Below are 56,210 nucleotides of genomic sequence, written 5' to 3'. Positions count from 1 at the left end.
GACGACGAGTTCCGGCGCCAGGGCGTGGCGACGGCCCTCGTGCACGCGCTCGCCGACCTGGCGCGCGACCGGGGCTGCTATGGCATGTGGGTCGGCACCGAGCCCGACAACGAGGCCGCGCTGGCCACCTATCGCGCAGCCGTGCCCAGCCGGGTGGAGCCCTTCGTGTCGTTCACCTGGACGTTCGACGACCCCGCCTGAATCCCTGGCGGGTAGCGTTGAGGCATGGGCAAGGCACGCATCGGCGACAGCGAGGGCAACGCGGCGGTGAGCGCCGCGACGGGTGATTTCGAGGGCGCGAGCCGCGACATCCGGGCCACCGCCGTTCGTTACCTGCTGCAGCTGCTGGCGGAGCGCGCCGAGGGCAACTCGGTGGAGGTGCGGGTGCCGCCGTTCGGCGCCGTGCAGTGCATCGAGGGGCCGGGGCACACCCGCGGAACGCCGCCGAACGTGGTGGAGATGGATGCCCGCACCTGGCTCGAGCTCGCCACCGGCAGCCTCAGCTGGGCGGAGGGCCGGGCGGCGGCGCGCATCCACGCGTCGGGCCAGCGCGCCGATCTCACCGGCTACGTTCCGGTCGTGCACCGACGTTCTGAACCCTGATCTCGCGCACGCCGCTTTCAGGCGGGTGCGGGAGAATGGAGGGGTGAGTGATCGTCGTGAAGAGACTGCCTCGGTTCGCCGGGCGCCCCGCTACTACCGTTTCATGGCGGTGGGGCTGGCCGTCGGTGTGATCGTGACGCTCATGCTGACCTTCGGGTTCCCCGAGCAGGAGGACTTCAACCGGCTGCAGGTGTTCGGCTTCGTCGGGCTCTTCGTGGTGGCGATCTGCGTCGGGCTCGGTGCCGTGGTGGCGATCGTGATCGACCGCGCGAGCCGCCGGCGCGCACGCACCGTGAAGGTCGAGCGCGTCGAAGAGCACGAGAAGCCCGCGTCTGCTCCTGCTTCCGCTTCCGTGCCCGCCGAGGGCGAGCCGGTCATCGAGATGATCGCCGAGCCGGTCAAGCCCGAGAACGACGAAAGGGCCTGACCCTCAGCGGATCAGACCCTCTGGTGCCGAGAAGCGCTGTGGAGCGCTCGCGTCGCCGCGGAGTGACGGGTCGGAGCGTCAGGCGCGCTTCTGCTCGTCTTTCGGCTCGAACGAATCGTCGGAATCGTCGTCTTCTTCGATCCACTTCGAGTAGTCGGGCTCACCGGCTTTGCCCGTGAGTTCACGCTCGAGCGCCGAATAGTTCGTGTCGGGGCTGAAGTACTTCAGCTCGCGAGCGACCTTCGTGTGCTTTGCCTTCTGACGGCCACGCCCCATGCGAGACCCCCTCACGAATCGGGCCGGGGGCATACGCCACCCGGATGAGACGAATAACTACGAAAACTTGCGTCAGTTTAGCACGCAGGGTCCCCACGAATTTCAGTCCGTGCACCTATTGCCAGCGTGGCGTCAGGCTCGTCGCCGGCGTGGCGTCAGGCTCAGCCCCGGGTGCGCTTTCGGGCCGCCATCGCCTCGGCGTGCGGGCGGCGCACGACGGGGCGCACGGGCTCGCCGCGGCGCTCCTGGCCGGGCAGCGGCCGAGACCGCCGGCCGTAGAGCAACTCCGACGAGTCGAGCAGCCAGGGCACCAGCGCGATCGTGACGCCGTGCACGAGCATCAGCTTCTTGCGGATGCGCCGGGCCTTGTGGTTGTGCAGGATCGTCTCCCACCAATGACCCACGATGTAGATGGGCGTGTAGACCGTCACCACCTCGCCGCCGTGCTCGGCCTGGTGCTTCATGATGTACTTCGCCAGCGGCACGGCCACGTCGCGGTAGGGCGACTCGATGATGTTGAGCGGCACCTCGATGTTCATCGCCTGCCAGTCCTTCTCGAGCTGGGCGGTCTGCTCGTCGTCGATCGAGAGGTGCACCGCCTCGATCGAGTCGTGCCGGGCGGCGATGGCGTAGTCGAGGGCCTTGAGCACGGGCTTCTGCATGCGGCCCACGAGCACCACGGCGTGGTCGCCGGTGGCGCCGAACGTCGTGGTGGGGTCGACCTCGACCTCTTTGTTGACGTCGCGGTAGTAGCGGTTGACGCCCATCATCAGCAGGAACAGCACGGGCATGATGGCGAACACGAGCCAGGCGCCGTGGGTGAACTTGGTGATGGTCACCACGATCAGCACGATCGCCGTGAACACCGCTCCCACCGCGTTGATCGCGAGCGAGCGGATGACGGCGCCGCGGTCGCTCGCGCCCTCGCGGAGCATCCGCACCCAGTGCTTCACCATGCCGGTCTGCCCGAGGGTGAACGACACGAACACGCCGATGATGTAGAGCTGGATCAGCTGGGTGAGGTTCGCCTGGTAGACGATCAGGATGGCGGTGGCGGCGAGGGCCAGCACGATCATGCCGTTCGAGAACACCAGGCGGTCGCCGCGGGTGAGCATGGCCTTGGGCGCGTAGCTGTCTTTCGCCAGCACGGAGCCGAGCAGCGGGAAGCCGTTGAACGCCGTGTTGGCCGCCAGCAGCAGCACCGCGGCTGTGGCGGCCTGGATGACGAAGAACATGATCGAGTTGTTGCCGAACGTCGCGGCCGCCACCTGCGCCATCAGGCTGCGCTGCGGTGTCGTCTCGCAGTTCTCGAAGCCCACCAGGTGGCAGGCGTTCTCGGCGTAGTGCACTCCCGAGATGAGCGCGATGGCGGTGAGCCCGGCGAACAGGCAGATGGCGATGCCGCCCATGAGCACGAGGGTGCGCTGGGCGTTCTTGATCTTCGGGGTGCGGAACGCGGGCACGCCGTTCGAGATGGCCTCGACGCCGGTGAGGGCGGAGCATCCGCTCGAGAACGCGCGCAGCAGCAACAGCACCATCGCGGCCTGCGTGAGTTGATCGGCCTTCACCTCGAAGCCGGCCGACTCCGACACCGGGGCGTCGCCGAAGGCGGTGCGCGCGAGCCCGATCAGGATCATCACGGCCACGCTCGCCACGAACACGTAGGTCGGAATGGCGAAGGCCTTGCTCGACTCGCGCACCCCGCGCAGGTTGACAGCCATCAGCAGCACGACGAAGCCGACCGCGATCTCGACCCGCCACGGGTTCAGCTCGGGGATGGCCGAGATGATGTTGTCGACGCCCGATGCGACCGACACGGCCACGGTGAGCACGTAGTCGACGAGAAGAGCGGATGCGACGACGAGACCGGCCTTCTCACCCAGGTTCTTGTGGGCCACCTCGTAGTCGCCGCCGCCCGACGGGTAGGCCTTGACGAGCTGGCGGTAAGACGCGACCACCACGATCAGCAGCAGCACGACGGCGGCCGCGACCCAGGGCGCGAAGGTCAGAAAAGAAAGTCCTCCGATGAGGAGGATCATGAGCAGTTCTTGCGGCGCGTAGGCGACGGATGAGAGTGGGTCGCTGGCGAAAATGGGGAGCGCGAGTCGCTTGGGGAGCAGCTGACCCTCGATCTTGTCGCTCGGCAGAGGATCGCCGATCAACCAGCGTTTCGCCGAGCGGGTTTCGTTAACCACGAGTGAGAACACTACTCTCGCGAAAGGGCCTGTCAAGTTGAACGGGGCCCGGTTTATTCCCGATCAAATCGACGATCATGAAAAACGCCGCGCGGCGCGTTCTCGCGCGCCGCACGGCGTCTCGTGACGTGATGATCGGCTACTCGTCGCCGGGGATCTCGCTGTCGGTGTATTCGCCCGCTTCGGGCTCCGGCTCGATCACGTTGTCTTCTTCGGTGTCGGTGTATTCGCCGTCGCGTTCCCCGCGACCTTCGTGTTCTTTCCTGTCGGTCATGAGATCCTCCTCGATTGTCTGGCCGTTGGCTTGCTCGTGAAGCTACCACTCGCGCCCGACCCGGGCCAGAGCCCCGCCCGCCATCCGCACGGATGTGCAACCGGGCCCGGCCTGCAACTCACCGTAGATAGCCCCGCAAGCTCTCATAGACCGCGTCGCTGATGGTGTTGGGGCCGCCGAGCACGATGAGGCGGGTGGGGTGGAGTTGGGTGAGGGCGGTGGTGGTGGCGGTGGGGAGGGTGTCTTTGGTGGTGAGGAGTACGGGTGCGTTGTTGTCGGCGGCGGCGGGGGAGCCGGAGAGGGCGTCGGGGAAGACGGCGCCGGAGGCGATGTAGACGGTGTCGGTGCCGGTGGGGTAGGTGGCGGTGGCGGTGGTGGCGGCGACGTCGAAGCGGTCGGCGCCGGCGAGGCGGACGGTGGGGGCGTAGTCGCGGAGGTGGTTCTCGAGGTCGGTGGTGATGGTGTTGGGGCCGCCGAGGATGATGATGGCGAGGGGGTGGAGGCGGGTGAGTTCGTCGGTGGTGGCTTTTGGCAGGGTGTTCTTGGTGGTGAGGAGCACGGGGGCGTGTTTGGCGCCGGCGACGGCGGAGCCGGCGAGTGCGTCGGGGAAGACTTCTCCGGATGCGACGTAGGCGAGGTCGAGGCCGGGGGTGAAGGTGTCGTGGGAGACCTCGGCGGCGACGGCGTAGCGGTCGGGGCCGGCGAGGCGGGTGACGGTAGGGCTGTAGGCGGCGAGGGTGGTGAGCACGGTGTCGTTGATGCTGGCGGTGCCGCCGAGGACGATGATCTTCTTGGGTTTCAGCCGGGTGAGTTCGGTGCGGATGCTGGTGGGGAGGGTGTCGGTGGCGGTGAGGAGCACGGGTGCTCCGCGGGAGCCGGCGGCGGCGGAGCCGGAGAGGGCGTCGGCGAATGCGGTGCCCGAGGCGATGTAGGCGACGTCGACCCCGGGCGAGAACTCCGCGGCCGAGATCGCGGCGGACACCTCGAACCGGTCAGCCCCACCCCGACGCGACAGAGTCCCCGTGCTGTCGACGACGGCCACGGTGTTCGATGTCTCCCCGGTGACGAAGGCTTGATGGTGCACCGGATCCGCGGCGATGCCCCTGATGCCGGTGCCGTAGTCGCCATCGGTTCCGGAGCGCATGATGCCGGTGACGTTCAAGGTGACCGTGTCGAACGCCGTGATCTGAGTGTTCGACGCGACTAACAGCTGGTGGCTGGCACTGTCCACGCTCACAGCCTCAGGCGTGTCTCCGATCCCGTTCGCCGGGTCATGCGGAAGCACAGCTATGACCGTGTCAGTCGTCGTGTCGATCACCGAGACGGTGCCGCTGGCATAGTTCGACACGAAGGCGCGGTGGGCGTCTTGGTCGATGGCGATCTGTGACGGCTCTGAGCCGATCCCGCGCGTCTCGTCGTGCGGCAGCACCGTGATCACAGAGTCACTCGTGGTGTCGACGACGGAAACGGTGTCGTCGCCGTTGTTGGCCACATATGCGCGGTGCGTGGTGGCGTCGACGGCGACGTCCGTCGGCTGGGAACCGATCCCGTTCGTGGCGTCGTGGGGAATGACCTTGAGGACGGTGTTCGTGGCCGTGTCGATGACGGAGACGACCGATTTCAGAAGGCTGGAGACATAGGCGCGACCGGATGTCGTGTCGACGTCGATGGCGTACGGTACGTCGCTGAATCCCGTCGACGGAATCACGGTCGTCACCCGATTCGTGATGGTGTCGATCACCGAAACCGTGGCGCTGCCGGAGTTGACCACATACGCCTGATGGTGGGCGGCGTCGATGGCCACGGCGCGAGCGCCGGTGAATGTTCCCGGGACGGTCGTGGTCAGCGTTCGCGTGCGGGTGTCGATCACGCTCACGGTGTCATTCGCGCTGTTCGCGACATACGCCTGCTGGGTGTCCGGGTCGACAGCCACGCCGAAGGGACCCGCCTCGCGCCCACCGGCCGACGGAACGGGAATCAGCGCCGTCACGAACACCGCCGCCGAAGCCGGGCTCACTGAGACCGGCAGCACGACGACGCCGACGAGGAGCGCCGCGACCACCGAAACCGTCGCGGCAACCCTGACGACCAAAGATGAGTACATCTCATCATCGTATCAGCCCGAGCGAAAGTGTCACCCCTCGCGGCGCACCTCGCCGGGCGACTTGTCGGGGCGCCATCCGCGCCACGACGGCTGGCGCAGCCGGTCGGTGTCGGTCCACTCGGCGAACTCCACCTCGCCCACCAGCTTCGGGGTCACCCAGTTCGCGTCGCGCGCGTCGATCGAGGGCACGTCGTCGAACGGCGACGTCTTGCGGGCGAGCTTCGCGAGCGTGCCGGTCACGGCGTCGAGGTCGCGCTCGCTGAACCCCGTGCCCACGCGACCCACGTAGTGCAGCCGGCCCTCGGCATCCGGAACCCCCATCAACAGCGAACCGATCTGCGTCGCCCGACGGCCCTTGCCGGGGCGCCAGCCGCCGATCACCACCTCCTGGGCGAGGTGGTGCTTGAGTTTGATCCACGAGCGCGAGCGCCCGCCGGTGGAGTAGGTGCCGTCGCGGCGCTTGGCCATGACGCCCTCGAGCCCGAGCTCGCGGCTCGACGACATGGCGTGCCCGAGGTCGCCGTCGAACGCGGGCGGCACGTGCAGCGGCCCGTCGCTCTCGGGCGCGGTCTCGGTGAGGATGCGGCGGCGCTCGTCGTAGTCCTTCTTCACGAGCGATCGGCCGTCGAGGTCGAGGATGTCGAACAGCATCAGATCGACCTTCGTCGTGGCCCGCGCGGCCTCGACGTCTTTGGGTTTCGAGAGGCCCATGCGCTGCTGCAGGCGGCCGAAACTGGGCCGGCCCCGATGGTCGAGGGCCACGATCTCGCCGTCGAGCAGCAGCGTGCGGCCGGCGAACACCCGCGCGAGAGCCTCGGTCAGCTCGGGGTAACCGGCCGTCACGTCGTTGCCGTTGCGGGTGCGCAGCGTGACCACCCCGTCGTCGATCGCGACGAGGGCCCGGATGCCGTCCCACTTCATCTCGAAGGCGTAGTCGGCCTCGTCGTCGATGTCGGCCGCCGTGCCGAGGGTGGCGAGCATCGGCTTCACCGACGCCAGCCGCCTCGCCGTCTCGCGCGAGGTGGCGGCCCGGGCAGCGGTCGCGTCGGCCGGGGATCCGCTCGCGCCGGCCGGGGCGTCGGCCGCCTTGCCGCGGGGCTCGCCGCTCTTCGCGCCGCGTTTCTCACGGGCTCCGGATGCCGCGGCGGCGGTGTCGGCCTCGGGCACCATTCTGTGGATCAACCAGTTCTTCTCCGAGCTCTTGTCGGCCCCGCCGCGGCCGGTGTGGATGAGCGCCACCTTCACCGGGTCGCCGAGCCCGCCCGACGGCTGGCCGTGCAGGGTGACGATCACCTCTTTGCCGTCGCGCCACTTCTCGAGGTCGTAGGTGCCGAAGTCCCAGATCACGACGGATCCGGCGCCGTATTCGCCCGAGGGGATGGTGCCCTCGAAGGAGCCGTACTCCATGGGGTGATCTTCGGTCTGCACGGCGAGATGGTTCTGTTTCGGGTCGTCCGGAACCCCCTTCGGCAGCGCCCAGGAGACGAGCACGCCGTCGTGCTCGAGCCGGAAGTCCCAGTGCAGGCGGCGGGCGTGGTGCTCCTGGATGACGAACGAGCGGCCGTCGGTCGACGCCGGCCGCGCCGCGGGCACGGGCTCTGGGGTCTTGGCCTGGTCGCGCTTGGAGCGGTAGACCTCGAGGCGGTCGCGGTCGCTGCTGCCGGCGTGGTCGTCGGTTCGGGAGGAGGTGCGCGCGGCTGAGGCTCTCGCGGCGCCAGTGCTGCGCTGCTCCTCCCGAACCGACGGCCGCGCCGACGCCGGGGACGGATGCGCGTCGGGCTGGTCGTCGGCGCCCTGGTTCGAATGCCACTCGCCGGCCGGCGCCTCGACCGCGCCGGGAGCCTCGGCGCTCTCGGCGAGCGGGTCGGAGCGCCGCTTCATGCGCGCGAGCACCTCGTCGAGCTCGAGCTGGCGCAGATCTTTCGACGCGAGTTCGCGCCAGGTGCGCGGCACGGCGACGGTCGGGCGCGACCGGCCGCGCAGCGAATAGGGGCAGATCGTGGTCTTGTTGCCGTTGTTCTGGCTCCAGTCGACGAGCACCTTGCCGACGCGCAGGGTCTTCTTCATGTCGCTCACCACGAGATCGGGGTGGTCGGCCTCGAGCGCCCGGGCGAGTTCGTGCGCCACCGCCGAGACCTGGTCGGAGGTCTGCGACCCGTCGAGGGCGGCATAGAGGTGGATGCCCTTGCTGCCGCTGGTCACCGGCACCGGCGACAGCCCCATGTCGCGCAGGATGCCGCGGGCGAGCTTCGCCACCTCGACGCACTCGGGCAGGCCCGTGCCCTCGCCCGGGTCGAGGTCGATCACGAACCGGTCGGGGTTCTTCTGCCGGCCCTGCGCGTCGACCCGCCACTGCGGCACGTGGATCTCGAGCGCTGCGATCTGCGCGAGCCACGCCAGCGTGGCGGCGTTGTTGACGAGCGGGTAGACGTTCTCGTGGTCGGAGTGCTGGATGGCGACGCGCTTCACCCAGTCGGGCGTGCCCTCGTCGAGGTTCTTCTGAAAGAACACCTGCTCCGGATGCTCGAGCGTGCCCACCCCGTGCACCCAGCGCTTGCGCGTGGCCGGCCGGTTGCGGGAGTGCGGAATGAGCACGCTCGCGATCTCGGCGTAGTAGCGCAGCACGTCGGCTTTGGTGGTGCCGGTCTCGGGGTAGAGCACCTTCTCGAGGTTGGTGATGCGCAGCCGGTGGCCGCCGACCGTGACCGTCTGCTCGTTCGATTTCGCCGCCATGTCATCATCCTGGCCCCCAAAAGCGGCCCGGACTATGTGAAAAGACCCGGTGCGGGGTCTAATTGAGGTATGCGATCGATCTGGAAGGGCGCGATCACCTTCGGGCTCGTCAACGTGCCCGTGAAGGTCTACAGCGCCACCGAAGACCACGACATCTCGCTGCACCAGGTGCACGACAAAGACGGCGGGCGCATCCGCTACCAGCGCCGGTGCGAGATCGACGGAAAGATCATCGAATACGATCACATCGCCCGTGCCTACGACGACGGCGATCGCACCGTCATCCTCACCAAAGAAGACCTGTCGTCGCTGCCCGAGGAGCGCAGCCGCGAGATCGAGGTGGTGGAGTTCGTGCCGAGCGAGCAGATCGACCCCATCATGCTCGACAAGAGCTACTACCTCGAGCCCGACTCGAAGTCGCCGAAGGCCTACGCGCTGCTGCGCAAGACCCTCGAATCCACCGACCGCACCGCCATCGTGCACTTCGCCTTGCGCCAGAAGACCAGGCTCGGGGCGCTGCGGGTGCGCGGCGACGTGCTCGTGCTGCAGTCGCTGCTCTGGGACGACGAGGTGCGCGAGGCCGCCTTCCCGGCACTGGATGAACCAACTCGCGTCTCGTCGCAGGAACTCGACATGGCCATGTCGCTCGTCGACCAGTTCGCCACCGACTTCGCGCCCGAGAAGTTCACCGACGACTACCAGGAGCAGTTGCGCACCCTGATCGAGGCCAAGCTCGCCAAGGGCGACGCGATGGACACCGACGAGACCTTCGGCCGCGAGCCCGGCGAGGGCGACGGCGGCGGCGAGGTGCTCGACCTCATGGAGGCGCTGCGCCGCTCGGTCGACAAGAGCCGCTCTGGCTCGGGCAGCTCGGGCTCGGGCAGCTCGAGTTCAGGCGGATCGGGTTCAAGCGGATCGAAGTCGAAGTCGAAGACCGAGGCGACGGATGCCGACGACGACGATTCCGCGAACGACGACTCCGGCAGCGGCTCGACGAAGAAGGCCCCCGCCAAGCGGACTGCGGCCAAGAAGCCCGCGGCGAAATCTGCGGCCGCCAAGACGCCGGCTGCGCGCAAGTCGACCAAGGCCTCCTGAGCCCGACCGCAGCGGAGCCCGCCACCCTCAGAGTTCCGGCGGCAGCACCGTGAGCGTGAGCTCGGCCGTCGCCACGGCGCGCCCGCCCGTCGACGCGGTGATCACGAGCCCGTAGACGCCCGGGGGCGAGCTGACCGGCCCGCTGAGCACGCCGGTCGCCGGGTCGAGCGAGAGCCCGGCGGGAAGGGACTCGCCCTTGGCCGGCGCGAGCGAGAATTCCGGCGACGGGATGCCGGTGGTGGTGATCGTCACGGAGTAGGCCGCGTTCTGGTGGGCATCGGGAAGGCTGCTCGTGGTGATGCCGGGGACCGGCGCGATCGTGTCGCCGATGACGCTCACCGTGCCGTCGGCCGAGTTGGCCACCAGGCCGACACCTGTGCTCGCCTCCACCGCGACCGCGCTCGGCCGGTGACCGATGCCGTCGGCGGCGCCGAGGACGGCGATGCGGTGGTAGTCATCGGCGTCGACCACCGTCACGGTGTCGTCGCCCGAGTTCACCACGTAGACCCGTCGTCGAACCTCGTCGATCGCCACTGCGGAGGGCTGGTGCCCGATGGCCGAGGCCGAAGCCAGCAGCCGATCGGCCGCGTAGGTTCGCGTGTCGATCACGCTGACCGTGTCGTCGCCGGCGTTGGTGACGAAGACATGATGGGTGGTGGCGTCGACGGCGACCCCTCGAGGCGTTCGGCCGACAGCCGAGCTGAGGTCGTTGAGCATCCGCAGCACCTTCGGCAGCCGCGTCTCGACGACGGAGACCGTGTCGTCGCCCGAGTTGGCGACGAAGGCGCGGTGCACGGTCTCGTCGATCGCGATGCCGGCCGGCCCCCGGCCGATGCCGATCACCGTGCCGAACGGGATGACGGAGACCACGCGATCGGTGGAGGTGTCGATCACGGCCACCGCCCAGTCTCCGTGCTCCGTGACCATGACACGATGCCGACTCTCGTCGACGGCGACACCGGTCGGCTCGCGGCCGATGCCGGTGCCCACAGCGTGCGCGATGACCGACACCACCGAGGCCGTCGAGGTGTCGATCACCGAAACGGTGCCGCTGCCCGTGTTGGCGACGTAGGCCCGATGCGCACTCTGGTCGACGGCGATGCCCGATGGCCCGTCGCCGATGCCGCTCACCGGATCGTGGAGGATCACCCCGATCACGGTGTTCGAGGACGTGTCGATGACCGAGACGGTGCCGTCGGCGGAGTTGGTGACGAAGGCGCGCCCGAGGCCCTGGTCGATGGCGATTCCCGCGGGCTCACCCCCGACCCCGTGCGTGGGGTCATGCGGGATCACCGCGGAGGCGACGTGAGCATTCGCGGGCAACGACAGGGTGAGGGATGTCAACACCCCGGCCAGAGCGAGGATGCACACGAAGGGCCGGCGGGTAACGTGAGCAAAACTCATGTCAAGAACGCTAGCATCGCCTCTCTCACGCAGCAAGACCCCAGCGGGGGTAGAGCAGCTCGAACGCGCGCGCGAAGCCGTATTCGATGGTGGCCGACTCGTGCCCGGTGCCGGGGGAGACGACGAGGTGCGCCTGCATGCCGGCGTCGCGCGCGGCGGCCGAGAGGGTGCGCGACGCCGTGAGGTAGGGCTCGTCGTCAGACCCGTCGGCGAAGATCGCGAGGGTGTCGGCATAGAGCGCGGCCGTGGCCGGGTCGGCGGCCCCGCGCGCGAGGAGCACGAGGGGCTTCGCCGCGTCGAAGTCGGCCTGCGACCCGCCGAAACCCTCCTCGAGCGTCTCGGCGTCGGAGCCGAGGTCGGGCTCGAGCTCGCCCGAGATGTCGACCACGCTGCCCCACACCGCCGGGAACCGCGCCACCGATGCGATGGCGCACTCGCCGCCGTTCGAGAAGCCGGCCAGCGCCCACGACCGCCGGTCGGGCACCACGTTGAAGGTGCGCGCGATGAACGCGGGAACGTCGACGTTCACGTAGGTCTGCGCGTCGCCCTGGTAGCCGTCGACGCAGAGCGGGTTGTTGCCCGACGACCCGCCGAGGTGGTCGACCGACACCACGATGGGCGCGAGCCCCTCATGGGTTGCCGCGAACCCGTCGAGCACCGAACCGATGTCGGCGACATCCGGAGCCCCCGGCTGTCCGCTCAGGAACACGACCACCGGCAGGGCCGGCGCCGCCGGAAGCTGTGCGGCAGGCGGCAGGTAGACCACCGCGTTGCGGGGGGTGAACCCGGGGTCGGAGGCGGGGATCGCCACCGACCGGTGGATGCTCGTCGCGGGCATCGCGGCCGGCGGCACCCACGACTCCGCGAGCGGGCCGGGCGGGTTGGTCGAGTGCGGGGCGAGGGCCGCGACATCCAGCGGCTGCTCGATCTGGATGTCGAGCAGATCGCCCACGTTCTTCAGCACCCCGAAGTCGGCCGAGATGCCGAGAGTGGTGGTGACGCCGAAGAGCGCGATGCCGAACACCGCGATCAGCTTGCGCCACCAGCGCGAGCGCCAGAGGTTCACGATGGCCAAGGCGACGGAGGCCCCGGCCGCCACGATCCACAGCCGGGCCGTGAGGGTCATCGGCGAGTTGAAGACGTTCAGCAGGTCTTGCACGATGAAGGTCGCGACGAGGGCGATCAGGATGCCGCCACCGAGGGCGCTCGCGACCGTCACGATCCATCGGCGAGTGGGCGGCCGCAACAGGAGGTAGACGAACACGGCCGCGGCGAGCAGGTAGGTGCCCCAGAGCACGGGGCCGTCGACGATGCGGATCGAGAGGATCCAGGCGCCGGTCACTCCGATCCGCGCCCGGGTTCGATCATGCCGTGCTCGACTTCGCCGGGGTGCGGGGAGGTGCTGTGCCCGTGCGGGATCGGGGCACCGGGGTGGCTGATCGGCGCAGGGCCGGAGGGTGCGGCGTGCTCGGCGTCGGCCTCCACGTCGACCGGCGCTCCCGCCGTGGCGCGGTAGGCCGAGCGCACCGAGAGCGCCGTGCGCGCCTCGCGGAACAGCGGGTCGTAGAACTTCGCGCGGTAGGCGCTGTTGGTGGTGACCGAGACGAGGAAGTTGAGCGACGACACGCACGACAGGAAGATCGAGGTCTTCACGAGCGCCCAGGTGAACGGCAGCTCGATGCCGAGCACGCTGAGGGTGGTCGCCCGGGCGCCGACCCACTCCTCGAGCACCTCGGCCGAGAACGCCAGCACCCCGAGGGCGAGCAGGAAGACGCACACGAGCACCGCGAAGATGAACACCTGAAAGCCCAGGGCGAGCACGAACACGGTCTCGAAGTTGAAGCGCTCGAACCGACTGAGACGCGGACCACCCGCGGCGGCGCGCTCCTCGAGGCCGGGCAGCCGGGTCGATCGCACCGCCTCGATGCGCTCGGTGCGATCGATGCGCTGCTCGAGACCGTGCATCTCGGAGTGGGTGATGGGAATCACGAAGAGCAGACCGAGCACCACGAAGAACACGGCGACCGCGAACAGCCGGCCGGCCGACATCGTGCTCGTCACCTCCCAGAGCGGGCGGGCGAAGAACGCGAACACGACCACGAGCATGAGGATGGGCAGGGCCCTCGTGGTGAGGGTGCCGATGGCCGCCACCTGCCGCAGGGCCGACCGCACCGCCCAGGCCACGAGGGAGCCGATGCCGAGCCACGTGAACAGGTAGGCGAGGCCGACGATGAGCAGGTCGCCGACGAAGGCCGTGACGAAGTCCTCGACCGGAGAGGTGAAGAGCTCGGCGACGGGCACGACGACGACGAACAGCCCGAGCAGGCCCAGTGCGACGGGCAGGCGGGCGCGCGGGAACCGCCGCAGCACCCGGGAGGCGAGGGCAGAGAGCACGATCGGCAGCACGAGGGCGGCGAGCAGCACGATCAGCACCAGCGCGAACAGCAGCACCCCGATGGCCGGGTCGTCGGTGTCGACGTCGAAGTCGATGGTGAGCAGGATGGTCAGCGACAGATCAGCCAGCAGCACGAAGAGGATGAAGGGCGCGATGCGGATGGTCAGCCGGTCGCCCCAGGCCCGTGCGCGCACGAAATAGGGCAGCCCCTCGCGTCGCAGCCAGCTCTCGGCTGCGCGGTCGACGTCTCGGTCGCTCTTCTCGCGCATCTTCCCCCCATTAGAATTGTCGCTGATCCAACGCGAGCAGCCGGCCGCGTGGAGTTACCGGAGCCTACATGCCTGCCTCACGCCTCGATTCTGTCATCGCCCTCGCCAAGCGCAGGGGATTCGTCTTCCCGACGGGCGAGATCTACGGCGGAACCCGGTCGGCGTGGGACTACGGGCCCCTCGGCGTCGAACTCAAAGAGAACATCAAGCGCCAGTGGTGGAAGTTCATGGTGCAGGGTCGCGACAACGTCGTGGGCCTCGATTCCGCCGTCATCCTGCCCCGCCAGGTGTGGGAGGCCTCGGGCCACGTCGAGGTGTTCACCGACCCGCTGGTCGAGTCGCTGCACACGCACAAGCGCTACCGAGCCGACCACCTCTTGGAGGCCTACGAGGAGAAGCACGGGCATCCGCCGGTCAACGGCCTCGCCGACATCCGCGACCCCGACACCGGCCAGCCCGGATCGTGGACCGAGCCCAAGAACTTCTCGGGCCTCATGAAGACCTATCTCGGCGCCGTCGACGACGAGAGCGGCATGGCCTACCTGCGCCCCGAGACCGCGCAGGGCATCTTCGTCGACTTCAACGCCGTGCTGAACTCCAGCCGCCAGAAGCCGCCGTTCGGCATCGGCCAGATCGGCAAGAGCTTCCGCAACGAGATCACGCCCGGCAACTTCATCTTCCGCACCCGCGAGTTCGAGCAGATGGAGATGGAGTTCTTCGTCAAGCCCGGCGAAGACGAAGAGTGGCACCAGTACTGGATCGACCAGCGCTTCCAGTGGTACGTCGATCTCGGCATCGACCCCGAGAACCTGCGCCTGTTCGAGCACCCGAAAGAGAAGCTCTCGCACTACTCCAAGCGCACCGTCGACATCGAGTACAAGTTCGGCTTCACCGGGTCGGCGTTCGGCGAGCTCGAGGGCGTGGCCAACCGCACCGACTACGACCTCTCGACGCACTCGAAGGCCTCCGGCACCGACCTGTCGTACTTCGACCAGACCACGGGCGAGCGCTGGACCCCGTACGTGATCGAGCCCGCGGCCGGCCTCACGCGCTCGCTGATGGCGTTCCTCGTCGACGCGTTCCACGAAGACGAGGCCCCGAACACCAAGGGCGGAGTCGACAAGCGCACCGTGCTGAAGCTCGACCCGCGGCTCGCCCCGGTGAAGGCGGCCGTGCTGCCGCTCTCGCGCAACGAGGCCCTCTCGCCGCTAGCCCGCACGCTCGCTGCCGACCTGCGCAAGAACTGGAACGTCGACTTCGACGACGCCGGCGCCATCGGCCGCCGCTACCGCCGTCAAGACGAGGTGGGCACCCCGTTCTGCATCACGGTCGACTTCGACTCGCTCGACGACAACGCGGTGACCGTGCGCGAGCGCGACTCGATGGCGCAGGACCGCATCTCGCTCGACCGCCTCACCGGCTACCTCGCCGAGCGTCTCGTCGGAGCCTGAGCCGCCGGGCTGCGCCCTGCTCGATCCGGGGGCCTCGCCCTCGCCTCAGTGCCGGGCGAGCCAGTCGACCACGTTGTCGGCCAGCCGCTGCGCCAGGTCGGGCTGGAACGTCGGCAGGTCGTTGAGGGCGAACAGGTGATCGGCGGTGGGATAGAGGTGGAGCTCGCCCTCGGAAGCCTCCTCGATCAGCGCCTTGGCGACATCCGGTTCGAACCATTCGTCGCGCGCGCCACCGTGCACGGCGAGGGGAACGGATGCCGGCCACGGCACGCCGAATTCGGCCGAGGGCACGCAGGCGTCGAGCAGGATGGCGCCGCGCGCGCCGGGTCGCGTCTGCGCGAGCTTCTGGGCGGGCACCGCGCCCAGGGAGAAGCCCGCATAGACCAGGTCGGGCGGCAACGACCCTGCCGCGGAGTCGCCCCGCCGCACGATCTCGTCCATGCCGAGCTCGTCGCGATAGGCGAGTCCCTCGCTCAGCACGCTGAACGTGGTGCCGTCGTAGTAATCGGGCGTGTGCACGACGTGACCCTCACCGCGTAGGTGGTCGGCGAAGGCGACGACCCCCGGCGTGAGGCCGTAGGCGGCGTGGAACAGCAGGATCTCGCTCATGCTCGGCAGCGTACGCCGTGGGCTTTGCCGAGACCACCACAGAACTCGTACTTGCACTCCGGAGGAATCGGGGATATCTTTTTGAAACGTTTTACATAGAACGTTTTAGATTCCACAACAACGAGGTTGCCCGATGTCTGACACCACTTCCACCGCGACCGACTTCGCGCTGAGCGCAAGCCACATCACCCGCCGATACGGCGCCGTCGTCGCTCTGGCCGATGCCTCGATGCAACTGCGCCGCGGTGAGGTCATGGGTCTCGTCGGTGACAACGGGGCGGGCAAGTCGACGTTCCTCAAGATTCTCTCGGGTGCCGTCATCCCCGACGGCGGCGACATCGTCGTCGGTGGTTCGCCGGTGTCGTTCCGCCGCCCCTCCGACGCCCTCGAGGCCGGCATCGAGACCGTCTACCAAGACCTCGCCCTCGTCGACACCATGTCGGCGGTGCAGAACGTCTACCTCGGCCGCGAAGAGCTGTCGAAGAACCCGTTCCTGCGTCTGCTCAACGTGGTGAACGACGGCGGCATGCGCAAGCGCTCGCGCGAGGTGCTGACCGAGCTCGGCGTCGGCATCCAGTCGGTCAACGTGTCGGTGAAGGGCATGTCGGGCGGCCAGCGCCAGTGCCTCGCCATCGCGCGAGCCCTGCTCTGGGGCCGTCAGATCGTCATCCTCGACGAGCCGACCGCCGCCCTCGGCGTGCGCGAGTCGGCCCAGGTGCTCGAGCTCATCGGCCGCCTGCGCGACCACGGCGTGAGCGTCATCCTGGTCAGCCACAACATGCAGCAGCTCGTGCAGGTCGCCGACCGCGTCACGGTCATGCGCCTCGGCCGCACCATCGCCACCCGCGATGTGGCCGACATCACCCCCGAAGGCATCGTCGGTCTCATCACCGGCGCCATTCCTGCGGACGTCTCGACGCCCGAGGACAGCGCGACCATCGTCCACTGACGACCGCGCGCCCACACCACCACCACCAACACCCTCGCAATCCCTACCCATCTCATTGAGGAGAACACTGCAATGACGCACTTCACCCGCGGGCGCCTCGCCCGCCTCGGACTGGTCGGCGTGGCCGCCGCCAGTCTTCTGCTGGCCGGCTGCAGCACGGTCGGCAGCACGTCTGACGCCGGCTCGAGCGACGCGGCCGACGACGGCACCTTCACCGTCGGCTTCGCCGTGGGCGGCCAGCCCGACGCCGACTGGCAAGACCTGCAGGGCGACGTCGCCAAGGGTCTCGCCGACCAGCGCGGCTGGGACTTCGTGGAGCTGTCGAACGACAACAGCGAAGCGACGGCCACCAAGAACGCCGACATCTTCATTCAGAAGGGTGTCGACATGGTCATGATGTTCAACGGCCAGCCCTCGGCCAACCCGGTCATCGCCAAGAAATACGCGGATGCCGGCATCCCGGTGGTCACGTTCGACATCGCGCAGCCCGGCTGGTACTTCGTCGGCGTCGACAACGCCGCAGCAGGCACCGACGGCGGCACCGCGCTCGGCGAGCTCGCCAAGGAGAAGTGGGACTGCAAGGTCGACCTGGTGATCGAGGCCGAGGGCACCGCCGCCGGCCAGATCAACACCTGGCGCACCGGCAACGCCGCTGACGCCATCGGCACGGTCTGCCCCGACATCCCCGAAGAGAACTACGTCAAGTACGAGGCCGACGGCAACCTCACCACGTCGCTCGCCAACGCCCCCGGCGTCTTCGCCGCGCACCCGGATGCCAAGAACATCCTCGTCGTGGGCCTGAACGACCAGGCCGTGGTCGGCGCGCTTCAGGCTGCTACGCAGCTCGGCCGCGACGGCTCGATCATGGGCTGGGGCCAGGACGGCGGCCTGATCACCGGGCCGAACGTCGACCCCAACCTCGTGGGCAGCGTCATGTACTTCCTCGAGGGCTACCCCGCCTCGGCCTTCGAGATCGCCGACGAGATCGCCGCCGGCAACCCGCCGGCCGTGAAGGACACCGGTGACGACGCGGCCGCCAGCGTGAAGCCGTGCGCCGTGACGGCCGCCGAGGCCGCCGCCATCCCCGACATCAACGAGCGCGTCAAGGAGCTCGCCTCCGCGCCCAAGGGCACCTCGGAGTACGACCTCTACTGCAAGTCCTGATCGACCATCCTGATCGATCATCTCTGATCACCCGTTGAATCCCGCATCCGGATCAGCCTCGAACGGTACTGGAAACATGACCACGTCACTCATCACCCCGGCCGATCCGGCCGCACCCCGGAGCCCGGGCGGCAAGACCCGCCGCCCGGACTCCCGGGGGCTCCCCGTGAGCGCCCGCGATGCCCTCAGCATCGCGGGCGTGTGGGTCGCCCTCATCGTCGCCACGACCATCGTGCGACCCGACTTCCTCTCGACCCAATCGCTGCTCGCGATCACCTTCACGATGTCGATCACCGGCATCCTCGCGGTGTCGCAGGCGATCATCGTCATCTCGGGCGGCCTGCTCGACCTGAGCCTGCCCGTTTCGCTGATCGTCAGCGCGTGGGCCACGGTGACCGTGCTGAACAACGGCCTGCCGACCTGGGTCGCCATCCCGGTCGGCATCCTCACCGGCATGGCCTGGGGTGCGCTGAACGGCATCATCGTGGTGTTCGGCAAGCTCAACCCCATCATCGTCACCCTGGCCACCGGATTCGGCGGCCTCGCGGTGATGCTCATCTTCTTCAAGTCGGCGCAGATCCCGGCGCAGTCCGACCTGCGGCTCTACGGGCTCGGGCGATTCCTCGGCCTGCCGAACATCTTCTGGCCGATGGTGATGGTGATCGTGCTCGGCGGGCTCGCCTTCGCCTACACCCGGTGGGGACGCCGCCTGATCGCGGTGGGCGGCAACGCCTCGGCCGCCAAGGCCCGCGGCATCAACCTGCGACGGATGCGCCTCGGCAGCTTCATCGGCGCCGGCGCCGTGGCCGGACTCGCCGGCGTGATGTTCAGCGCCGTCACCCCGAGCTTCACCCCCGCGGCCGGAGCGAGCTTCCAGCTCATCGTGATCGGCGCCGTGATCCTCGCCGGCATCAGTCTCTCCGGGGGCAAGGGAAACCTGCTCGTGCTGCTGCTGAGCATCGGCTTCTTCGCCACCATCCCCACCTCCATCGCCTTCTTCGGCCTCGCTCCCGCCTGGGCCCTCGTGTTCCAGGGCGCGCTGCTGATCATCGCCGTCGGCATCGACGGCTACCGACTGAAAAGGACGGCGCGATGACCACCACCGCCACCCCGGCCACCACGCTCTTCGACGACCCGGTGCTGCCGGCCCACCGTCGCATCCTGAACTCCTTCCGCGGCCCGGTGGGCAGCATCACCGCCACTCTGGTCGTGACGCTGCTCGTCGGTCTCATCTGGGTGGGCCCGAGCTTCTTCTCGCCCTCGAACATCCAGATCGTGGGCGTCAGCGTCGCCATCCCCCTGATCGTCGGCGTGATGGCGTCGTTCGCCCTGCTCGCGGGCGTCGTCGACCTGTCGATCGGGTCGATGGTGGGCTTCGGCGCCGTCATCTTCAACCAGCTCGTGGCCGCCGGCCTCAACGCCTGGCTGGTCGCGCTCATCACCGTGGTGGTGGGTGTCGTGGTGGGGCTCACGAACGCCTTCGTCATCGTGCGCTTCGGCGCCGAGCCGCTGGCCGTGACCCTGGGCATGCTGACGCTGCTGCGCGGGCTGTCGCAGGTGATCGTGGTGAACGCGCCGCCGTCGACCCTGATCGAACCGCTCTACAACGTCACGCAGGGCGCCATCGCCGGCTTCCCCACCCTGCTCCTGATCGGCATCGGGGTGACGCTCATCGCCGCCGGCATCGTGTCGAAGACGCGCATCGGCCGCAAGGTGCAGGCCGTGGGCGGCGACGACCGCGCCGCCGCACGCGCGGGCATCTCGGTGTCGAAGGTGCGGGTCATCGCGCTTGTCGCGAGCTCGGTCGGCGCCGCCGTGGGCGGCATCCTCTATGTCGGCCAGCTCGGCTCGGCGTCGAACGTGCTGGGCACGGGCCTGGAGTTCCAGATCTACGCGGCGCTCATGATCGGCGGCTACTCGATCACCCGCGGCGGCGTCGGCAACCCGATCGGCGGCCTGCTGGGCCTGCTCGTGGTGGCCGGCATCACGAACATCCTCAACGTCACCTTCACCGACCCGAACTACCTCGACCTCATCACGGCCGCGATTCTGCTCGCCGCGGTGCTCGTCGACCGGTTCCGCGGGGGTGACTCGTTCGAATGACGACCAGCACCATCCCCACGGCCGTGCTCGGCCGCACCGGGTTGCGGGTGTCGAGCATCTGCGTGGGCACCGCGGCCTGGGGCGTCGACTCGCCCGTGCACGGCGTGACCGTGAGCGAGAGCGACGCCGTGCAGACGGCCCTTCGCGCCTTCGCCGGGCCGGTGAACATGCTCGACACGTCGAACAATTACGGCGACGGCGAGAGCGAGCGCCGCATCGGCGAAGCCGTGCGGGAAGCGGGCGGCGTGCCCGACGGCTTCGTGCTGCAGACCAAGCTCGACCGGCATCCGGTGTCGGGTTCGTTCGACGCCGACCGCATGCGGGCCTCGCTCGACGAGAGCCTCGGGCGCCTGGGCGTCGATCGCCTGCCCATCCTCTATCTGCACGACCCCGAGCACATCGGCTTCGAGGCCGCGATGGCCCCTGGCGGCCCGGTGGAGAGCCTGCAGCGGTTGCGCGACGAAGGCTACGCCGACCACATCGGCATCTCGGGCGGGCCGGCCTCGATGCTGCTCGAGTTCGTCGAGACCGGGCTCTTCGACGCCCTGATCACGCACAACCGGTTCACCCTGGTCGACCGCACGGCCGATCGGCTGATCGGCGCGGCCCACGCGGCCGGGGTGGGCGTGGTGAATGCCGCGGTCTACGGCGGCGGCATCCTGACGCAGTGGCCACGGGCATCCGACCGCTACCACTACTCGGCGGCGCCGACCGAGCTGCTCGACGCCGTCGACGCCATGGGTGCCGCGTGCGACCGGCACGGCGTGCCGCTCATCGCGGCCGCCCTGCAGTTCTCGACCCGCGATCCGCGCATCGCGTCGACCGTGTGCGGCGTGGTGTCACCCGCGCAGCTCGACGACGCGATCGAGAACGTGTCGCTGCCCGTTCCCGACGACCTCTGGCGCGAGCTCGAGCAGCTCTGCCCGAGCCCCGCCACCTGGATCGGTGACTGAGGGTCAGCCCGGCTCGCCTGCCCCGACGACCTGGCGGGTGAGCAGTGGGGGAGTGCGTCAGACCGGCTCGGCGGCCCAGACGACCAGGCCGGTGACCAGACGGCGGTGCTCCGGGGAGTCGAACGACTCCACGCCGTGGCCGAGAGCGTCGTATGCGACGCGCCCGCGCCCGCTCGCTCGCGCTGTGCCGCGCTCGGCGTCGCGCTCGTCGCGTTCGGCGCCGCGCTCGCGGCCCCAGACGAGCGGATGGGTCATCCCGTCTTCCGTGTGCTCGGCGAGCACCCGGGCGTCGGCGCGGGTCTCCAGGGCGGTGTACCGCTCGTCGTACAGCACGAAGTCGTCGAGCCCGTCGAGCAGATCGCGGCCGGCATCCGTCGCCTGCACCACCGCGTGGCCGATCTGCGGATGCATCGTGGTGCCCGGCACCCACCGTCCGCCGAGCAGCGCGGCCCAGCGCGGGTCGTCGCCGAAGGCGAGGCTCGACGAGTGCAGCGCCACGATGCCCCGTCCCGCCGCCGAGTGCGCCTCGAGCGCGTCGACGAGCGCGCGCGAATCGGCCGGCGGCGCCGCCAGGTCGCCGCTCACGTTCACCACCACGACGTCGGATGCCGCCATCTCACCGGTCAGGGCCGGGTCGTCGGTCGCCACTACCCGCACCTCGCCGAGCGGCGCGAGCACCTCGGCAACGCGGGCACTCGTCGCGGGCAGGGCGTGCCACGGGTCGCTGTGCGCACCGACTCCTGAGACGACGACGATCGACTGCATTCCGGCCTCCTCCGCACGGCAGCTCGCCGGGCGCATCCGAGCATGCAGCCTCAGCGCGCCGAGCACAAGTCGGCCCGCGGGAGCGTGCCCGTGCTGACGCCATGGGGCGACGTGGCCGCCGACGCCCTCGACTACGAGCTCATCTGGCTCGGCTACGACCCCGCGCGCACCGCGCTCGGCCGGTTCGCCGACGCCCACGCGACCTCGGCGCCCGTGTGGCGGCTGGTGAGCGGTTATCTCATGCTCGCGGCACGCACGGATGCCGCGGCCGATCCCGCGCTGGGCGTCTTCAGCCACGGCCACCAGGTGGGCCAGATCACCGCCCACGCGGCCGGGTTCGTGCTGCGCTTCGACGACGACGTGCAGTTCGACGGCGTTGTCGTGCGGAGCGACGCCGGCATCGCCGTGGTGGCCGACGACACCACGCGCCTCAGCCTCTCGCCCGATCGCCGCACGGTCACCGGCGGTCCCGCCGCTCACAGTGACGCCGCCCACGACGACGCCGCACCGCGGCCCGTCGCACCCGACCTCGCCGCAGCCGATACAGTCTGGGGCATCACCGTGGTGCACGGCCCGGCGGCCGTCAAGATCGACAACCGCCTGCGACTGCTGCGCACGCTGCAGCAGGTGGGGGGTCGACGTGCCTGAGATCGGAATCCGCGACGTGGCCGCGCGAGCGGGAGTCTCGGTCAGCACCGTGTCGAACGCGCTGAACCGACCCGAGCTGGTGTCCAAGCGCGCTGCGGCACGCGTGGCCGAAGCCATCGACCTGCTCGGCTACGTGCCCAACATCGCCGCCCGCCAGCTGCGGGCGGGGCGCAGCGAAGCCATCGGCATGGCCGTGATCAACATCACCAACCCGTTCTTCTCGGATCTCGCCCTGGGTGCCGAAGACGCCGCCGAACAGGCCGGCTACTCGGTGATCGTGGGCAACAGCTACGACCACGTCGATCGCGAGCGGCGCTATCTCGACCTGTTCGAGCGGCAGCGCCTCGACGGGGTGCTGATCGCGCCGGTCAGCGAGTCGCTCGAACTGCTCGAGCGCTTCCGGCAGCGCGACGTGCCCGTGGTGCTCGTCGACCGGGTCGACCCGGCCGGGGTCTACCCCTCCATCTCGCTCGACGACGTGCTGGGCGGCACCATGGCCGCCACCCACCTGCTCGAGAACGGATGCCGCCACATCGCCTTCATCGGCGGCCCCCTGCGGGTGGCGCAGATGCGCGAACGTCTCGAGGGCGCCCGGGCCACGGTGGAGGCATCCGGTGCCCGGTTCACCTTCTTCGGCACCGAGACGCTCAACCCTCAGCTCGGCCGTGAGATCGGCGACCGCATCTCGGCGATGCCACCCGACGACCGGCCCGACGGCATCTTCGCCGGAAACGACCACGTGGCGCTCGGTGTGCTGCAGAGCCTGATCAGCCACGGCATCTCGATTCCGGGCGACGTGCTCATCGTGGGCTACGACGACATCGACTACGCCTCGACGGCCGTGGTGCCGCTCACCTCGGTGAGGCAGCCGAGTTACGAGATGGGCGCCAACGCCGCCAAGCTGCTGCTCGAGCAGCTGAACCCGGCGGGCGCCTCGACCCTGCAGACACGCTTCGTGCCCGAGCTCGTGCCACGGCAGTCGACCGGGCACTGAACCGACCGGGCACCGAGTCGACCGGCCACTGAACCGACCCCCGCACCACCCGCGACCGAACACCACTGAAACGAGAGAACGACATGCATTACGGCGGCGACTACAACCCCGAACAATGGCCCGAGACGGTGTGGCACGAAGACGTCAGGCTCATGCGCGAGGCGAACGTCACCATGGTGAGCCTCGGCATCTTCGCCTGGGCCCGCATCCAGCCCGATGAGAACACCTTCGACTTCGCCTGGCTCGACACGGTGCTCGACCTGCTGCACGAGAACGGCATCCAGGTCGACCTCGCCACCACCACGGCGTCGCCGCCGGCCTGGGCGGTCACCGCCTATCCCGACATGCTGCCGCGCGACGAGAACGGCGCGATCTACTGGCAGGGCAGTCGTCAGCACTACGCGCCGAGCTCGCCCGACTACCGCCGCCTGGCCGCGCGCCTCGTGCGAGAGCTCGCCGGGCGTTACGCGAATCATCCGGCGGTCGCCCTGTGGCACGTCAACAACGAATACGGCTGCCACCTGCACTACGACTACTCCGACAACGCGGCCCGGCACTTCCGGCTCTGGCTCGAGCGCAAATACGGCACGATCGACGCGCTCAACACGGCCTGGGGCACGATGTTCTGGTCGCAGGTCTACGGCTCGTTCGACGAGATCGTGCCGCCGCGCAAGGCGCCCTACAGCCACAACCCGGCCGGCGCGCTCGACTTCAAGCGCTACACCTCCGACACCCTGCTCGAGCTCTACACGATGGAGCGCGACATCATCCGCGAGGCCGGCGCCACGCAGCCCATCACCACGAACTTCATGGGAGCCTTCCCGCCGCTCGACTACTGGAAGTGGGCGGCCGAGCTCGACTTCGTGAGCGACGACAACTACGCCGACCCGAACGACCCGGAGTCGTTCCGCGGCGCGGCGTTCACGCGCGACCTGATGCGCTCGCTGAAGCCCGGCACCCCCTGGGTGCTGATGGAGCAGGCCACCAACGCGGTGAACTGGCGGCCGAGCAACGCACCGAAGGCCCCCGGCCAGATGGCGGCGCTCAGCGCGCAGGCCATCGGCCGGGGCGCCGACGGCATCTTCTTCTTCCAGTGGCGGCAGTCGCGCCGCGGCAGCGAGAAGTTCCACTCCTCGATGGTGCCCCAGGCGGGCCTCGAGACCCGCACCTGGCGCGAGGTCGTGCAGCTCGGCGGCGAGCTGGCACAGCTGCCCACCCTGCCGGCCGGAGCCGCGGGTGGCAGCGGGGCATCCGTCGCCATCGTGTTCGACTGGGAGAACTGGTGGGCGCTGTCGAACCCCGACCACCCGGTCGTGCTCGACTACCTGCTGCTCGTGCAGCGCTGGTATGCCGCGCTGCACCGCCAGAACCTCGGCGTCGACTTCGTGCAGCCCACGGGCGACCTGTCGGGCTACTCGCTCGTGCTGCTGCCCCATGCCTACCTGCTGACGGATGCCGCGGCCGAGAACCTCTCGGGCTACGTGCGCGCCGGCGGCCACCTGCTGGCCACCGCGTTCAGCGACGTGGTCGACGAGTCGGACGCATTCCGCGACGGCGGTTTCCTCGTGGGCCTGCGCTCCGTTCTGGGCGTGACGGTCGACGACTTCGGCGCGCTCGTGCCGCCGCCGGCGGCCGTGGTCGCGTCGTCGGCCGGTGAGGCCGGCGCCACGGGAGGCGGCGGCGGCGCGGCACCGGGCGAGAACCACGCCACCGTCGAGGGTCCCTTCGGCGCGGTGCGCGGGCAGTACCTGGCCGAGGAGATCCGCGTGCTGGCCGCCGATGCTCCCGCTCTCGGCGGGGAGGCGCCGGCCGAGGTGCTCGGCCGCTTCTCCGACGGCCGTCTGGCCGGCTTCCCGGCCCTCACCAGCAAGGTCGCGGGCGCCGGGCGGGCGCACTACCTCGCCACCATCCCCGACGACGCCGGAATGGTGTCGGTGCTCGGCTGGGCGGCCGGGCTGGCCGGCGCCCGGCCCGTCATCGACGCCCCGAACGACTGGGTCGAGGCGGCGCGGCGCGGAGACGTGCTGACCGTCATCAACCACGGCACCGAGACGGTGCGGGTGCCCGTGCGGGGAACCGACCTGGTGACCGGGGCATCCGTCACCGACCTCGAACTCGGCCGCTTCGACTGGGCCATCGTGCGCACCGACGAGGAGGCGGCTCGATGAAGTACACCCACCTGGGCGCCTCGGGCGCCACCGTGAGCCGCATCGCGCTCGGCACGATGAACTTCGGCCCGGTCATCGGCACCGAGGAGTCGTTCGGCATCCTCGATCTCGCGATGGAGTCGGGCATCACCTTCGTCGACACCGCCGACGTCTACGGCGGCGGACCGTGGGGCGACAACGAGGGCCAGACCGAAGAGCTCGTCGGCGAATGGCTGCGGGCTCGCGGCAACCGCGACGACATCGTGCTGGCCACGAAGGTGCAGGGCCCGATGGGGCCGGGCAAGAACGACCGGGGGCTCTCGGCCGTGCACATCCGGGCCGCCGTGGATGCCTCGCTGCGCCGCCTCGGCACCGACCGCATCGATCTCTACCAGATGCACCACATCGAGCGCACCGTGCCCCTCGACGAGGTGCTCGACGCGTTCACGTTGCTGCGCGAGCAGGGCAAGATCCTCTACCTGGGCTCGTCGAACTTCGCCGGGTGGAACATCGCGCAATACCGCGAGCACGCGCAGGCGAACCGCCAGCTGCCACTCGTGACCGAGCAGTCGGTCTACAACCTGGCCCAGCGCACGCTCGAGCTCGAGGTCGTTCCCGCTACCCTCAACTACGGCATGGGCCTGCTGCCCTGGTCGCCCCTGGCCAGCGGGCAGCTCGGCGGCGTGCTGAAGAAGACCGACCGCAGCCGGTCGCAAGATCTCGACCGGCTGGGCGACCGCCGGCCGAAGATCGAGGCCTACGAGGCGTTCGCCGATGCGAACGGCTTCGACCCGGCGCAACTCGCGCTGGCCTGGCTGCTGCACCAGCCGGCCGTCACGGCGCCCATCGTCGGCCCGCGCACGGCTGAGCAGCTCACTGGGGCGATCGCGGCACTCGACATCGCCCTCGATGACGCGCAGCTCGCCGAGCTCGACCGCATCTGGCCCGGGCCCGGCGGACAGGCGCCGGAGGCCTATGCGTGGTGACCGGCCGGGTCGGCTGCCCGCCGCGTTCTTCGTGACGCTGGGGTTCATCCAGGCCATCTGGCCGCTCACGATGGACCTCTACCTGCCGTCGTTCCCCCAGATCGAGCGCGAGTTCGCCACCAGCCCCTCGTTCGTGCAGTTCACGCTCACCGGGGCGTTCATCGGCATGGCCTGCGGGCAGGTGATCGCGGGGCCGCTCAGTGACCGGGTGGGGCGCATCCGCCCGCTGCTCGTGGCCCTCGTGCTGTATGCGGCGGCGAGCACGGGATGCGCCGTGGCGCCCTCGATCGAGGTGCTGGTGGGGCTGCGGCTCGTGCAGGGCATCGGCGCGGCGGCGACCGCGGTGATCATCCTCGCCATCGTGCGCGACCGCGCCGAGGGTGCGGTGATGGTGAAGCTGCTCGCCCGGCTGCAGCTGGTGAACGGGGTGTTCGTGGTCGCCTCGCCGGCTCTCGGCGCCCAGCTGCTGCGGCTCACCGATTGGCGGGGACTGTTCTGGCTGCTCGTGGCCTATGGCTGCGCTCTGCTGATCGCCGCGCTGCTGGTGCTCGCGCGGCACGAGACGAACCCGCCGGCGCGACGGGCGCTGCGCGAGAAGGCCCGGTTGCGCGACGACTACCGGGCGCTCGCCGGCGACCGGCTCTACCGCTCGGCCATCGGGGCGGGAGCCCTGCAGTGGGCAGCGATGATGAGCTACATGGCGTCATCCGCTTTTCTGTTCCAGGGGGTGTTCGGGCTCGATCCGACGCAGTACGCCATCGTGTTCGGCGGGCACGGCGCCCTGATGATCGCGGGCGCCCAGATCAGCGCGCGGCTCGCCGGCCGCATCGACGTCACGGCGCTGGCCCGCGGCGGCACCCTCGTGCTGTTCGGCACGGCGGGCGTGCTGCTGATCGGTCTGATCGCCGCGCCGGGGCTCGGGCTGCTCGGCTTTCTCATTCCGCTGTTCGCCTTCACGACCACCTTCGGGGTCATCTCGCCGACCCTGCAGAGCACGGCGCTGCGCCACCACGGCGTGCGGGCCGGCGCCGCCGCGTCGCTCATCGGCGCCACCAACATGGTGGCCGGAGCGCTCGCAGCCCCGCTCGTCGGGGTCTTCGGCGTCACGTCGCCGGTGCCGGCGGCCGCGGTGATGACGGTCTGCGCGGGCCTCTCGGCGGTGGTGCTGCTCATCGGCTTCCGGCGCCCCCGGGCGATCGAGCCGGCGTCGGCGCCGATCTAGCGCGCTACTTCGTGCCAGAGTCCTACCTCGTGTCCGAGTCCTTCTTCGCGTTCGGGTCGGGCGAGTGGGTGCCGTCGACCGAGTCGAGCGTGCCGAAGAGCTGCCCGTTCTCGTTCTGGGTCTCCATCAGGGCCGCGAACGCCTCGGCGTAGGTGTCGGGCTCGGGCTCGCCCTTGACGCCGTATTTCGCGATCAGCAGCCCGAGCAGCCCCTTCGCCGGATTGCTGATCGGCTTCACCCGCTGAGCCTCGGATGTCGCGTCGAAGCTCACCTCGGGGTTGGGCGGTGTGTACTGCGGCATGGTCTGGGGCCACTCGCTCGCGGGGCGGGGCTTCTTGAGGTTGACCGCGTTGAACATGTCGCGGGAGTTCAGGTCGCGCCGGGTCAGCGGCTTCAGCCCGTGCAGCTTGGTGAGTGTGGCGATGACCGACCCGTGGTCCATCTGCTCGTTGATGATGGTGTTCTTCGCCGTGTAGGCCGAGATGGCGATCGCGGGCACCCGGCAGCCGAAGCGGTCGAAGGTGAACCCCATCTCGCCGGCGTCGCCGTTGCGGGGCGGTGTCGCGGCGGGCGGGGGAACGTGGTCGAAGGTGCCGCCGTGCTCGTCGAAGGTCACCAGCAGCATCGTGTTCATCGCGTTCGAGCCGCTCGCGGAGTCGCTCTTGCGGATGGCCGAGTAGATCGCGTGCAGCAGGGCGTCGCCGGCCCGCGCATCCGACACTGCGCCGTCGACCACGACCTCGTCGATCGCGGTGTCGCCGTCGGTCTCGGTCATGTCGCTCTCGCGCAGCACCCCGTGCGGCGGATGCATGTCGTTGTGGTTGTAGATCATGCGCGGTTCGATGAAGGAGTAGTCGGGCAGGTCGCCGTTGGCGACGTCGTCGTAGAACTGCTCCATGACCCGGAAATTGGTCTTCCAGTAGGGCTCGAGCACCGGGGAGTGCAGCACGCCCGTCATCGACACCAGCTGGGCGGCGTCGTAGTAGACGCGCCAGGAGAGACCCGCCTCTTCGAGGCGGTTGAAGATGGTCGGCGCCTGTGCCGTGCTCGCGTCGAGCCACTTGTCGTAGCCGCCGTCGCCCTTGTTGGTGACGTAGCCGTGCGAGGTGGAGGCGTGGAAGAACACGCGGTTGCAGAAGGTCTGCGACGGCACCGCGGCGAACCAGTGGTCGTAGACCGCGAAGTTCTTCGCCAGCGTCGAGAACACCGGCAGCATGTCGGGACTGAAGCCGCCCATCGCGAGCTCGTACTCCTTGCGGGTGGGCTGCTTCTTGTCTTTCGTGATGCGGCGGTAGTTGATGATGTAGTCCTCGACGAAGCCCTTCATCGTGGGCGATTCGTTGGGACCGGGGGCGTTGAACGGGTAGCTCAGGCCGTTCGCGTGCAGGTCGCGGTTGTCTTCGGGGTCGACCTTCTGGAACAGCTGGGTGTTGACGTGCGGATACTCCTCGCCCGGGTCGGGGTTCGGGCTGCCCATGATCTCGTCGGTCGACCCGGTGTAGGCGTGGGCTTTGATGACCTCGTCGGTGCCCGGCACCGGGTTGGAGTAGTCGCCCTGGTGCAGGCCCTCGAACGACTGGCCGTTGGTGAGCTCTTCGTTCTTGTAGAGCCAGCCGAACAGGTTGTCGAACGAGCGGTTCTCATACATCAGCACCACGAGGTGCTCGAAGCCGGCCTTCTGCTCCTTCTGCTCGGCGGCGAAGTCGAGGGTCGACTCCTGCGCGTAGACGCCGGCGCCGATGGCCGCTCCGGCGACGCCGCCCGCCGCCGCTCCGGCGGCGCCCACGGCGGCGGCCTTGAGGAAGGCGCGGCGCGAGGCCACCGCCCCGGCGGCATCCGGAGCGCTCGGCGTCGGCTCGGGGCGGTCGGGCGACTGCGGGTTCTTCTTGCCGCGCCGACCGAAGACCGGAGTCACGCGTCGCCCCCGGAAGGCCTCCAGGCCGAGACAGCGTCGAGTCGGGCGACGTCGTCGGCGCTGAGCTCGACGGTGGCGACCGCGAGCAGGTCGGCGACCTGTTCGACCCGCGAGGCGCTCGCGATGGGCGCGACGACGGTGGGCTTCGCGAGCAGCCAGGCGAGGGCGGTGGTGGCGATCGAGACGCCGTGCTCACCGCCGATGCGCTCGAGCTCGTCGACGATGCGCAGCCCCTGGTCGGTGACGTATTTCGCGGCGGCCTTCGCGCGGGCGCGGTCGTGCTCTTCGGTCTTGGAGCGGTATTTGCCGGTGAGGAAGCCGCTCGCGAGGGCGTAGTAGGGCACGACGCCGAGGTGCTCGCGTTCGGCGATGGGCGCCAGGTGGTCTTCGAAGTCGTTGCGGTGCACGAGGTTGTAGTGCGGTTGCAGGGCGACCGGCAGGGCGTAACCGTTGGCCTTGCAGATGGCGATGTAGGCCTCGATGTTCTCGGGCGAGAAGTTCGAAAGCGCGGTGTAACGCACCTTGCCCTCGCGCACGACCGCGTCGAAGGCTTCGGCGGTCTCTTCGAGCGGCGTGTTCGGGTCTTCGAAGTGTGCGTAGTAGAGGTCGATGCGATCGGTCTGCAGGCGGCCGAGCGACGCGTCGGCGGCGCGGCGGATGTTGTCGCCCGAGAGCCCGGGGAACTGCGGATGCCGGCTCACCTTGGTCGCGATGACGGTCGCGTCGCGCGTGCCCCGGGTCGTGAACCACTCGCCGATGATCGTCTCGGACTCCCCGCCGGAGTTGCCCGGCACGCTCGCCATGTAGCTGTCGGAGGTGTCGATGAAGTTGCCGCCGCCGGCGGCGTGCGCGTCGAGGATGGCGAGCGATTCCTCGTGATCGGCCGTCCAGCCGAAGACGTTGCCGCCGAGTGAGAGCGGAAAGACGTCGAGTTCGCTGTCGCCGATGCGTGCCATGTTTCGACGTTACTACGACTGCGGAATCGTCCCATTGCGCGGCTCTTGACATTGACGCTGCGTCAACTCGTAGGGTCGATGACGAGCGACGGAGAGGAGAGCCGGATGGACTGGCCGATTCAGGAGGTGGCCCGATTGGCGGGCACGACGAGCCGCACGCTGCGGCACTACGCGCAGGTGGGGCTCGTGCAGCCGAGCCGCGTCGGGGCGAACGGCTACCGCTACTACGACGAGGCCGCCCTGGTGCGACTGCAGCGCGTGCTGATGCTGCGCGAACTCGGGCTCGGGCTGCCGGCGATCGCCGGCGTGCTCGCCGAGCAGGCCGACGAGCCCACCGCGCTGCGCGCTCACCTCGAGTGGCTCGAGGCGGAGCGCGCACGGCTGGCGCGGCAGATCGCCTCGGTTCGCCGCACGCTCGACACGATCACGGAGAAGGGACAACTGATGGCAGAGAACATGTTCGACGGATTCGACCACACGGTCTACAAGGACGAGGTCGAAGAGCGCTGGGGCGCGGCCGCCTATGCGGCCGGCGACTCGTGGTGGCGGGCCAAGTCGCCCGAGCAGAAGAAGGCGTGGCAGGCCGAACTCGCGCGGCTCGGCGCCGACTGGCAGGATGCCGCGGCCCGCGGTGTGGCCCCGGCCGGTGCCGAGGCGCAAGCGCTCGCGCAGCGCCAGTACGACTGGCTCGCGGCCGTGCCCGGCACGCCCGGCAGCGATGGCGGCGGGCCGACGAAGGCCTACTTCACCGGGCTCGGCGAGTTGTATGCGAACGACGAGCGCTTCGCCGCGAACTACGGCGGCACGGCCGGAGCGGCGTTCGTGCGCGACGCGATGGCGGTGTTCGCCGAGCGCCATCTCTCGTAGGGCGTGGCGGCCTACCGGCTCGGCCCAGCATGTTCGAAGCAGAACGTGTCCGCGCCGTTATCTCGCGTTGCTAGCGTGAAAACCCAGGGCGAGCGAGGAGCGCGGCATGAGGGTCGGCAGCATCACGAGAGCGATCGTGCTGGCCGCGGCCGCCGTGGCGGCATCCGTGGCTCTAACCGCGTGCGCCTCGGGTGCCGGCAGCGGGAACCCCGGCTCGGGCGGTAGTTCCGGCAGCGGTTCGGGCGGCCTCGCCGACGCCGAGCCCGCCACCGCGCAGACCATGGTGAGCGCCTGGGTCACCGGCGACGACTACGAGGCCCCCGATGTGCCGTTCCTCGCGTTCGCCGACGACGGCACCTGGACCGGTTCCGACGGCTGCAACGGCGCCCGAGGGCGCTGGGCTGTCGCCGCCGACGGCTCGCTCACCACGTCGTCGGGCATGCAGACCCTCATCGCGTGCGCCGGAGCCGCCCTGCCGAGCAGCCTCCACGACGCGCGGGTCGCGCTCATCGCAGGCGACGACCTGGTGCTCGCCGACGCCGAGGGCACGCCGATCGTGACGCTCGTCGCCGCTCCCGAGGGAACGGTTCCGGATGCCGCGGCGGCGGTCACCGGCACGTGGAGCGCCGGCCCCCTCGCCGGCACCGGCGCGGAGGCCTACCTCACCCTCACCGACGACTTCGAGGTCTCCGGCAGTGACGGCTGCAACAGCCTGGCCGGCACCTGGAGCGAGGGCGACGACGGCACGGTCGTGCTCTCGTCGATGATCTCGACCCTGATCGGCTGCGAGGGCGCCGAGCCGTGGCTCACCCGGGCCGGGTCGCTCACGATCGAGGGCGACACCGCGACGGTGCTCGACGCATCCGGAACCGAGATCGGCACACTCACGCGCACGAACTGAGCCGGCGGCGCGGTCAGTTCAGTTCGCTTCGGGGCAGTTCGACGCCGTTCAGCTCAGCGCGCTCAGCGCAGTTCAGCTCACCGGTGCGAGCGACTTCACCATCTGGATCTCGCGCTGCGACCGGTCGAGCGGGTAGGGCACCGTGACCCCGGTCTCGACGAACCCGCGCTGCGCATACGCGGCGCGCGCCCGGCCGTTGAGCTCGTGCACCTCGAGCGTGAGGGTGTCGCCGCGGGTGGACGCCCAACGCTCGATCTCGCCGAGCAGGGCGTCGGTCACGCCGGCATCCTTGCCCCGCATGTCGGGGGCGACGTAGACACCCAAGAGGTAGGGCCCGGATGCCCCGAACGGCACCTTCGACATCATGGTCGCCACCCAGCGCCCGCCGCCGGTGATCGCCACCACCGTGATGGCGTCGGCCGACGAACCGTCGCGCGCCCACGAGCGCCACTCGGCCTCGGAGCGCCGCTCGGCGTGCGCGAGGGTCTCGAGGTAGGCGAGCGGGGTGTCGGCGAGCATCTCGAGTCGCAGCCGGCGCACCTCGGGCCAGTCGGCTTCGACGGTGCGGCGAACGGTGAATGCCTCGGGCATGCTCTCGACTATACGCACGCCTCTGCTCCGTGCGCCCGCTGGTCAGGCGGGCGGTCGGGCGGGCGACCGCGGTCGCGCAAAGTGTCCTCCGACGCGCGAAACAGAGCCGTTTGTGCGACCGGGCGGATGGTGCCGCCGACAGCACCCGGGGTCAGGGCGTGAGCACGGCGGCGGTCACGCCCGACACGATGAGGTCGGCGCGCGGCGCGGTGCTCTCGATGAGCACGGCGTTCTTGCCGTCGACCGTCTCGGCCCAGGCCTTCGCCGCCTCGGGCGAGCGGCCACCCAGCTCGTGACGCACCACGAGGCGCCGCAACCGCTCGGCGTCGCTCGTCTCGCAGAACCACGCCTCGGCCAGCATCCCCTTCACCGACGCCCAGGGCCCGTCGTCGACGAGCAGGTAGTTGCCCTCCACGATCACGAGCCGGGTCTCGGGCTCGACCACGAGCTCCGCCGCGATCGGCTCCTCGACCGTGCGGTCGAAACTCGGCGCGTAGACCGGATGGTCGAGTTCGTCGCGCAGCCGCCGCAGCAGGGCCACGAAGCCCCAGCCGTCGAACGTGTCGATGGCGCCCTTGCGGTCGTGCCGCCCGAGCCGGTCGAGGGTGGAGTTGGCGAGGTGGTAGCCGTCCATCGGCAGGTGCGCCGCGAACGGCGCTCCCGGCCCGCCGTCGCGAGCGCTCAGGGCGTTCACCCGGCGGGCGAGGTCGATCGCGAGCGTCGTCTTGCCGGCCCCGGGACTGCCGGCGATGCCCAGGATGACGCGGCTGCCCGGTCGCACGAGCCCGAGCGCCCGGCGGGCGAGGTCGTCGAGCCGGTCGTCGCCGGAAGCCCCGGATGTCGCGGTCGCTCCGGATGCCGCGGTCGCCGGCGTCTCCGGCCCGGTCTCAGTAGGCACGGGTCCCCTCGATCATGTTCGTCAGATAGCCCTTCGAGTGCGCAGCGAGCGCCGGACCATCGTTCCAGAGGTTGCGCCAGATCGCCAGGTCGTTCGAGAGCGTCGGCGACACCACGGCCGACGAGAACGATTCGAACGTGATCGGTCCGGTGTAGTCGATGTCGGCCAGAGCATGGAAGAACGAGGTGAAGTCGAGGTGCCCCGAGCCCAGGTAGCCACGGTGGTTCTCGCCGATGTGCACGTAGCCGAGACGGTCGCCCACAAGGTGCACGGGGCGCACGAAGTCGTCCTCCTCGATGTTCATGTGGTAGCTGTCGAGGTGGATCAGCACGTTGTCGTGACCGATGTCGTCGGCCAGGCGCAGCGCATCCGCCGCCGTGTTGATGACGTTGGTCTCGTAGCGGTTGCAGATCTCGAGGCCGAGCGTCATGCCGAGCCCCTGCGCTTCGACCGCGAGTTCTTTCAGGGTCGAGACCACGTTGGCGCGGCCCGTGGCGGTGAGGGCGTGCCCGTACTTTCCGAGGGCGCTGTAGAGGGCGCCGGTGAAGTGCGTGCCGCCGAGCTCGTGCGTGATGATGAGCGAGTCGTGCAGCAGCTGCGCCCCGCGGGCCACGTTGGCCGGGTCGTCGCTCGATACGTCGGCCTCGAAGGCGAGACCGCGCGAACACACGATGTCGAGACCGGCCGCCTCGAGCGAGGCCCGCGCGGCAGGAACGTCGAGGTTCTTGGCGTCGTGCAGCGAGAGCTCGAGCAGGTCGTAGCCCGCTTTCTTCGTCTCGGCGATCGTGTAGTCGACCTCGGCCGGCGTGGTGCCGCCCGAGAAGACGAGGGCGTGGACTCCGAGAGTGTTGATCGGCATTGCGCTTCCTTCGGTTGAGAGGGTGGTGCGGAGAGATGGGTACGAAGAGGGGGTGCGGTGAGGCGGGTGCGGAGACGTGGGGGCGGAGTGGTGTCGCCGCCGCGGTCAGGCGACGGACCGGGGAACTGCGGTGGTGGGCGCGCCGGCACCGGATGCCGCGGCCTCGTCGAGCCCGCGGGCGATGAACTCGGCGGCCTGTGCCGACACCTCGGCGGGGTCGCTCCACAGGGTGCGCCAGAGGCCGATCTCATCGCGCGTGGCAGCCGACGCGACATCCGCCGAGAACGACTCGAAGGTGAGCGGGCCGCTGTAGCCCGACGCGGCGAGGGCGCCGAACAGTCCGCTCCAGTCGAGCGAGCCGGTGCCGAGTCGCCCGCGATGGTTCTCGGCGAGGTGCAGATAGCCGAGCAGCGGGCCGGCGTCGCGAACGGCGTGCGCGAGCGACGGCTCTTCGAGGTTGGCGTGGTAGGTGTCGATGTGCAGCAGCACGTTGTCGGCGCCGAGCACCTCGAGCTCCTCGATGAATTCGGCCGTCTGGGCCGCGGTGTTGAGCAGGTTGCTCTCGTAGCGGTTGACGTATTCCAGGCCGATCAGCACGCCGAGTCCCCGTGCCGTCTCGGCCACGCGGTGCAGCACGGCGAGCGAGTTCGCCCGCGACGCCGGGGTCGCCGGATGCGCGTACTTCGTCATCGCCGAGAACGTCACCCCGCCGACGTAGCCGGCCCCGATCGCGGCCGCGTAGTCGACGGCATCCGTCAGCTGCTGCTCGCCCCGCGCCGACACCCGCGGGTCGTCGGTGTTGATGTCGGTGTCGACGCCGAGCGCGAGCGACACGACGGCGTCGAGACCGGATGCCTCGAGCAGCGTGCGGGTGAAGGCGGCGTTCCGCTCGTCGGGCGTGGGCAACGGGATTTCGATCAGGTCGAACCCGGCCTCGGCCGCGCCGGCGATGGCGGAGCGGGCGGCGTCGTCGCTCCAGCCCGCGGTCCAGGTGCCGGCGTGCACCCCGATCGGGTTCGTCTTGCCGGCCGCGCGGCGCGCGAACGCGATGCGGGGCGCGACGAGGGTGCCGGAGCCGGGGTCGGCGCCGGATGCGGTGGTCATCTCAGGCCGCCTTCGCGCCGGTGATGAGAGCCACGAGCTCGTCGCCGTCGGTCTCGTTGGTGCGGCGTTCGGCGACGGCGAGGCCCGCGCGCATCACCCAGACGTGGTCGGAGAGGCGCACGACCTGGTCGAAGTTGTGGCTGATCAGCAGCACGGCCACGCCCGCGTCACGCAGCGAGTTGATGACGCCCTCGACTCGGGCGGTCTCCTGCACGCCGAGCGCGGCGGTCGGCTCGTCCATGATCACGATCTTCGATCCCCAGCCCGCGGCGCGGGCGATGGCCACCGCTTGCCGCTGGCCGCCCGAGAGACGCCGCACCTTGCTGGTGACGGGCGGCACGTTGACCGCCAGGTCTTTGAGCAGGTCTCCGGCCGTGGCCTTCATCAGCTTGCGGTCGAGGGTGCGGAAGGGCCCCACTCCATGGGTCTTCTCGCGGCCGAGAAAGAAGTTCTGCCACACGGTGAGCTCTTCGACGAGGGCGAGGTTCTGCTGCACGGTCTCGATGCCGCGCTCGCGGGCCGCGTTGGGCGTCTCGAACGTGACGTTCTCGCCGTCGAGCAGGATGGTGCCCGAGTCGGGCCGGTGGATGCCCGAGAGGCAGCGCACCATGGTCGACTTGCCGGCGCCGTTGTCGCCGATGAGGGCGGTGATCTCGCCCCGGCGCATGGTCATCGACGCGCCTTTCAGGGCGTGCACGCCGCCGAACGACTTCTTGATGTCGGTGGCCTGGAGGATGAAATCACTGGCCGGAGTCGTGCCGGTGAAGGGGGCGACATCCGGTCGGGAGTTGTATTTGTCGGTCATTTCTTCTGGAACCTCGTGAGTAGCGGCCAGGACCACGACGAGTCCGACGGCGAGCGGCTGGTAGAACTGCGAGACACCGAGAAGCGTGAGCCCGTTGGTGAGGGCGGTGAGCAGCAGCGCACCGATGACGGGGCCGACGATCTTGGCCTTGCCGCCCGTGAGGCTCACGCCGCCCAGCACGACGGCGGCGATGGAGTTGAGCAGGAACTGCGTGTTGATCGCGGGCTCCGCCGCGCCCACACGCGCGACGAGCAGCAGGGCCGCGACGCCGGCGAGTCCGGCCGAGATGAGGTAGACGGCGATGCGGATCTTGGTGGCGCTCACGCCGTTGGCCACCGCGCTCTCTTCATTGCCGCCGACCGCCTGCACGTGCAGGCCGAACCGGGTGCGGAACATGAAGAACCAGGCCAGGGCGGCGATGACGGCGGCCAGGATGATCGGGAACCCGAAGATGCCGATGGCGCCGGAGGTCAGGGTGAGCAGCTCGGGGCTGAAGACGCTGATCGGCTTGCCGTTCGAGACGATGAGGGCGAGGCCGGTCGCCACCGAGAGGGTACCGAGCGTCGCGATGAAGTCGGTCACCTTTCCCTTCGCGATCAGCAGCCCGTTGATGATGCCGATCAGAAGGGCGGCGATGACGGCGACGAGGGCCGACACCCAGAACCCCAGCCCGGCCTGGAAGGCGAGGCCGAAGCCGATCGCCCCGAAGGTCATCGTGGCCGAGATCGAGAGGTCGATGCCCCCGGTCGTGATGACGAAGGCCTGGCCGACGGCGAGGATCACGAGGATGGCCGCGGCGACGAGCATCGCCTTGATGTTGCCGAGGGTGAGGAAGGTGGGGGAGAGGATCGAGAACACGATCACCAGGGCGATGAGGCCGATCGGTGCGGCATTCTCGGCCCAGAAGCTCAGCTGGCGGGTCTGAGCGAGCACCGCCTGCATCCTTCCGGGCCGGTGTGCTTCGGTGGTGGTCATTGGCGTCACGTTTCAGTCGGGGGCGAAGAGGGGTGCGCGCAGCGGGCACGCACCCCCCGGGGTGGTGAGGGACTACTTGGCGGGGAGCAGGTCTTCGAGCGGGTTGTCGAAGGGCGCGAAGGGCTGCGGGAAGGCGGCGATGGCGTCGTCGGCCTCGGCGCTCGTGACCAGGGCGGTCGGCGACTCGATCGTCTTCGGCAGGGTGCCGCCCGATGTCGCGACCTCGCAGGCCTGCAGGCCGAGCGAGCCGATCGCGTAGGGGTACTGGGCGACCGTCGCCGAGAGGCCGCCGGCCTTCACCGACTCGAGGGCGTCTTGGTTGCCGTCGACCGACACGACGGTGATCGTGCCCGTGAGGCCGGCGTTCTCGACGGCCTTCACGATGCCGAGGCCCATGTCGTCGTTGGCGGCGAAGAAGGCCTTCACGTTCGGGTTGGCGGCGATGATGTCGGTCGCGGTCGTGAGGGCGACCTCGCGCTTCCAGTCGGCGGCCGACTCCTGGATGATGTCGACGTCGCTGCCGACGGCCGCCTTGAAGCCGTCGACGCGGGCGCCGCTGGTCACGTCGCCGGCGATGCCGCCGATGATCGCGACCTCGGAGCCGGGGTCGACCTGATCGAGCACGAAGTCGCCGGCCTTGCCGCCCGCGGCCTCGTTGTCGGTGCCGATGTAGGTGGCGATGTCGAGGTTCGCGGTCTTCGCGGCATCCGCGTCGATCGGGCTGTCGATGTTGACGATGGGCTTGCCCGCGCCCGAGACCTGGCTGAGCGACTGCACGAGGTTGGTGCCCGAGATCGGGTTCACGATGAAGCAGCCGAAGTCCTGCCCGGCGAGGGTGGTGAGCTTGTCGGCCTGGCCGGTGGTGTCGCCGATGTCGGCGGCGGCCTGGATGGTCACGTCGACGCCGTCGGCGTCTGCGGTCTCTTGGATGCCGTCTTCCATCGCCTGGAAGAAGGGGTTGTCGAGGCCCTTGATCACGGCGGCGACGTTGCTGGACGAGGAGCCGCCCGAGCCGCCCGTGCTGCCGGCGTCGCCACCGGAGCAGCCGGCGAGAGCGAGGGCCGCAAGACCGGGGGGCACTGCGATGCGTGCGGTGCGCATCCATGTTGCGTCTTTGCTGAACATTGTCATCCTTGGTGGTTGGGGCACTACTGCGTGCCTTCGGTTTTCGAAACTACGCGCACTTTTGATTTATTGCAACACAAAAGTTGGCTGACTTTCTCTTTTATGTGGTTACAATGACTGCACGTCAATTCGATGACCGCGATGGAGCTCTGCGTAAAGTGAAGGATGTGCGAACCCACGTCGGTGAAGTCCTCGCGCTCTTTCGCGAGCACGGCGAACTGAGCCGCACCGACGTGATCGAGATCTCGGGTCTGTCACGCTCGACGGTCAATCAGCGGCTCGCCTCGCTGCACTCCGCCGGCCTGATCGAGGAGATCGGCGGCGGCGAGTCGACCGGAGGGCGGCCGTCGAGCCGGTTCGCCCTGAATCGCCGGCGCGCGGTGCTGCTCACCGCCGACATCGGGGCCACCGGATTCGTGGCGGCGGTGTGCGATCTCGGCGGAACACCGTTGCGGCACGTCAGCGAGCTGGTCGACGTGTGGGACGGGCCGCACCGCGTGCTCGGCGCAGTCGGCGCCGCACTCACCGAGTTGCTCGGCGACGAAGAGGTCTGGGGCATCGGCATCGGCGTTCCCGGTCCGGTGGAGTTCGCCGCCGGGCGCGTGGTGAACCCGCCGATCATGACCGGCTGGGACCGCTTCGACATCGTCGGCTGGTTCGCCGACTACGGCGTGCCGGTCGTGGTCGAGAACGATGCCAACTCCCGCGCGGTCGCCGAGGCGCGCCCGCACCGGCACGACAACCTCATCAGCCTGAAGCTCGGCACCGGAATCGGGTCGGGGCTCGTGTTCAACGGCCAGATCATCCGCGGCAGCGAGGGAGCGGCCGGCGACATCGGCCACACCAGGGCCGCGGTGCCGGATGCCGCGAACCCCCTGCCGTGCCGGTGCGGCAACGTCGGCTGCGTCGAGGCCTACGCGGGCGGCTGGGCGTTGATCCGCGACCTCGAAGCGGCCGGGGTGCACGTCGACAACGTGGCCGAGGTCGTCTCGCTCGTGAAGCTCGGCAACATCGAGGCCGTGCGGCTCGTGCGTCAGGCGGGTCGGGTGCTCGGCGACGCGGTGGCCGACCTCGTGAGCATTCTCAACCCCGAGATGATCGTCGTGTCGGGTCAGCTGGCCGATTGCGACGAAGTGCTGTTGTCGGGCGTTCGCGAACGGGTCTACCAGCGCTCGCAGCCGTTGGCCACGCGCAACCTGGCCATCCGGGTGTCGCAGCTCGGGGAGTTCGCCGGGGTGACGGGGCTGGCGTTGATCACGGCCGATCAGCTGTTCTCGACCGACCGCATCGACGAGCTCTTCGAGTCGCTCGGGGAGCCACCGGTTTCGGCTGTGCAGTAGACAGGCAACGGATGCCGGTGGTGCAGTAGGAGAAGCAGAACGGGACTTCTCCGCATCACGAGGGGGTCGACGATGACCATCTGGACCTGCGCAACCTGTGCGATCGAGCATCCGGACACGCCGTCGCCGCCGGCGCACTGCGCGATCTGCAGCGACGAGCGGCAGTGGGTGCCGGCATCCGGGCAGCAGTGGACCAGCCGCGACCAGCTGGAGGCCGAGGGCTACCGCATCGTGGTGCGCGAGCTCGAGCCCGATCTGTTCGCGGTCGAAACCGACCACGAGCTCGGCATCGGGCAGCGCGGACTGCTGGTGCGAACGCCGGGGGGCAACCTGCTCTGGGAGCCGCCGGGATTCATCGACGCCGCAGGCATTGCTGCGGTGGCGGAGCTCGGCGGGGTGGCGGCGGTGACGGCGAGTCATCCGCATCTCACCGGCTCGTCGATCCAGTGGAGTCACGCCTTCGGCGGCGCGCCCGTGCTCGTGGCTGAAGCGGATGCGCGCTGGATCAGGCGGCCTGACCCAGTGATCGGGTTGTGGAGTGGCGATCTCGAGCTGCTGCCGGGAGTGCGGCTGGTGCAGTGCGGCGGGCACTTCGCCGGCAGCGCCGTGGCGCAGTGGCGGGCGGGCGCGTCGGGCCGCGGGGTGCTGCTGACCGGAGACACGATCATGGTGGGGGCCGACCTGGCGTCGGTGTCGGTGATGCGGAGTTACCCGAACCTGATTCCGCTGCCGGAACGACTCGTGCGACGCATCGCGGGCACCGTGGGGGAGCTGGAGTTCGACCGGGTCTACAGCGCGTTCCGGGTGATCGAGTCGGGGGCGGCGGGGGTCGTGGAGCGGGGGTTGGAGCGGTATGTGCGGTGGGTGCGGGGGGATGTCGCGGAGGATTGAGGGTTTTGGTTCGACTGGCGCTGGCGGGGTCGGGTCGGGTGGTGGTCACGGGTTTCCGGTTCGGCACTGGGGCTAGGGGTTGAGCGGAGCTCAAAGGCGCCCCAGCACCGAACCGGAAACCCGTGACCGCGAGTTAGGGGCGCGGGCTGCGCCGCGATGGGATCGGGTAAGTGGCCTCCCGGCGACGGGGTGGTGGTGGGTGGGGCCTGGCGGTGGGTTGGATGCGTTGGGGTGGGGCTGCCGGCGGCTTGAGGGGGAGGTCGTGGGAGTGGGGGTTAGTGGGGGAGGGTGGATTGGTGGTGGTGGAGGGCGGTGCGGAGGTGGGGGTCGGTGGTGAGGGTGAGGGCGCGGGTGTAGGCGGTGTGGGCTTCGGTGGGGCGGTCGGAGCGGGCGAGGAGGTGCGCTCGGGTGGCCCAGGCGGGTTGGAAGCGGGCCAGGTCTGGTGCTTCGGTGGCGAGGTGGTCGAGGTAGGCGAGGCCGGCTTCGGGGCCGTCGACTTCGGCGATGGTGGCGGCGAGGGAGACGTGGGCGCCGAGGGTGGGGGCGACTCGCACGAGGGCTTCGTTGAGGGTGCGGAGGGTGCGCCAGTCGGTGTCGCCGGTGGATGCGCGGGCGCAGTGCACCGACTGCATGGCGGCCTCGAGCTGGAAGCGGCCGAAGGGGATGGGTTCGGCCGTGCCCTCACGGGTTGCGAGGGCGTGTGCCCGGCGCAGGTGGGACTCGCCGCGGGCGATGAGGGCGTGATTCCAGAGGGTGGGGTCTTGGGCGTCGAGGGGAATCCAGTCGCCTTCGGGAGTGGTGCGGGCACCCGTTCGCGCGATCGAGAGGCAGAGCAGAGCGGCCAGTCCGTGTGCTTCGGGCTCGGTCGGCAACAGGTCGGCGAGGGTCTCGGCCAGGTAGAGCGCTTCGGCTGAGAGGGACTCCCGCAGCGTCTCGCCCGATACGCGCTGCCAGTCGATGGCGTAGGCGCCGTAGACCGCTTCGAGCACGGGGGCGAGGCGGCCCGGCATCGCCGTGCGGTCGGGCACCGTGAACGGGATGCCGGCCGATCGGATGCGCCGCTTGGCTCGCACGAGCCGCTGCGCCATGGCGGGAGCAGGCACGACGAAGGCGGTGGCGATCTGCTGGGCGTCGAAGCCGAGCACGGTCTGCAGCATCAACGGGGTGCGCACCGCGGGGTCGATGGCCGGGTGGGCGCAGACGAAGAGCAGTTCGAGTCGCTTGTCGGGAATCGCTTCAAGATCGGGCGCATGGTCGTGCGCGAGCGTCACCGCGAAGGGGTCGTCGACGGTGGTGGGGTGCTGGGCGCGGCCTCCGCCCGCATCGCGAGTCGACTCGGTGGGTCCGGATGATTCGATCAGCAGGTCGAGAGGGACCGACGTGCGGTGGGCCGCTGAGCCGAGTTCGTCGCGCTGCCGATTGCGGGCGACGGTGAGCAACCAGCCTTCGGGATTGTCGGGCACCCCGCTCTCGGGCCACCCGCGCAGGGCCCGTTCGAATGCGTCGGCCAGGGCGTCTTCGGCCGCGACGATGTCGCGGGTCGGTGCCGCCAGCAGTGCCAGCAGCCGCCCGTAGGCCGTGCGGGCCACCTGTTCAGCCGTCACCGCCGCGGCATCCCCCGCGTCGCGCCTCGTCGTCGCCGAGGCATCCGGCGCATTGAGGTGGGCCGTGGCCGCGGTGGTGTCGCGCTTCGCGGCCGCCGGCCCGCCCGTGGTGGGCGAGGCGGCCGGACCGGTCGAGGGCGCGGGAGGGATCATCCGAGTTCGTGCCATTGCCCGTCGCTGAACGACAGGGCGGTCGGACGGATCTCGATCACGCCGTACTGCGCGCCCGGGCACTTCTCGGCCCAAGCGATGGCGGCATCGAGGTCGGGCACGTCGACGACGAAGGCGCCCGCCAGTTTCTCTTTGGTGTCGGCGAATGGGCCGTCTTGCACCTCGAGGGTTCCGTTGCGGAGTGTGATCGTCGTGGTGGCCGCGGAGGGCTGCAGGATGTCGGCCGAGATCAGCACGCCCGCCTGTTCGAGTGACTTGGCGTAGGCGTCGAAGGCCGCGCGGAACGGTGCCATGTCTTCTTCGGTGACGCCGGCGTCTTGTGCTTCCTGGTTGGTGAGGAGCAATGAGTAGCGCATGCTGTGGTCCTTTCGTGGTGGTCAGGTTAGCCGCGTTCACGGGCGGCTTCTACAGTGATGACGATCGAACCGGGCCGCGATCGACACCCCCGGCAAATTCACGTGACGAACTCTCCCGGTCAGAACGGTGGCGGGTCGTCGTCGAGCTCGCCGCTCGGTGGCGCGGCGACGGGTGGCGCGAGAGATGGGGGCCGCGGTGTTCGTGGCGCGGCGATCTGGCCGGTCGGTAGGGGTGGTGCGGTGCTCGAGCCAGACGGTGGGGGTGGTGCGGCGCTCGGGGCGTGCGGGCATGCTGGGGCGCTTGCGCCAGGCCGTGGGGCTACCGGTTCGGGTGGCGTGCCACCCGGGTGCGTTGCGTAGCGGGTGCCGCGGGGGCTGGTCCAGTGCAGGGTGCGGGTGCCGTCGTCGGAGCCGGTGACCTTCCAGCCTCCGTCGTGCTTGAGGTGGTGGTGCTTCGGGCAGGGGTGGGCGAGGTTGTCGGGCGTGGTGCGGCCGCCCTCGGCCCATGCGTGCGTGTGGTCGAGCTCGCACCGCGACGCCCGTCGACCGCAGTTCGGGAACCGGCAGGTGTCGTCGGCGAGCATCAGCGCCGTTCGCAGCATCGGGGAAGCGTCGTGCTGGTCGCGCCCGACCGCAGCATCGGCGACCGGGCGTGCGCGATGGCGGGTGACCACGACCGGCCCAGACGAATCGGGCCTGGTGAGCGCTCGCAGGAATGTCGGGGCGAGGGCCGCGATCTCGCGGGCCATGACCGGATCGATCGGGCCGTAGCCGTGCAGCTCGGCCGGATCGTCGTCGGCACCCGCGATGGTCGACGCCTTCACCGTGACGACCACGCTGGGCGTGATGCGCGGGCGCTCGCCGCGACCGAGGATGAGGTTGGTGAGCGCGTCACTTCGGCGCTGGGCGTGGGTGCGTCGAGCCTCGGCGCTGACGATCGCGGAGGAACTCGCAGCGGCATCCGCGCCGCCCGCCGTGGTCGCGGCCGACTCACCAGGGGTGGGTGGCCCGCCTAGCCGCTCGCCCGGGCCGCCCTCACCACGCTGGGAGCGCGCGATCTTGTCGATGAGATCGTCGATGGCGAGGGCGTCGACGACGGGAAGGTGGTGACGGATGCTCGCCATGCCGTCACCGTCGACCGAGAAGGCGACGTGCCGCTCGGCGTGGGCTGCCCGAGTGCGGTCGATGATCGAGTCGGGGTGCACCCGCTCACGCAGCCGATGGGCCTGAATGTCGAAGCGGTGCGGCGCCAGCGCCGCCGCGACCGGAAGCAGCTGCTGCTCGAACGAGGCCCGCGCCGAGGCCGGCACCGTGATGGCGTGCCCGATCATGACACGGGCGTGCCGATAGGAGATCTCGCCGCTCTCGAGGGCCGTGAGCGTCGCCGGCAACTCGTCGACCAGCCGCTCGCTCTCGTCGATCAGGCGCGAGACGGCACCCTCGGTGCGATGGGTGGCGCAGCCGATCTCTGCCGCGAGCTTGCGCCGCACCCATTCGCGCCCCGCGGATGTCGCCGCGGTGCCGTCGCGCCGCGACATCCGCGCGGCGACCGCTGCGATAGCGGCCAGGTGGCGGGCCCGCCGGGCCTCGGCTGCTGCGATCGACGCGTCGTCGGCCGCGATGGCGCGCAACAGTTCGTCGAACTGCAGGCCGAGCTCGTCGAGCTCGAGCGAGTCGGAGACGGAGACGGAGTCGGAGTCGGAGTCGGCATCGGCGCCCGACCCCCCTGACGACCCGGAAGCCCCGAACGGCGCGAGCGCAGCACCGAGCCCGCCCGGCACCGAGGAGGGTGCCGAGGAGAACGAGACGCTGGATTGCTTCATGAGGATCAGTCAATACCATGCCTCTGACATTGGGGATTCGGGGTGCGATCGACACCGCCCCCCGCCCCGTGCCAGCATGGAGCATGGCCATCTCGCTCCACATCACCGGCGATGCCGCCGCCGATGAACTGCTCTCGACCGATCCGTTCGCGCTCATGATCGGCATGCTGCTCGACCAGCAGATCGCCATGGAGACTGCCTTCGAAGGGCCGAAGAAGATTCTCGACCGCGTCGGCGCCCTCGACGCCCACACCCTCGCGAACTACGACCCCGAGGCCTTCGTCGAACTCTTCCGGCAGACGCCCGCCGTGCACCGCTACCCCGGATCGATGGCAGCCCGCGTGCAGGCCCTGAGCGCCGCCATCGAGTCGGAGTGGGGCGGCGACGTCTCCCAACTCTGGACGCGCGACCACCCCGACGCACCCACGCTGCTCAAACGCCTCGAGGCGCTCCCGGGCTTCGGCAAACAGAAGGCGCGCATCTTCGTCGCCCTGCTCGGCAAGCAATACGGGGTCACACCCGCCGGCTGGCGTGAGGCGGCCGGGCCGTATGGCGAAGAGGGCTCGTTCCGCTCGGTGGCCGACATCGTCGACGCCGACTCGCTCACCCGCGTGCGCGAGACCAAGCGCGCGGCGAAGGCCGCAGCCAAGCAGGCCTGACCCGCGAACCTCGGATGCCGCGGCCCTCGGATGCCGCTGCCCACGGATGCCGGGGCCGGCGTCGCTCGCGCCGGCGGATGCTGCGAACTCCGGATGCCGCCGCTACCCGACGGCGCCGGCCCCGACGCCGCCGGCCCCGACGACCCTCCCCGCTGTCTCCACGGCCTCGAGCGTCGTCGTCGCGTGCACCGCGAACCGGATGCGGTCGTCGGCGTGCAGCGTGCACGTCACCCCCGCGGCGGTGAGCCGAGCGTGCACAGCAGCCGCCCCGCCCGCCCCGAACCCCGCCACCACGATCCCGGCCCGCGACTCCGCCGGCCGCGGCGAGAGCACCAGGATGCCCGCGGCATCCAGGGTGTCAATCAGGGCCGACGCCATGCCCTCGATCCTCGCCTCGATCGCGGCGACGCCCACCGAAGAGGCCAGTTCCGCGGCCGCCGCCAGCGCCCCGCTCGTGAACGGCGACAGATTGGTCACCGAGAACCGCTCGGCCCCGGGCAGCAGCGCGTGCTCCGCGCCGTCGTAGAGCGCGGCATCCTCGACCGCCGACCAGCCAGACAACGTGGGGGCGAACGCCTGCAGCCCGCGCTCCGAGAAGCCGATGAACCCGGTGCCCCACCCCGCCCGCAGCCACTTCTGGCCGCCCACCACCACCGCATCGGCCGGCGACCAGTCGGCATCGATGGCCCCGAACCCCTGGATGCCGTCGACCACCAGCAGCCGATCCGGCCCGATCACATCCCGGATGCCCCACAGATCGGCCCGGTACCCCGTGCGAAAGTCCACGGCGCTCACCGACACGACCCTGGTCGCGGGAGTGAGCGCGTCGGCGACCCGCTCGGGGGTCACCATCACGGGAGAGACGGCATCTGACCCTGCCCCCGACCCCGGCAGCGGCCGCACCCGCACCCGCCCCGCGTCGGCCGCACGCCGCCACGGAACGAGATTGGCCGGAAACTCGTCGAGACTCACCAGCACCTCACCGCTCACCCCGAACGCGAGCTGCATCAGTCCCTGCGACGTGCTCGTCGTGAGGGCGATGCGCTCGGCCGGAATGCGCGCCAGCGCCCCGACCGCCGTGCGGGCGCGCCCGTCTTCGCTGTGCAGGGTCGCGGATGCCGCCGGACCACCCTTCGCCGCGATCGCGAACAGGCGCTGCACCGTGTCGGTCACCGCCCTCGACGGCGGGCCGTAGCTCGCGTGATTGAGGTAGAGCGGATCTTCTGAGAAGGCGTCGAGATAGTCGGCCAGGGCCATGGTTCTCCTCGGTGGGGCTGCGGGCGAGACGACCTTACCGCGGCGCCGGCAGCGCGGGTGGCGCGCTCGACGAAGGCGGCGGTGCCGACACCGGCGACCGCGACGACTTCGACGACGGCGACCCTGGCGATGTCGACTGCGACCCTCGCGATGAGGGCCCGGACGATGAGGGCCCGGACGATGAGGGCTCGGACGACGGCGATCCCGCCGAGCGCGGCCGTGACCCCGACGACCGCGACCGCGACGACCGTGACCGCGACGACCGCGACGCCGGCGACCCCGACGCCCGCGGCACGGCGCCGAACAGCGGCAGCGTCACCGCGCAGAGCGGCCCGATCGCCAGCGCGAACACGAGCGTGCCGATGCCCACGTCACCCCCGAGCAGCCAGCCGACGAGCAGCACCGATCCCTCGACCACGCCACGGCCCAGCCAGATCGGCCAGCCGAAGCGGCTCCGGATGCCGGTCATCAACCCGTCGCGCGGACCGGGCCCGAGATCCGCACCGATGTAGATGCCGCTCGCGACCGCGAGCAACAGCAGCCCCGCCACGAACAGGCCGACCTGCATCCCGAGCATCGACAGCGACGCGCCCGAAGATCCAGATGACCCCGACCACAACGACGCTGACCACAGCGACCCCGACCACAGCGACGAACTCGACCACACCGCCGACCCCGACCCGGTCCCCGCCCACGACTCCACCGGCGGCACCAGCCGCAGGCCGAGGTCGATCGACGTACCGACGACCAGCACGTTGAGCACGGTGCCGAGCCCCGGTCGCTGCCGCAGCGGAATCCAGAGCAGCAGCACGCCGAGGCCGATGACGTTCGTGAGGATGCCGATGCTCCACCCCGTGCGTTCGGCCACGCCCTGCGCGAGCACGGTCCAGGGTTCGACGCCGATCGACGCCCGGATGATCAGGCTGTCGGCGAACCCGTAGAGCACGAGCCCTGCGAGCAGACGCAGCACCCGCAGGGCGCGCGGCACCCCCGGAGTCCGCGGCACGCGCAGCAGGAGCAGCACGCGGAACAGGCGGAAGGATCGAACGCTCACTCGCAAAGCCAATCGCGTCATTGGCCGTTGATCAAGTAGCCAATGTCGATAGGGTGGTTGCATGGCTGACGCACGAATCGGAACCCGGTCGCTCATCGCACACCTCGGTGACTGGCGGCAGACGACCGGCCCCTCCTATCTGGCGCTGTTCGATCGCATCCGGTTGCTCGTGCTCGACGGCCGCATCGCGGTCGACACCCGCCTGCCCGCCGAGCGTGACCTCGCACAAGCCCTCGGCGTGAGCCGCACGATGGTGTCGGCCGCCTATCGCGAGCTGCGCGACGCCGGTTACACCCAGAGCGTGCGCGGCTCGGGCAGCGTGACCCGGCTGCCCGGGCGTGCGCCGGTGGGCGGCCAAGACGTGTCGGGCGACTTCATCGACTTCAGCAAGGCCACGCTCCCGGCCTATCCCGGTCTCTATGCCGCCACGCAGCGGGTGATGGATTCGTTCGCCGTCGAACTGGGCGGCAGCGGGCTCGATCCCTTCGGCTCCCGCGCGCTGCGCGAAGCCGTCGCCGACCGCTACACCGCGCGTGGACTGCCGACGAGCGTCGACCAGATCATGATCACCATCGGGGCGCAGCACGCCATCTTCCTGCTGGCGCGCGTGCTGCTCGGCCGGGGCGACCGGGCCGTGGTCGAGCTGCCGAGCTACCCGCACGCCTACGAGGCGCTGAAGGCCGCCGGCGCGCGCCTGGTGCCGGTGGCGGTGGGCGCGAAGGGAACCAGCGACGACGGCATGCACGGCTGGGATGCCGTGGGCCTCGAGCAGGCCTTCGCCCGCACCAGCCCGGCCCTGGCCTACCTCATGCCCGACTTCCACAATCCCACCGGGGAGTCGATGCCGGCCGAGCTGCGCAGTCAGGTGCTGAGTGACGCGGCCCGCCAGGGCAGCCTGGTGATCGCCGACGAGACCACCGGTGAGCTCGACATCGACCGCGCCGAGTCGTTCCTGCCGTTCGCGGCCTACGGCGACGCCGCCACGGCCGACTCGGCCATCACGATCGGCTCGGTCGGCAAGACGGTGTGGTCGGGGTTGCGTGTCGGCTGGATCCGCGCCACCCCCGCGATCATCCGCAAGCTCGCGGGAGCCCGGTTCGCGGGCGACCTCGGCACCCCGGTGCTCGACCAGCTGATCGTCGCCGAACTGCTGCGCGACTTCGACCCCGTGCTCGAACTGCGCTCGGCGCAACTGCGTGAGGGCCGCGACACGATCGTGAGCATGCTCGGCGAGCGGTTCCCCGACTGGCGGGTGCCGCGGGTCGACGGTGGTCTCGCGGTCTGGGTGAACCTCAGGGAGCCGTTCAGCTCACAGCTCGCCCTGTCGGTGCGATCGCGCGGAGTGCTCATCACCGCGGGGCCCAGGTTCGGCCTCGACGGGGCCTTCGAGCGGTTCATCCGCATTCCGATCGGCCACCAGCTGCCCGAACTGAAACGGGGCCTCGACGCCCTCGCGGCCGGCTGGAGCACGCTGTCGCACCACCCGATGCCGCCGTCGGAGCTCTACGCCGACGTGGTGTGAGGTCGTAGCCTGACGGCATGGAATCCGACGACGCATCCGCACCTCCACCCGACGCCGCCTCGCCCGACGCAGATTCACCCGACGCCGCCCCACCCGACGCAGCCCGACAACCGGTCCGCCGCCGCCTGGTCGAGTGGGACGACCCCTTCATCGGCGTCAAGGCCGCCGCCGGCCTGACCGGCCTGGAGTTCCTGCAGGCCATGATCGACGGCGAGCTCCCGCCGCCGCCCATCGGCAAGCTCGTCGACATGACCCTGGTGTCGGCCGAACCCGGCACCGCCACGTTCACCTGCACCCCGAACGAGTCGCACTACAACCCCATCGGCATCGTGCACGGTGGCCTGGTGTGCACGCTGCTCGACTCCGCGGCCGGCTGCGCCGTGCAGACCACTCTGCCCGCCGGCGTCGGCTACACCTCGATCGAGATCAAGGTGAGCTACCTGCGCCCGCTGCACCACGACAGCGGCGAACTCACGTGCGTGGGCCGCGTGGTGAAGCCGGGCCGGCGGGTCGCGTTCGCCGAGGCGTCGGTGACGGATGCCGCGGGCAGAGTCGTGGCCACGGCCACGAGCTCACTGCTCGTGTTCCCGCTGGCGGCCACCGGCTAGCGGCCGCCGCTAGTCGGCCGAGACCGCCAGGTCAGCGCGACTTGGCGGGCTTGCGGTTCTCGGCGCTCACCATCCAGGCGTGCTGCTCGAGCTTCTCGATGATGCCGTGCAGGATGTCGGCGCTCGTCGGGTCGGCCTCGTCGACGGTGTCGTGCACCTCGCGCATGGTTCCCACCACGGCCTCGAGCCGCACGGTGACGAGATCGACGGTCTCGGCCGTGTCGATCTCGCCGTTCGGGTATTCGGGCAGCGTGGTCGTCGCGGCCACGGTGTCGCTGCGCCCGTCGGCGACGGCGTGCAGGGCGCGCAGGCGCTCGGCCACCACGTCGCTGAACTCACGGGCGTCGTCGATGATCTCGTCGAGCTGCAGGTGCAGGTCGCGGAAGTTCTTGCCCACCACGTTCCAGTGCGCCTGCTTGCCCTGAAGATGCAACTCGATCAGGTCGACGAGCACCTTCTGCATGCTGTCGGTGAGCTCTTTCGACGCCTTGAAGCCGCGCTCGGCGTTCTGGCGGCGGGTGGGCTTGGCTCCGGCGTCGGAGGGGGCTTCGACGTGCCGTTCGATGGTGGAGGTCATGATGAGTCTCGCTTTCGTCGTGTGGGGGGTGTGCGGGTGAGGGGGTGCGGAACTGAGGGCGAAGAGCCGGTCGCGCGGCCGAGTGACCGGCGACCCATGCCTCAGAGCTCGACGGTGCGGTTCTCGCCCACGTCGGGCTGGCCGCCGGTGACCGCTGCCTTCGCGATCTTGAACAGGGTGACGGCCCGCGGGTCGTCCATCGACCAGTACTCGGCCGACTCGGCGTGCAGTTTCAGCAGCGCGACGGTGGGGTCTTCGCGGCCCTCGGGGAACCAGGCCTCGACGCCCTTCGACCACAACTCGTCGATCTTCGCCTGGTCGCGCTCGACCGTGGCGGTGCCCGAGACCGAGAGGTAGCCCTTGCCGGATTCGAACGCGGCGTTCACCTGGGGGTTCACGGCGATGTCGTCGGTCTTCTCGCTGGGGTGCTGGGTGAAGAACCAGAGGTCGCCGTCGAACTCCGCCTCTTGAACGGCCAACGGCCGGCTGTGCAGCTCGCCGTCGGCGGTCTGGGTGGTGACCAGGGCGATCTTCGACGCGGAGATCAGTTTGGAGATGGTTGCGATGTCGTCTTCGTGATCGGTCATGCCGCCGAACCTACGCCGGTCGGGGCGAGTCGGTCAGGGGTTGCGTCAGGCTCCCAGGCGAGGTACAGCGATGGGCCGACCGGCTCCCAGGCGGTCAGAGCTTGGCGTCCTGCTTCGGAAAGACGACCTTCTGAATGATGATGATGCCCGAAGCGGCGATCGGGATGGCGACCAGCGCGCCCAGCACCGAGCCCAGGGTGCCGCCCGCGACGGCTGCGATCACGACGATCGCGCCCGGCACCGAGACGGCACGGTTCATGATGCGGGGGCTCAGGAAGTAGGCCTCCACCTGCATGTAGATGATGTAGTAGATCGCCGCGACGAGGGCTGTCAGCGGTGACGCGAACAGGCACACGAGCACGATGATGATCGAGCCCGAGAGGGTGCCGACGAGCGGGATCAGCGAGGCCAGGAAAGCGACGAACGCGAACAGCGCCGGCAGCGGGGCCCCGATGATGCTCAAGAAGATGAGGCTCAGGATGCCGTTGATGGCCGCCAGGCCGATCTGCCCCACCACGTAGCGCCCGACGGCCCCGGTGACGTCGTCGGTGAGCGATGCGAACGCGGGCCGCTTGTTGGCGGGCACGAAGCGGTAGGTGACCCGCTTCATGCTGCGGAGCGACGCGAGGAAGTAGAGCGTCAGGATGAGCACGATGACGGCGCCCGTCGCCCCCGACGCGATGCCGGTGCCGACGGCCAGCAGGCCGCCGCCGACGGCGAGCAGGTTGTTCGGGTCTTGCACGAAGTCGGTGGCGCCCTGCACCGCCTTGTCGATGTCGATGATGCCGCCGAGCTGCGACTGCACTCCGGCGACGAAGTCGCTGTTGGTGAAGTCCTTGAGAATCTGCGGGAACTGGTCGATGAAGTTCGACGCCTGGTCGACGATGAGCGGGATGACGGCGAAGAGCAGGCCGCCGAACACCAGGATGACCACGGCGAAGACGATCACGATGGCGAGCCAGCGCTTCATCTTCTTCTCGAGCCACGACACCAGCGGGTCGAGTCCGAGCGCGAGGAACAGGGCGACGCCGATGTAGATGAGCACCGTGCTGAGCTGCGTGATGATGCCGCCGATGAGGATGGCGAGCAGCACGCCCAGCGCGCCGACCAGACCGATGCGGAAGGCATTGATGCGCACCGCGGGCACGGTGTCGTGCCCCGCGATCTCGAGGTCGGACCCCGGCTGCAGGGCGGCCCCCTCGGGGGTCTGCGGCTTCTTCTTGAACACGAACACCTCATCTCGACGTGCTCGCAACACTAGTGCGGCGAACGGATGCCCGCCCGTATGCGGTACTCAGGCCGGTTGCGTGCGTTAATGGGGGCATGGGAAAGCTCTTGTACGGCACATCGAGCATCGAGATCGAGTTCGACGACCGCACACTCACACACCTGCAGATCGTCATCGCGGCGAAACTGCGGCGCAAAGAGAGCTTCTTCTTCTCCTGGAAAGACGACCCCGCGATCGGCGACGGGCGCTCGAGCATCTGGCTCGACGCATCCATTCCTCTTTATTTCAAGTTCGCAGGCGGCCGCGTGCCCTCGATCAACCGCGAGTGGCTCGACATCCTGACCCAGTCGTCGAACGGCAGCGGTGGGCTGCAGTTCACCGAGGAGCCGGGTGCCAACGGCAACGGGCACAACGGAAACGGGCACGGCGGTGCCAACGGGCCCGCCACCGTGCGCTAGAGAACTGCCTCCAGCGCCGCCTTCGCGTCGTCGAGGCTCGGGTAGGTTCCGAGGTGCTTTCCGCTGCGCCCGGTCACGACGAAGCCGTGAACCCACTTCTCGGTGACGATGCCGATCGGCCCGGCATGTGGTGTGGTCGCGACCCACAGGCCCAGTTGGGCCTCGCGCCAGGTGATGGCGCGCGCGGTCAGAGTTTCGGTCATGGTTCTCCTTTGAACTCGACTCGAAAAGCATAGGTCGAACCGGGCGCGTATGGAACGCGTGGGGTTCTCGCGGCGTGGCGACAGGAAATCGTTAGGACCGACAGGGGCTGCCCGGCAGCGGCGTTGAATCGACATCCGTCAGTCAACACCGTTCGGATGGAGATACCCGTGCTCGACATCGTCTATGTCGCTGCGATCCTTGCCCTATTCGGCATCGTCGCCCTCGTCGCCTGGGGGGTCGGCAAGCTGTGATCGTCATCGAACTGCTCGCCGCGGTGCTCGGTGTCGCCGCCGTCGCCTACCTCGTCTACGCCCTCGTGAAGCCGGAGCGTTTCTGACATGGAGACCTGGCTCGCCGTCGCGCAATTCGCGACCCTCGCCCTCGCCATCGCGCTGATCTATCGGCCCCTCGGCGACTTCATGGCGCACACCTTCACCTCGGCCAAGCACCTCAAGGTCGAGCGCGGACTCTACCGCGTGGTCGGGGTCGCCCCCGACTCCGAGCAGAGCTGGGGGGCCTACCTGCGCGGTGTGCTCGCCTTCTCGCTCATCGGGGTGCTGCTCGTCTACCTCATCCAGCGCCTGCAGGCCGTGCTGCCCTACTCGCTCGGGTTCCCCGCGATTCCCGAGGGGCTCTCGTTCAACACCGCCGTGTCGTTCGTGACCAACACGAACTGGCAGTCGTATTCCCCCGACGTCACCATGGGCTACACCGTGCAGTTGATCGGCTTGGCCGTGCAGAACTTCGTGTCGGCCGGCGTGGGTCTCGCCGTGGCGATCGCCCTGATCCGCGGCTTCTCGCGCCGCTCCACCGGCACCCTCGGCAACTTCTGGGTCGACCTGACCCGCGGAACCTTCCGGGTGCTGCTGCCGCTGTCGTTCATCGCGGCGATCGTGCTGATCGCCGGCGGCGTCATCCAGAACTTCTCCGGGTTCACCGACGTGACGACCCTCACCGGAGGCACGCAGTCGATCCCGGGCGGGCCGGTCGCGTCGCAGGAGGCCATCAAGCTGCTGGGCAACAACGGTGGTGGCTTCTTCAACGTGAACTCGGCGCATCCGTTCGAGAACCCCACGCCCTGGACCGACCTGTTCGAGATCGTGCTGATGCTCGCCATCCCGTTCTCGCTGCCCCGCACCTTCGGCACGATGGTGGGCGACAAGCGGCAGGGCTACGCCGTGCTGGCCGCGATGGGAACGATCTTCGTGGTGTCGCTCGCGGCGCTCACGACCTTCGAGATCATCGGCGCCGGCACCGGTCCCATGGCCGCGGGCGGGGCGCTCGAGGGCAAGGAGCAGCGCTTCGGCGTGGCGGCATCCGCTCTCTTCGGCTCCACCTCGACGCTCACGTCGACCGGTGCGGTCAACTCGATGCACGACAGCTTCACCTCGCTCGGCGGCATGATGACGATGTTCAACATGATGCTCGGCGAGATCGCGCCCGGCGGCATCGGGGCGGGCCTCTACGGCATGCTCGTGATCGCCATCATCACCGTGTTCATCGCGGGGCTGCTCGTCGGCCGCACGCCCGAATACCTCGGCAAGAAGATCGGCCCGCGCGAGATCAAGCTCGCGAGCCTCTACATCCTGACCACCCCCGTGCTCGTGCTGCTCGGCACCGCGCTCAGCTTCGCCATTCCGGCGGTGCGAGCGGATGTCGAGGGCACCTCGATCTGGAACCCCGGGTTGCACGGCTTCAGTGAAGTGCTCTACGCCTTCACCTCGGCCGCCAACAACAACGGCTCGGCCTTCGCCGGCATCACCGCCAACACCCCGTGGTTCAACACTGCGCTCGGCGTCGCCATGCTGCTCGGCCGGTTCATCCCGATCGTCTTCGTGCTCGCGCTCGCCGGGTCGCTGGCCGCCCAGGGCAGGATCCCCGTCACCGCCGGCACCCTGCCCACCCACCGCCCGCAGTTCGTGGGCCTTCTCGTGGGCGTCGTCGTGATCGTCGTCGCCCTCACCTACTTCCCGGTGCTCGCACTCGGGCCTCTCGCTGAAGGGCTGCAGTAACCATCATGTCGATGTTCACGTCACAACTCGCCACGGGCATTCCCGGGGCCTTCCGCAAGCTCGATCCGCGGGTCATGTGGAAGAACCCGGTGATGTTCATCGTCGAGGTCGGAGCCGCGCTGACGACGTTGATCGCCATCGTGCAGCCGTTCCTCGGCTCGGGGGACGCGGCCGGTTCGGTCGCCTTCACCTGGGGCATCGCCGTCTGGCTCTGGCTCACCGTGCTCTTCGCCAACCTGGCCGAGGCCGTGGCCGAGGGCCGCGGCAAAGCCCAGGCCGCGAGCCTGCGCAAGACCCGCACGAGCACCATGGCCGTTCGCGTGGTCGACTACGACCCGGCGCACGACCCGGCGGCCGAGCGTGCCACGACCACGCAGGTGGCCTCGGCCGATCTCAGACTCGGCGACACGGTCGTCGTGGTTGCGGGTGAGCTGGTTCCGGGCGACGGCGACATCGTGCACGGCATCGCCTCGGTCGACGAATCGGCCATCACGGGCGAGTCGGCGCCGGTGGTGCGGGAGTCGGGTGGCGACCGCAGCGCGGTCACCGGCGGCACCCGCGTGCTCTCCGACCGCATCGTGGTGCGCATCACCTCGAAGCCCGGCGAGACCTTCGTCGACCGCATGATCCGGCTCGTCGAAGGGGCCTCGCGGCAGAAGACGCCGAACGAGATCGCCCTCAACATCCTGCTCGCGAGCCTCTCGATCATCTTCTTGATCGTGGTGCTCACCCTCGGGCCGATCGCGGGCTACTCCGACGCCGCCCCGTCGGTCGCGGTGCTCGTGGCGCTGCTCGTCTGCCTCATCCCCACCACCATCGGTGCGCTGCTCTCGGCCATCGGCATCGCCGGCATGGACCGCCTGGTGCAGCACAACGTGCTCGCCATGTCGGGTCGCGCGGTCGAGGCCGCGGGCGACGTCACCACGCTGCTGATGGACAAGACGGGCACGATCACCTACGGCAACCGTCGCGCATCCGAGCTGCGGTCCCTCGTGGGGGTCGACAACATCGCGCTGCGGGATGCCGCTGCACTTTCGTCGCTCTCCGACCCCACCCCCGAAGGCAAGTCGATCGTCGACCTCGCCGAACAGCAGGGC

General features: G+C 69.6%; 53 protein-coding genes (2 of these 53 only partly in view). 26 read left to right on the top strand and 27 right to left on the bottom strand.

What is annotated here, in order from left to right; all coding sequences use genetic code 11:
- The 3 genes in view from N1032_RS13125 to N1032_RS13115 are tightly spaced (at most 43 nt apart) and all read left to right on the top strand, a layout consistent with a single transcriptional unit that may run on beyond the window.
- On the top strand, positions 1-201 hold the final stretch of the coding sequence (locus N1032_RS13125) for a GNAT family N-acetyltransferase (RefSeq protein ID WP_259539545.1). 240 nt of this gene lie to the left of the window's left edge; 201 of the gene's 441 nt are visible here — the last part of the coding sequence; its start codon lies beyond the left edge, outside the window; its stop codon occupies positions 199-201.
- 24 nt (positions 202-225) lie between these two features.
- Entirely contained in the window at positions 226-603 is a 378-nt protein-coding gene (locus N1032_RS13120; RefSeq protein ID WP_259539544.1) for a sterol carrier family protein, read from the top strand.
- Positions 604-646: 43 nt separating this feature from the next.
- Entirely contained in the window at positions 647-1,030 is a 384-nt protein-coding gene (locus tag N1032_RS13115; RefSeq protein WP_259539543.1) for a potassium transporter Trk, read from the top strand.
- A 78-nt stretch (positions 1,031-1,108) separates the two neighbouring features.
- On the opposite strand, the gene N1032_RS13110 is transcribed toward N1032_RS13115, so the two are convergent.
- The 5 genes from N1032_RS13110 to N1032_RS13090 all read right to left on the bottom strand — a co-directional run bounded on the left by N1032_RS13110 (position 1,109) and on the right by N1032_RS13090 (position 8,612).
- Complete coding sequence (locus tag N1032_RS13110; RefSeq protein WP_259539542.1) at positions 1,109-1,306, bottom strand: DUF3073 domain-containing protein; 198 nt, start codon at positions 1,304-1,306, stop codon at positions 1,109-1,111.
- 161 nt (positions 1,307-1,467) lie between these two features.
- Positions 1,468-3,501: an APC family permease gene (locus N1032_RS13105; protein ID WP_259539541.1), complete on the bottom strand. Its 2,034-nt coding sequence runs from the start codon at positions 3,499-3,501 to the stop codon at positions 1,468-1,470.
- A 139-nt stretch (positions 3,502-3,640) separates the two neighbouring features.
- Positions 3,641-3,775, bottom strand: coding sequence for a hypothetical protein (locus N1032_RS13100; RefSeq protein WP_259539540.1), 135 nt, complete (start codon positions 3,773-3,775; stop codon positions 3,641-3,643).
- Between the two features lie 118 nt (positions 3,776-3,893).
- Complete coding sequence (locus N1032_RS13095) at positions 3,894-5,879, bottom strand: cell wall-binding repeat-containing protein (protein ID WP_259539539.1); 1,986 nt, start codon at positions 5,877-5,879, stop codon at positions 3,894-3,896.
- A 30-nt stretch (positions 5,880-5,909) separates the two neighbouring features.
- Entirely contained in the window at positions 5,910-8,612 is a 2,703-nt protein-coding gene (locus N1032_RS13090) for an ATP-dependent DNA ligase (protein WP_259539538.1), read from the bottom strand.
- A 69-nt stretch (positions 8,613-8,681) separates the two neighbouring features.
- Here N1032_RS13090 and ku point away from each other — a divergent pair, with 69 nt between their 5' ends.
- A complete protein-coding gene (ku, locus tag N1032_RS13085) occupies positions 8,682-9,707 on the top strand; it encodes a non-homologous end joining protein Ku (protein ID WP_259539537.1) in 1,026 nt (341 codons plus the stop codon).
- Between the two features lie 27 nt (positions 9,708-9,734).
- Here ku and N1032_RS13080 read toward each other — a convergent pair whose 3' ends face one another.
- From N1032_RS13080 to N1032_RS13070, 3 genes are read right to left on the bottom strand one after another with little or no spacing between them, the layout of a single operon-like run.
- Positions 9,735-11,111 (bottom strand): putative Ig domain-containing protein, encoded by a 1,377-nt coding sequence (locus N1032_RS13080; RefSeq protein WP_259539536.1) that lies wholly within the window; start codon positions 11,109-11,111, stop codon positions 9,735-9,737.
- 25 nt (positions 11,112-11,136) lie between these two features.
- Positions 11,137-12,453 carry an alpha/beta hydrolase gene (locus tag N1032_RS13075; RefSeq protein ID WP_259539535.1) on the bottom strand — a complete coding sequence of 439 codons (1,317 nt, stop codon included), beginning with the start codon at positions 12,451-12,453 and terminating at the stop codon, positions 11,137-11,139.
- Positions 12,450-13,775 (bottom strand): hypothetical protein, encoded by a 1,326-nt coding sequence (locus N1032_RS13070; RefSeq protein ID WP_259539534.1) that lies wholly within the window; start codon positions 13,773-13,775, stop codon positions 12,450-12,452. Before N1032_RS13070 ends, N1032_RS13075 begins: the two co-directional genes overlap by 4 nt.
- Before the next feature lie 68 nt (positions 13,776-13,843).
- On the opposite strand from N1032_RS13070, the gene N1032_RS13065 reads away from it, so the two are divergent.
- A complete protein-coding gene (locus tag N1032_RS13065) occupies positions 13,844-15,226 on the top strand; it encodes a glycine--tRNA ligase (RefSeq protein ID WP_259539533.1) in 1,383 nt (460 codons plus the stop codon).
- A 45-nt stretch (positions 15,227-15,271) separates the two neighbouring features.
- On the opposite strand, the gene N1032_RS13060 is transcribed toward N1032_RS13065, so the two are convergent.
- On the bottom strand, positions 15,272-15,835 hold the full coding sequence (locus tag N1032_RS13060) for a dienelactone hydrolase family protein (protein WP_259539532.1): 564 nt from the start codon (positions 15,833-15,835) through the stop codon (positions 15,272-15,274).
- Between the two features lie 133 nt (positions 15,836-15,968).
- Here N1032_RS13060 and N1032_RS13055 point away from each other — a divergent pair, with 133 nt between their 5' ends.
- The 5 genes from N1032_RS13055 to N1032_RS13035 all read left to right on the top strand — a co-directional run bounded on the left by N1032_RS13055 (position 15,969) and on the right by N1032_RS13035 (position 21,004).
- Complete coding sequence (locus N1032_RS13055; protein ID WP_259539531.1) at positions 15,969-16,784, top strand: ATP-binding cassette domain-containing protein; 816 nt, start codon at positions 15,969-15,971, stop codon at positions 16,782-16,784.
- A 72-nt stretch (positions 16,785-16,856) separates the two neighbouring features.
- On the top strand, positions 16,857-17,948 hold the full coding sequence (locus tag N1032_RS13050; RefSeq protein ID WP_259539530.1) for a sugar ABC transporter substrate-binding protein: 1,092 nt from the start codon (positions 16,857-16,859) through the stop codon (positions 17,946-17,948).
- A 76-nt stretch (positions 17,949-18,024) separates the two neighbouring features.
- On the top strand, positions 18,025-19,044 hold the full coding sequence (locus tag N1032_RS13045) for an ABC transporter permease (protein ID WP_259539529.1): 1,020 nt from the start codon (positions 18,025-18,027) through the stop codon (positions 19,042-19,044).
- On the top strand, positions 19,041-20,051 hold the full coding sequence (locus N1032_RS13040) for an ABC transporter permease (RefSeq protein ID WP_259539528.1): 1,011 nt from the start codon (positions 19,041-19,043) through the stop codon (positions 20,049-20,051). The genes N1032_RS13045 and N1032_RS13040 overlap by 4 nt, the downstream gene beginning before the upstream one ends.
- On the top strand, positions 20,048-21,004 hold the full coding sequence (locus tag N1032_RS13035) for an aldo/keto reductase (RefSeq protein WP_259539527.1): 957 nt from the start codon (positions 20,048-20,050) through the stop codon (positions 21,002-21,004). Before N1032_RS13040 ends, N1032_RS13035 begins: the two co-directional genes overlap by 4 nt.
- A 57-nt stretch (positions 21,005-21,061) precedes the next feature.
- On the opposite strand, the gene N1032_RS13030 is transcribed toward N1032_RS13035, so the two are convergent.
- Positions 21,062-21,769 (bottom strand): ThuA domain-containing protein, encoded by a 708-nt coding sequence (locus tag N1032_RS13030; RefSeq protein ID WP_259539526.1) that lies wholly within the window; start codon positions 21,767-21,769, stop codon positions 21,062-21,064.
- Positions 21,770-21,811: 42 nt separating this feature from the next.
- Here N1032_RS13030 and N1032_RS13025 point away from each other — a divergent pair, with 42 nt between their 5' ends.
- The 5 genes from N1032_RS13025 to N1032_RS13005 all read left to right on the top strand — a co-directional run bounded on the left by N1032_RS13025 (position 21,812) and on the right by N1032_RS13005 (position 27,766).
- The gene (locus tag N1032_RS13025) at positions 21,812-22,417 is read left to right on the top strand and encodes a hypothetical protein (RefSeq protein ID WP_259539525.1); all 606 of its coding nucleotides are present in this window, start codon (positions 21,812-21,814) and stop codon (positions 22,415-22,417) included.
- Entirely contained in the window at positions 22,410-23,411 is a 1,002-nt protein-coding gene (locus tag N1032_RS13020) for a LacI family DNA-binding transcriptional regulator (protein WP_259539524.1), read from the top strand. The genes N1032_RS13025 and N1032_RS13020 overlap by 8 nt, the downstream gene beginning before the upstream one ends.
- An 83-nt stretch (positions 23,412-23,494) precedes the next feature.
- Entirely contained in the window at positions 23,495-25,579 is a 2,085-nt protein-coding gene (locus N1032_RS13015) for a beta-galactosidase (protein ID WP_259539523.1), read from the top strand.
- On the top strand, positions 25,576-26,544 hold the full coding sequence (locus N1032_RS13010; RefSeq protein WP_259539522.1) for an aldo/keto reductase: 969 nt from the start codon (positions 25,576-25,578) through the stop codon (positions 26,542-26,544). Before N1032_RS13015 ends, N1032_RS13010 begins: the two co-directional genes overlap by 4 nt.
- Entirely contained in the window at positions 26,534-27,766 is a 1,233-nt protein-coding gene (locus N1032_RS13005; RefSeq protein ID WP_259539521.1) for a multidrug effflux MFS transporter, read from the top strand. Before N1032_RS13010 ends, N1032_RS13005 begins: the two co-directional genes overlap by 11 nt.
- Before the next feature lie 22 nt (positions 27,767-27,788).
- Here N1032_RS13005 and N1032_RS13000 read toward each other — a convergent pair whose 3' ends face one another.
- On the bottom strand, positions 27,789-29,681 hold the full coding sequence (locus N1032_RS13000) for an alkaline phosphatase family protein (protein ID WP_259539520.1): 1,893 nt from the start codon (positions 29,679-29,681) through the stop codon (positions 27,789-27,791).
- Entirely contained in the window at positions 29,678-30,637 is a 960-nt protein-coding gene (locus N1032_RS12995; protein WP_259539519.1) for an aldo/keto reductase, read from the bottom strand. The genes N1032_RS13000 and N1032_RS12995 overlap by 4 nt, the downstream gene beginning before the upstream one ends.
- 105 nt (positions 30,638-30,742) lie before the next feature.
- On the opposite strand from N1032_RS12995, the gene N1032_RS12990 reads away from it, so the two are divergent.
- Entirely contained in the window at positions 30,743-31,504 is a 762-nt protein-coding gene (locus N1032_RS12990; protein WP_259539518.1) for a MerR family transcriptional regulator, read from the top strand.
- 106 nt (positions 31,505-31,610) lie between these two features.
- The gene (locus N1032_RS12985) at positions 31,611-32,405 is read left to right on the top strand and encodes an META domain-containing protein (RefSeq protein ID WP_259539517.1); all 795 of its coding nucleotides are present in this window, start codon (positions 31,611-31,613) and stop codon (positions 32,403-32,405) included.
- Positions 32,406-32,477: 72 nt separating this feature from the next.
- Here N1032_RS12985 and N1032_RS12980 read toward each other — a convergent pair whose 3' ends face one another.
- The 6 genes from N1032_RS12980 to N1032_RS12955 form a co-directional block, all read right to left on the bottom strand.
- Positions 32,478-32,996 carry a GNAT family N-acetyltransferase gene (locus N1032_RS12980; RefSeq protein WP_259539516.1) on the bottom strand — a complete coding sequence of 173 codons (519 nt, stop codon included), beginning with the start codon at positions 32,994-32,996 and terminating at the stop codon, positions 32,478-32,480.
- A gap of 151 nt (positions 32,997-33,147) precedes the next feature.
- Complete coding sequence (locus N1032_RS12975; protein ID WP_259539515.1) at positions 33,148-33,894, bottom strand: nucleoside/nucleotide kinase family protein; 747 nt, start codon at positions 33,892-33,894, stop codon at positions 33,148-33,150.
- Positions 33,884-34,753: a sugar phosphate isomerase/epimerase family protein gene (locus N1032_RS12970; protein ID WP_259539514.1), complete on the bottom strand. Its 870-nt coding sequence runs from the start codon at positions 34,751-34,753 to the stop codon at positions 33,884-33,886. Before N1032_RS12970 ends, N1032_RS12975 begins: the two co-directional genes overlap by 11 nt.
- Before the next feature lie 105 nt (positions 34,754-34,858).
- Positions 34,859-35,857, bottom strand: coding sequence for a sugar phosphate isomerase/epimerase family protein (locus N1032_RS12965; RefSeq protein ID WP_259539513.1), 999 nt, complete (start codon positions 35,855-35,857; stop codon positions 34,859-34,861).
- Between the two features lies 1 nt (position 35,858).
- Positions 35,859-37,637: an ABC transporter permease subunit gene (locus N1032_RS12960; protein ID WP_259539512.1), complete on the bottom strand. Its 1,779-nt coding sequence runs from the start codon at positions 37,635-37,637 to the stop codon at positions 35,859-35,861.
- A 72-nt stretch (positions 37,638-37,709) separates the two neighbouring features.
- A complete protein-coding gene (locus N1032_RS12955) occupies positions 37,710-38,762 on the bottom strand; it encodes a substrate-binding domain-containing protein (RefSeq protein WP_259539511.1) in 1,053 nt (350 codons plus the stop codon).
- Between the two features lie 167 nt (positions 38,763-38,929).
- Between N1032_RS12955 and N1032_RS12950 the strand changes: the two genes are divergently transcribed.
- Entirely contained in the window at positions 38,930-40,102 is a 1,173-nt protein-coding gene (locus tag N1032_RS12950) for an ROK family transcriptional regulator (RefSeq protein ID WP_259539510.1), read from the top strand.
- 72 nt (positions 40,103-40,174) lie between these two features.
- A complete protein-coding gene (locus tag N1032_RS12945) occupies positions 40,175-40,993 on the top strand; it encodes an MBL fold metallo-hydrolase (RefSeq protein ID WP_259539509.1) in 819 nt (272 codons plus the stop codon).
- A 275-nt stretch (positions 40,994-41,268) separates the two neighbouring features.
- Here the strand turns inward: N1032_RS12945 and N1032_RS12940 are convergent, their stop codons facing one another.
- From N1032_RS12940 to N1032_RS12930, 3 genes are all read right to left on the bottom strand, one after another.
- The gene (locus tag N1032_RS12940) at positions 41,269-42,765 is read right to left on the bottom strand and encodes an RNA polymerase sigma factor (protein WP_259539508.1); all 1,497 of its coding nucleotides are present in this window, start codon (positions 42,763-42,765) and stop codon (positions 41,269-41,271) included.
- Entirely contained in the window at positions 42,747-43,124 is a 378-nt protein-coding gene (locus N1032_RS12935; RefSeq protein WP_259539507.1) for a YciI family protein, read from the bottom strand. The genes N1032_RS12940 and N1032_RS12935 overlap by 19 nt, the downstream gene beginning before the upstream one ends.
- 119 nt (positions 43,125-43,243) lie before the next feature.
- The gene (locus N1032_RS12930) at positions 43,244-44,947 is read right to left on the bottom strand and encodes an HNH endonuclease signature motif containing protein (protein WP_259539506.1); all 1,704 of its coding nucleotides are present in this window, start codon (positions 44,945-44,947) and stop codon (positions 43,244-43,246) included.
- A gap of 89 nt (positions 44,948-45,036) precedes the next feature.
- Here N1032_RS12930 and N1032_RS12925 point away from each other — a divergent pair, with 89 nt between their 5' ends.
- Entirely contained in the window at positions 45,037-45,606 is a 570-nt protein-coding gene (locus N1032_RS12925; protein ID WP_259539683.1) for an HhH-GPD-type base excision DNA repair protein, read from the top strand.
- Positions 45,607-45,708: 102 nt separating this feature from the next.
- Here N1032_RS12925 and N1032_RS12920 read toward each other — a convergent pair whose 3' ends face one another.
- Positions 45,709-46,863 (bottom strand): aminotransferase class V-fold PLP-dependent enzyme, encoded by a 1,155-nt coding sequence (locus tag N1032_RS12920; RefSeq protein ID WP_259539505.1) that lies wholly within the window; start codon positions 46,861-46,863, stop codon positions 45,709-45,711.
- Positions 46,864-46,897: 34 nt separating this feature from the next.
- Positions 46,898-47,917 carry a YczE/YyaS/YitT family protein gene (locus N1032_RS12915; protein ID WP_407933035.1) on the bottom strand — a complete coding sequence of 340 codons (1,020 nt, stop codon included), beginning with the start codon at positions 47,915-47,917 and terminating at the stop codon, positions 46,898-46,900.
- Between the two features lie 61 nt (positions 47,918-47,978).
- Here N1032_RS12915 and yczR point away from each other — a divergent pair, with 61 nt between their 5' ends.
- Both yczR and N1032_RS12905 read left to right on the top strand, forming a co-directional pair.
- On the top strand, positions 47,979-49,439 hold the full coding sequence (gene yczR, locus N1032_RS12910; protein ID WP_259539504.1) for a MocR-like transcription factor YczR: 1,461 nt from the start codon (positions 47,979-47,981) through the stop codon (positions 49,437-49,439).
- Positions 49,440-49,456: 17 nt separating this feature from the next.
- Positions 49,457-50,047 (top strand): PaaI family thioesterase, encoded by a 591-nt coding sequence (locus tag N1032_RS12905; protein ID WP_259539503.1) that lies wholly within the window; start codon positions 49,457-49,459, stop codon positions 50,045-50,047.
- 31 nt (positions 50,048-50,078) lie between these two features.
- Here the strand turns inward: N1032_RS12905 and N1032_RS12900 are convergent, their stop codons facing one another.
- The 3 genes from N1032_RS12900 to N1032_RS12890 all read right to left on the bottom strand — a co-directional run bounded on the left by N1032_RS12900 (position 50,079) and on the right by N1032_RS12890 (position 52,439).
- Complete coding sequence (locus N1032_RS12900; RefSeq protein WP_259539502.1) at positions 50,079-50,624, bottom strand: Dps family protein; 546 nt, start codon at positions 50,622-50,624, stop codon at positions 50,079-50,081.
- A gap of 101 nt (positions 50,625-50,725) precedes the next feature.
- Positions 50,726-51,211, bottom strand: a complete 486-nt coding sequence (locus N1032_RS12895) for a pyridoxamine 5'-phosphate oxidase family protein (RefSeq protein ID WP_259539500.1) — start codon at positions 51,209-51,211, stop codon at positions 50,726-50,728.
- A 94-nt stretch (positions 51,212-51,305) separates the two neighbouring features.
- Positions 51,306-52,439: an AI-2E family transporter gene (locus tag N1032_RS12890; RefSeq protein WP_310795947.1), complete on the bottom strand. Its 1,134-nt coding sequence runs from the start codon at positions 52,437-52,439 to the stop codon at positions 51,306-51,308.
- Positions 52,440-52,534: 95 nt separating this feature from the next.
- Between N1032_RS12890 and N1032_RS12885 the strand changes: the two genes are divergently transcribed.
- Positions 52,535-52,897 (top strand): DUF7882 family protein, encoded by a 363-nt coding sequence (locus N1032_RS12885; RefSeq protein ID WP_259539498.1) that lies wholly within the window; start codon positions 52,535-52,537, stop codon positions 52,895-52,897.
- Here the strand turns inward: N1032_RS12885 and N1032_RS12880 are convergent.
- Positions 52,894-53,100, bottom strand: coding sequence for a hypothetical protein (locus N1032_RS12880; RefSeq protein WP_259539497.1), 207 nt, complete (start codon positions 53,098-53,100; stop codon positions 52,894-52,896). The two genes, N1032_RS12885 and N1032_RS12880, sit on opposite strands and share 4 nt — an antisense overlap.
- Positions 53,101-53,348: 248 nt before the next feature.
- Between N1032_RS12880 and N1032_RS12875 the strand changes: the two genes are divergently transcribed.
- The 3 genes in view from N1032_RS12875 to kdpB are tightly spaced (at most 11 nt apart) and all read left to right on the top strand, a layout consistent with a single transcriptional unit that may run on beyond the window.
- Positions 53,349-53,438, top strand: coding sequence for a potassium-transporting ATPase subunit F (locus tag N1032_RS12875; protein ID WP_259539496.1), 90 nt, complete (start codon positions 53,349-53,351; stop codon positions 53,436-53,438).
- Position 53,439: 1 nt separating this feature from the next.
- Entirely contained in the window at positions 53,440-55,113 is a 1,674-nt protein-coding gene (kdpA, locus tag N1032_RS12870) for a potassium-transporting ATPase subunit KdpA (protein WP_259539495.1), read from the top strand.
- An 11-nt stretch (positions 55,114-55,124) separates the two neighbouring features.
- Positions 55,125-56,210: the 5' portion of a potassium-transporting ATPase subunit KdpB gene (gene kdpB, locus N1032_RS12865; protein WP_259539494.1), read on the top strand. The gene runs 987 nt beyond the window's last position; only the first 1,086 of its 2,073 coding nucleotides appear in the window; the start codon lies at positions 55,125-55,127; the stop codon falls past the right edge of the window.

This window comes from Herbiconiux daphne (assembly GCF_024979295.1).
Lineage (GTDB): Bacteria > Actinomycetota > Actinomycetes > Actinomycetales > Microbacteriaceae > Herbiconiux > Herbiconiux daphnes.
The sequence above is the reverse complement of the archived record's forward strand: the minus strand, read 5'-3'. Positions and strand labels throughout refer to the sequence as shown.

Bases quoted from the DNA above. Each gene is read 5' to 3' on its own strand.
- N1032_RS13120 (WP_259539544.1), top strand. From the start codon at position 226: ATGGGCAAGGCACGCATCGGCGACAGCGAGGGCAACGCGGCGGTGAGC.
- N1032_RS13110 (WP_259539542.1), bottom strand. From the start codon at position 1,306: ATGGGGCGTGGCCGTCAGAAGGCAAAGCACACGAAGGTCGCTCGCGAG.
- N1032_RS13100 (WP_259539540.1), bottom strand. From the start codon at position 3,775: ATGACCGACAGGAAAGAACACGAAGGTCGCGGGGAACGCGACGGCGAA.
- N1032_RS13095 (WP_259539539.1), bottom strand. From the start codon at position 5,879: ATGTACTCATCTTTGGTCGTCAGGGTTGCCGCGACGGTTTCGGTGGTC.
- N1032_RS13090 (WP_259539538.1), bottom strand. From the start codon at position 8,612: ATGGCGGCGAAATCGAACGAGCAGACGGTCACGGTCGGCGGCCACCGG.
- ku (WP_259539537.1), top strand. From the start codon at position 8,682: ATGCGATCGATCTGGAAGGGCGCGATCACCTTCGGGCTCGTCAACGTG.
- N1032_RS13080 (WP_259539536.1), bottom strand. From the start codon at position 11,111: ATGAGTTTTGCTCACGTTACCCGCCGGCCCTTCGTGTGCATCCTCGCT.
- N1032_RS13070 (WP_259539534.1), bottom strand. From the start codon at position 13,775: ATGCGCGAGAAGAGCGACCGAGACGTCGACCGCGCAGCCGAGAGCTGG.
- N1032_RS13065 (WP_259539533.1), top strand. From the start codon at position 13,844: ATGCCTGCCTCACGCCTCGATTCTGTCATCGCCCTCGCCAAGCGCAGG.
- N1032_RS13060 (WP_259539532.1), bottom strand. From the start codon at position 15,835: ATGAGCGAGATCCTGCTGTTCCACGCCGCCTACGGCCTCACGCCGGGG.
- N1032_RS13055 (WP_259539531.1), top strand. From the start codon at position 15,969: ATGTCTGACACCACTTCCACCGCGACCGACTTCGCGCTGAGCGCAAGC.
- N1032_RS13050 (WP_259539530.1), top strand. From the start codon at position 16,857: ATGACGCACTTCACCCGCGGGCGCCTCGCCCGCCTCGGACTGGTCGGC.
- N1032_RS13045 (WP_259539529.1), top strand. From the start codon at position 18,025: ATGACCACGTCACTCATCACCCCGGCCGATCCGGCCGCACCCCGGAGC.
- N1032_RS13040 (WP_259539528.1), top strand. From the start codon at position 19,041: ATGACCACCACCGCCACCCCGGCCACCACGCTCTTCGACGACCCGGTG.
- N1032_RS13035 (WP_259539527.1), top strand. From the start codon at position 20,048: ATGACGACCAGCACCATCCCCACGGCCGTGCTCGGCCGCACCGGGTTG.
- N1032_RS13030 (WP_259539526.1), bottom strand. From the start codon at position 21,769: ATGCAGTCGATCGTCGTCGTCTCAGGAGTCGGTGCGCACAGCGACCCG.
- N1032_RS13025 (WP_259539525.1), top strand. From the start codon at position 21,812: ATGCAGCCTCAGCGCGCCGAGCACAAGTCGGCCCGCGGGAGCGTGCCC.
- N1032_RS13015 (WP_259539523.1), top strand. From the start codon at position 23,495: ATGCATTACGGCGGCGACTACAACCCCGAACAATGGCCCGAGACGGTG.
- N1032_RS13010 (WP_259539522.1), top strand. From the start codon at position 25,576: ATGAAGTACACCCACCTGGGCGCCTCGGGCGCCACCGTGAGCCGCATC.
- N1032_RS13005 (WP_259539521.1), top strand. From the start codon at position 26,534: ATGCGTGGTGACCGGCCGGGTCGGCTGCCCGCCGCGTTCTTCGTGACG.
- N1032_RS12995 (WP_259539519.1), bottom strand. From the start codon at position 30,637: ATGGCACGCATCGGCGACAGCGAACTCGACGTCTTTCCGCTCTCACTC.
- N1032_RS12990 (WP_259539518.1), top strand. From the start codon at position 30,743: ATGGACTGGCCGATTCAGGAGGTGGCCCGATTGGCGGGCACGACGAGC.
- N1032_RS12985 (WP_259539517.1), top strand. From the start codon at position 31,611: ATGAGGGTCGGCAGCATCACGAGAGCGATCGTGCTGGCCGCGGCCGCC.
- N1032_RS12980 (WP_259539516.1), bottom strand. From the start codon at position 32,996: ATGCCCGAGGCATTCACCGTTCGCCGCACCGTCGAAGCCGACTGGCCC.
- N1032_RS12970 (WP_259539514.1), bottom strand. From the start codon at position 34,753: ATGCCGATCAACACTCTCGGAGTCCACGCCCTCGTCTTCTCGGGCGGC.
- N1032_RS12965 (WP_259539513.1), bottom strand. From the start codon at position 35,857: ATGACCACCGCATCCGGCGCCGACCCCGGCTCCGGCACCCTCGTCGCG.
- N1032_RS12960 (WP_259539512.1), bottom strand. From the start codon at position 37,637: ATGACCACCACCGAAGCACACCGGCCCGGAAGGATGCAGGCGGTGCTC.
- N1032_RS12955 (WP_259539511.1), bottom strand. From the start codon at position 38,762: ATGTTCAGCAAAGACGCAACATGGATGCGCACCGCACGCATCGCAGTG.
- N1032_RS12945 (WP_259539509.1), top strand. From the start codon at position 40,175: ATGACCATCTGGACCTGCGCAACCTGTGCGATCGAGCATCCGGACACG.
- N1032_RS12940 (WP_259539508.1), bottom strand. From the start codon at position 42,765: ATGGCACGAACTCGGATGATCCCTCCCGCGCCCTCGACCGGTCCGGCC.
- N1032_RS12935 (WP_259539507.1), bottom strand. From the start codon at position 43,124: ATGCGCTACTCATTGCTCCTCACCAACCAGGAAGCACAAGACGCCGGC.
- N1032_RS12930 (WP_259539506.1), bottom strand. From the start codon at position 44,947: ATGAAGCAATCCAGCGTCTCGTTCTCCTCGGCACCCTCCTCGGTGCCG.
- N1032_RS12920 (WP_259539505.1), bottom strand. From the start codon at position 46,863: ATGGCCCTGGCCGACTATCTCGACGCCTTCTCAGAAGATCCGCTCTAC.
- yczR (WP_259539504.1), top strand. From the start codon at position 47,979: ATGGCTGACGCACGAATCGGAACCCGGTCGCTCATCGCACACCTCGGT.
- N1032_RS12905 (WP_259539503.1), top strand. From the start codon at position 49,457: ATGGAATCCGACGACGCATCCGCACCTCCACCCGACGCCGCCTCGCCC.
- N1032_RS12900 (WP_259539502.1), bottom strand. From the start codon at position 50,624: ATGACCTCCACCATCGAACGGCACGTCGAAGCCCCCTCCGACGCCGGA.
- N1032_RS12895 (WP_259539500.1), bottom strand. From the start codon at position 51,211: ATGACCGATCACGAAGACGACATCGCAACCATCTCCAAACTGATCTCC.
- N1032_RS12885 (WP_259539498.1), top strand. From the start codon at position 52,535: ATGGGAAAGCTCTTGTACGGCACATCGAGCATCGAGATCGAGTTCGAC.
- N1032_RS12880 (WP_259539497.1), bottom strand. From the start codon at position 53,100: ATGACCGAAACTCTGACCGCGCGCGCCATCACCTGGCGCGAGGCCCAA.
- kdpA (WP_259539495.1), top strand. From the start codon at position 53,440: ATGGAGACCTGGCTCGCCGTCGCGCAATTCGCGACCCTCGCCCTCGCC.